We start from the raw sequence: 57,671 nt of genomic DNA on the forward strand, positions 1-57,671 counted from the left end.
CGTCACAGCGGTAAGACAGAACACAGAGTCAGGATAACTCAGTGGTTCCCGCTACCGAATACGATGGCGACGACGCCGAGATCGTCGGCGAAATCGACCCCTTCGCCTCATGACGAGGCGAAGATCGTATCCGCCGACGCGAAAACCTCAGTGGTTTTCGCACGCGGCGGCACCGATCTGTTGCCATGCTCGACGTTGCGGCGCGGTGGCGGTGGAAGGCGCAGCCGTTAGGGCATTCCTATCGGAGACACCACCATGATCATTCTCGGCATCCTCGTCTGCATTGCTCCAATCGGCTTCTTTTGCTGGTTGCTGTTTACGCTCGCCCTGTTAACGCTGCCATTCGTCGGTGCGAGCACGGGCATGTGGACGATGAATTCCGGTACTGGATGGCTTGGCGCCATTCCTGTCGGAGCGCTGTCCGCTGTTTTCACCATCGTAGCAGGCCAACTCCTGCTTGGAGCCGTTCGCCGGCTCTGAGCGACGTTTGCGATCGCACTGGTCTTCGTCGCACCCGCCGTTGTTTCCTGGTACTATTCCACCATGGCATCGTGAAGCACTTGATGTCTTCTGAAGCAGAGCAAATCGTCTTCTCAATCATCGGTCCTGTCGCCGTCGGCGTTGCAGCGTTCTTGCGGATCGCCGGAATAGCAAGTAGCGGCCAACCCGGTCAGGGGCTCGCCCAGGCTTGGGTCGTCACTCACCACCGGCAAACCAGACGAGACGATGTATGCCCTTCTCGAATATAGGGTCTGGATAGAACGCAGCGACGAGCTGGATTGCCGTAGCGACCGCGATGGCAGCCGCGTAGGGCGCGTTTGAACCGGCATGCCATCTGAGGCGGCATGACCAAACGAGACCGGGGCCGTATTGGTGGCGCACGAATGCGGAGCCCGGACAACCCAAGCTTGAGCCAGAGGCAAGGGTGAGATCGGCGGATAACGGTGCCGCGGCAACTCTCAAGCGACGATGGGCGCCAAATTCTCCGTCTGGCCTCCGTTCAACGAGCGCTCCAAACGGCCTCTCCAATGGGCTGATCTCGCCGAAGGACGGCTGACGCCTCGACTGTCTATGCCGCAACAGCGCGTCTCAACTTTCTTCCCCTGTCGGCACCCACCCCATGCAGCGAGCTGCCTGTGGACCCCGGGGTGGCCGCCATTCCTCGCGAGACAAGAAACTCGATCCTGCGCCGTCCTCCGCTCTGCTTCAGTCGCAAGCGATGCGTCGTCACTCGCCTCCGGCCCACCGATCGCCATCGAGGCCGCATGGTGCGGTCTCGGGAACGGAAAAACGGAGAAATACCATGGCGACCATCGGCACTTTCAAGAAGGCCGGCTCGAACGAGTTCACCGGCGAAATCGTCACCCTCAGCGTCCAGGCCAAGGGCGTTCGCATCGTCCCCGACACCCGCGCCACCGGCGACAACGCCCCCAGCCACCGCGTTCTAGTCGGCCGCGCCGAAATCGGCGCCGCCTGGACCAAGTGCTCCAACGAGGGCCGCGATTACCTGGGCCTCAAGCTCGACGATCCGAGCTTCAACGCCCCGATCTACGCCAACCTCTTCGACGATGAGGAAGGTGACACATTCTCACTAATCTGGTCCCGCCCGAGCGGTCGGCGCGGCGATTAAGCCCAAACAAGGCCCCGGCCGGATCGGCCGGGGTCTTTCTTCATGTGCTGCCCTGCCGGCTAGCTGGCCCCTCCAGCATTACGGCTTGTCGCCTTTCGTTGTTGTTTCCGCTCTAAGAGGAGCGTTCGGCTTCAACTCTGCTAACGCGCGATCCCTTGAATTCCTGCAATTGCTCGGCCCCAGGAACGCAGTATCCCCGCCGCTTTTTCATCGTCTCCAAGCGTCTCAGGGCTCGATGCGCCTCATCGGGGCCATCGAAGGTTTCGATCATCACTTGTCCGTTGGCACCAATTCTTCCCCAGTTCCGAATGACCGACACGCCTCCAAACAAAGTCGGCTGGAGCGTTAGGCTGTAGAACCGGCGCATGTTCAGGGCCGGATCGACGCGGTGCAGATGAATATCGTTCAAGGGCGCAAGCATGACAGACAGTCTCGGTGCGAATGCGCGCCAGGTCCAACAACATGTTTGAATCATTCCACCGTGATCGATTCATTGCGATGATGTTTCTTGCCGGGGTGAAACGCAGACCGCGCTTCTGCAAAATTGGTTGTGCGTTACGGCCATGGATTTCGATGCGCGCAGTTGGTTTGGACTCCCCTACTTATGCTTCGTTTTCTCTGCGGTGGAATCTGTTCTTGGCGACACATGCCCTCATGTCATCACGCCGGAACCAGACCGCACGCCCGCATCGGAGCGGCGGGTTGCCGGCCGTGAATACGATCTGCTCGTCGGAGCGCATGCGCATAACCTCGTCAGGCAGGATCAGGGGACGCCGGTAAAGCTGCTTTGATCGCGACCGCGTAGATCCGGACATTTGGCTGGTACGGCTCGTCTGGTCGACTTCGACAGTAGTGTCGCCGCAGCGCCTCGAGATGTACTCGGCAGTATCAGGATCGTTGATAGCCGCGAAACTGATCCACGATGCGCTTTCGAACCATTTGCTCGTAGCTTCCCGGCCGCCATAGGTCTCGCGCATTTGCCCGATAGACTGGAAGATCATGATGAGCGTCAGGCCATATTTGCGCCCGGCATCGCGCGCTGTTTCGAGTATGCCGAGATAGCCGAGCCGGGCCACCTCATCGAGCATGAACAGCGTCTTTGCTGCGATAGCGCCCTTTCGATTGTAGATTGCGTTCATAAGAGCGCCGATGATGACACGGGCAAGACCTGGGTGAGCACCCAAAACCTTTAGGTCGAGCGCGATGAAAAGGTCGATATCGCCATTTGCCAGGTCGTCGGTTGCGAATGCATTGCCGGATACGAGCGCCGCATAGTTCGGATAAGAAAGCCAGTGTGTCTCCTTGACGGCGTTGGCATAGACACCCGAAAATGTTTCCGGGGTCATGTTCACGAATGCAGCAACGTTCTCCTTCACAAATTCGGACGCCGACTGCTGATGAATTTGCGTGAGACGTTCTCGCAGCTTCGGCTCAGGTTCGGACAGGTTGGAGCGCACTTGTCTAAGGGTTTGGCGTCTGGGTTCCGTATGCCCGGACAGGCAGACGTCGGCGATCAGCGCGATGAGGAGTTGCAGGGCGGAGGCACGGAAAAAGTCGTCTCGTGCGGAGGCCTGTCGGGCATTTTCGCTCATGACCCAGGTTGCAACAGCCGCAATGTCCTCTTCCTTCGTGCCTCCAAAGCGCCCGATCCAGTCGAGGGCATTGAACCCAATGGCGGCATTGGCGGGGTCTAGAACGACGACATTGCGGCCGGCTTTGCGGCGATGTTCTATCACCATCGGCGCAACCTCCAATGATGGATCAAGTACCACGAGGCCTTCACCCCATTTCAGTGCGGTGGGGACCGTGACCGAAGTGGTTTTGAAGCCGCCGGAGCCGGCAAAGGCGATACCATGACACGAACCGAAGGATCCATCGAAACAGAGCAGCGGTGAACGCCCACCTGCGCCCCAATTTTCCCTTTTGTCGGCGCGAAAGACCATTGCGGACACGCTGTCGCGATCGACGCGATAGCATTCACCGACAACTATGCCGCCAGTGCCTGGAAAGAGCCGTTCGGCATCGCGCATGCTCATCCATTCTGCTTCGCCATGAACCGCGCGTTTGCCGCGAATGCGGACTGGGAGAGGTCTGACAAATGCGGCGTTGCCTTTGACGGTGACACGAAGCGCAAAGAAGCCTGATAAGAGAGCAATGAGCGCGCCAGACATAGTCGCGGGATCGGCAAAGGACAGTCCCGAGTCTCCGACCGTCCAGTGAGTGGAAAGCCTAATCTTCTCGCGGGCTACGGCAAGTATGACTGCCGCCGCACTTCCCACCACGACGCTCCATCCGGCGGCTTTTATGTGTACGGCACCTGCTGCTGCAAAGAGCAAGATGACGCCTAAAATTCCTGACAAGGCAAAGGGCAGGGCAAGCCCGACACGACCGAGCATCAGGCGCGCGACATCGTTGGCTGCGAGCTGGGTTAACTTTTGTTCGACGCCATTGGTGACGAACAAAGTTGCGACCATCAGTGTTGCAGGGATGATGGCCAGCAACAATCTATTCGCTGGCATGATCCGATCCCTTCACGATGGTTCCTTCCGGCCTGGATCGCTCGTTTTCGTCCCCTTTGAGTTTCTGGCGTGCATCTGGCATCAGGCCAAGCATATGCGCGTGCTTCTCATGGAGACGACCCGCTTTCACCATTTGGGCACCTTGCTCAATCTCCTCTCGCGTATTCTGTTTGCGGACCTTTGATCTGACCATTCGTGACATACGTTCAAGCCTCGCCATTGCCCCCTGCAGCCGGGCTAGACGCGACCGAGGCGGCCGCAGTCCTGGCGGCTTTCCCACTCCTGCTTCCAGATGATTTCTCAGCTCTGTCGCGAAATCGCGCCGCGAATTCCTCGAACGCCGCCAGCAATTCTCCTTCTTCGATCTCGATTTCGCCAATTCCGGCCCTGAGTGCTATCCGCCCAACGCGCTCTGCCTCGCGCGTTTCGGCCTGTCTCAGCTGATCCTGCAGGCGGGCGATCTCTTCCCTGATTTTCGATGACTGCTTCTTCATTTCGGGACGTCTTTCCGTTGCTGTGGATTGATCGAAGCATCAGGCGAGGATTGCCGGGGAGGGCACGGAGTGCATCCCCGTTTATTGCGCAGTCGGCAGAACTGACGCCCTCAACGATGATCCCGTCGTTCCGAAGGAGCGGATCAAGGGCGCAATTATACGTCGCTCACGCGACGTCTTGCTCACCGACCTACCGACCCAGCAGCTCCCGACGAACGCTCGAGTGTCCGTTCTTTGTTTAGGAGCAATTTCTGACATGGCTGTGCCCCACTTTTCCATTTCCATCGTCAGCAGCGGCGACGGCCGCAGCGTGCTGCTGTCGGCCGCCTACCGGCATTGCGCGAAAATGGACTACGAGAGGGAAGCGAGATCGGTCGACTACACACGCAAGCAGGGGCTTCGGTACGAGGCGTTCTCAACGCCACCTGATGCGCCGTATTGGCTGCGCGGGCTGATCGCCGACCGTTCAGTGGCAGGTGCGTCGGAAGCCTTCTGGAACAAGGTGGAGGCTTTTGAGAAACGCTCGGACGCTCAGCTTGCCAAGGATATCACCATTGCGTTGCCGTTGGAGCTGTCGGTCGAGCAGAACATCACGCTCGTCAGTGATTTCGTCGAGCAACACATTCTTGCCAACGGCATGGTTGCGGACTGGGTCTATCACGATGCACCTGGCAACCCGCATGTCCATCTGATGACGACATTGCGACCTCTGGTTGAGGATGGCTTCGGTCCCAAAAAGGTTCCTGTCATTGATGATAATGGCAAGGTGGTTCGCACCAAGGCGGGCAAGATCGTCTATGAACTTTGGGCCGGTGGTAGGGGTGACTTCATGACCCTTCGCAACGCCTGGTTCGAGACGCAGAACCGGCATCTGTCTCTTGGCGGGATCGACCTGCGCATTGATGGCCGCTCTTATGCCGAGCGCGGCATCGATCTCGTCCCAACCAGCCATATCGGCGTTGGCGCCAAGGCGATCCAGCGCAAATCAGCGGGCGAGAGACGTGAACTGTCGCTTGAACGAATCGACGTGCTTGAAGCCAGACGCAAGGAGAATGTTAGCCGGATCCTGAGGCGTCCCGAGATCGTGCTCGACGTCATCTCATCGGAGAAAAGCGTCTTTGACGAGCGCGACATCGCCAAGATCCTGCATCGATATGTCGATGAAGCCGCAATGTTCCAGCACCTGATGTTACGCATTCTGCAAAGCCCCGAGGCACTACGCATCGAGCGCGACGGTATCGACCTTGCATCGGGAGCAAGAATCCGTTCCCGCTTCACGACGCGAGAGCTGATCCGCATCGAGGCCAGGATGGCAAAGCAATCGCTGTGGCTTTCTCGTCGCCCAACACATGGCGTTCAAGGGAAGGTTCTGGACTGCGTTCTGTCGCGCCATTCGCGACTGTCCCAGGAGCAGCGTGTCGCCATCGCGCATGTGGCGAAAGAGGGGCGGATTGCAGCTGTCGTCGGCCGGGCCGGCACGGGCAAGACCACCCTGATGACGGCAGCACGCGAGGCCTGGGAACTTGCCGGCTATCGTGTTGTCGGCGCTGCCCTTGCCGGCAAGGCAGCGGAAGGTCTCGAGACGGAAGCGGGTATCGTCAGCCGCAGTCTGGCGTCATGGGAACTGCGCTGGAAACAGGGCAGGGACATGCTCGACAATCGCACAGTGTTTGTTCTCGACGAGGCCGGCATGGTTGGCTCAAAGCAGATGGCCCTAGTCGTCGAAGCGGCAACCAAGGCAGCTGCAAAGCTGGTGCTGATCGGCGATCCCGAACAACTCCAGCCGATTGAAGCAGGGGGCGCGTTTAGGGCCGTTGTCGACCTCATCGGTTATGCTGAACTTGAGACCATCTATCGCCAGCGCGAAGCGTGGATGAGAGCGGCTTCGCTCGATCTGGCACGTGGCCGAGTCGTACGGGCGCTCGGGCTTTATCGTCAGCATGGCAGAGTATGTGGGTCAGAGCTGAAGGCGCAGGCGATCGACAGTCTGATTGCTGATTGGAACAGGGACTATGATCCGACAAAGACAACACTCATCCTTGCCCATCTTCGACGTGACGTGTGGGAGCTCAATCGTCACGCGCGCACAAAGCTCGTCGAGCGCGGGATCGTCGGCGTGGGACATGCCTTCCGCACCGAAGACGGTCTTCGCCAGTTCGATACCGGTGACCAGATTGTCTTCCTGAAGAACGAGACGTCGCTCGGTGTGAAGAACGGCATGATTGGGCAGATTGTCGAAGCGGCACCAAGCAGGATCGTTGCGGCGATCGGCAAGGGTAAGCATCGCCGGCTGGTGACAGTCGAGCAACGCTTCTATCCTTACATCGATCATGGCTATGCGACCACGATCCACAAGTCGCAAGGTTCGACCGTCGACCAGGTCAAGGTGCTGGCTTCTCTGTCATTGGATCGGCATCTGGCCTATGTCGCCTTGACCCGGCACCGGCAAGACTTGGCGCTCTACTATGGACGCCGATCCTTCGCCAAAATGGGCGGGCTCGAGAAGGTACTTTCGCGAACAAGTACCAAGGAAACCACGCTCGATTACGGGCGTGGCACACTCTACCGACAGGCACTGCGTTTTGCGGAAAATCGCGGGCTGCGCATATCGCGTGTCGCGCGCACGCTGGTTCGTGACCGCCTCGACTGGGCGCTGCGCCAGAAGGAGCGGCTTGCCGATCTGGTGTGGCGACTCCGTGTGAGTGGCGAGCGCCTTGGCCTGTTCCAGCCCTCGATGCACATTCGGAAGGATGCCGAACCCATGGTCGCAGCTGTCACGCTCTTTGCCAGATCGCTTGAAGACGTCGTAGAGCAAAGGCTTCTCATCGAGCCGGTTCTTGCAAAGCTATGGGAAGAGGTATCCACGCGTTTCCGTTATGTCTTTGCGGATCCCGAAACCGCCCTTCGGACGATGGATTTTGCCGCGGTTCTGGCTAACCCGACCAGCGCGGAACAAACGCTCGCTCGGCTGGTCTGCGAGCCGGTATCGATTGGAGCATTGAAGGGGCGGACGGGTCTTCTTGCATCCAAAGCCGACAAGGAGGCGCGCCGTATCGCCGAGCTCAATTTGCCGACGCTGAAGCGAGACGTCGAGCGCTACCTGCGGCAGCGCAGGCTTGTGGCGGAAAAGATCGAAGACGAGGAGCAGGCCCGACGTCGTCGTGTCTCGATCGCCATTCCGGCATTGTCCGCGGCGGCGGGCGCCGCGCTCGAGAAGATTCACGAGGCGATCGACCGTATTGATTTTCCCGCCGTGGTCGATCGGGTCCTGGGCGATCACAAGACAAAGCTCGAGATCAACAATTTCAACCGGGCCATAGCCGAACGCTTCGGTGAGCGGACGTTGCTCAGCAGCTCGGCAAGGGAACCATCCGGCACTCTGTTCGACAAGGCCGCCGAAAGCCTTCCTCCTAACGCGCGCGAGAAGCTGAGAGAGGCCTGGCAGGTGATGCGAGCGGCCCAGTGGCTCGCTGAGCATGAGCGGACAACACAGACATTGAAGCAGACCGAGCATCTTCGCCTGACGTCAAGGCAGGGCATGGCATGGACGCAATGAGGCGCCGGCGCATCATTGGAATTCTCTTCATGGTGGTAGTTGCTGGGGCATTGCCTGCGATGACATGTTCAGTTGTTGGTTACAGGTTCAATCTCACGGCCAGCGCACCGCGTGGCCTTTGGCGCATTGAGGCTATGTACCGCAGCGCCGCGGTTGGAGACCTGGTTTTCATTTGCCCCCCCGATACTGCCACCTTCGAGAACGCCTTCGGTCGAGGCTATCTTGGTCGCGGCCTTTGCCCAGGCGGCTTGGCGCCGCTGCTCAAGACCATAGCGGCTATCCCCGGCCAACACGTCACGACCGGCAAGGATGTCGTCATCGACGGCAAGCATCTGGCTTCCTCAGACATCCGACACACGGACGGTCAGGGCAGGGCGGTTGTCCCCTTTGCTGGGGGAACAATTCCGCAGGGCTACCTCTTCCTCCACTCAACGACGGCGAACTCATATGACTCCCGGTATTTCGGGCCCGTCCCCGCAAGCGGCCTCCTCGGCTATGCCCGGCCGATCATCACGTTCGATTTCTGATGTCGTACGCTCGTTGACGCTGACCACGACAGCAGCTGTTGTCGGCGGCGTGGCATGGAGCGGCGATTTTCTGACCTTGCCGTTCGCCTTGGCTTTTCCTCTGCTATGGGCAAGGTCGCCGTCCCGCCTGGGCGCGACGATGGTGTCGGCCGGGTATTTTCTCGCAGCGTCGCGTGGCCTGCCGCAAGGCGTTGCCAACTACTATGCCTCCGATCTTTGGCCTGGCTTAATGCTGTGGGTTTTTGCGTCCCTCTCTTTCGTGGGAGTGCATACCGCGCTTTGGACCGGCCGGCGGGGAGGTGGGAGGTCAGTGCGCTATCTGGCCGCGATGGCGGTGATGGCGCTGCCACCATTTGGCATTCTTGGTTGGGCGCATCCGACGACAATGGCGGGCGTTCTGTTCCCGGGGTGGGGATGGTTGGGTTTAGGTGGAACTATCGCAGCCCTAGCCATGATGGCATCGCGATGGTGGCCAGCCGTCGCTATCGCCCTAGGGGCATTCTGGTTGTGGTCCGCCACCACATTGTCCGATCCCATGCCGATGAACGGATGGAAGGGTGTCGACCTCGAGTTTGGTCGCGGCCTTGGGCGAGACGGCTCACTTGAACACCATCGCGATCTGATCGCGAGGGCCCGGCGGCATGTTGATGCAGGAGACGACGTTATCATCCTTCCCGAAAGCGCGCTCGGCCTCTGGACACCGACTATCGAGCGGCTCTGGCGGGCGGGACTGGATGGCAGCAATGCCTCTGTGGTGGCAGGGGCGACAATGGTCGACGCGCAAGGCTACGACAATGTCATGGTCGAGATTTCGGCAAGGTATGCCAAGATTCTATATCGTGAGCGCATGCCGGTCCCCGTCTCTATGTGGCAGCCCTGGCTAGCATGGATCAACCAGAGCGGTGGATCACGGGCGCATTTCTTCGCTAATCCGGTGGTTAAGCTAGAGGGCCGAACGGTTGCAATTTTGATATGCTACGAGCAGCTCATCTTGTGGCCCATACTACAGTCGATGCTCTATTCGCCTGAACTCGTAGTCGCACCCGGGAACGGCTGGTGGACGGTTGGCACCTCGATTGTCGCCATACAGAGTGCCAACGCTATGTCGTGGGCCCGGCTATTTGGCGTTCCCCTAGTCACCGCTTTCAACCGCTGAAGCACCGCACCGCTGTGTGACTTCTTGAGCGCAGTTTCAGAATGACCCCGTTCGGCTGCACTGGGTGGCAACGCGTTGCACGAACAAACTCGCTGATAGGCTCCTTCCGTAGCCCCTAGAACACACAACGGAGAGGCCGCGGGTTATGTGGGGGGCGTCGGGGACACCCGCGACCTCAAAACCGCGCCAATAGACAACGCGGCTCAGGCTCAACTACTGGCTACAGGAATCGTTCCAGCCCGAGGATGAGATCAAAGAACAACCACCATGTACTTTGATAGCCTCGTCAGCGGCGAGGTCAGCCAATTATTGATTCACGGAGGGCGCTGGCAGCATTGCCGTCCCGAGCGCCACACAGTGTTGCGAGACCGCAGGAATGCGAGCATGTTGCGTCATGCCTCCGGCTGCCATCTTGCTCCACCAGCGCATCCGATGGCGTAAATTCCGATGAAATCGGCTACCCGGGGCCATCGGCGGCCTCGCATGTCGGGTAAAGGCGACGGTGGCGACGACTGGGACTGGTGATGACGACATCACCTTCCAAGTTGATTGAGCCGCAACGATGCGCGCTCGCCCGGGGTATGCGGTAGGCCCAGTCCTATGGGACGTGTCAGTGGTGAACTTGATGGCGAGTGGCCAGGCGACTTTTGGTGTGGCAGCGAGACGGAAGCGGGATGGACCGCAGGCGGCCTTTTGGAATGGGCTTTCAACGACAAGTGCTCGGCCAAGGCCACTTGTTCGTCGACCTGGGAACAGCTCATTTTGGCGATAGAAACGGCGATGGCTTTTACGCCGACTTCAAGTTCCATACCGCGCAGCACTCGAGATTTTAGAAGAGACCGCCGAGCCAGGGGACCTTGAGTCTCGGCAGCCTCCTAGCCGCCAGAGTGCGTGCTGACAGCGACTTGGCAAACGTAGGGAAGGGAATCGTCTGCCGGTACTCAACCATTGGCAGCCCGAATAGTTCCTGTCACAAATGAGAAGCCCGTCGCATCGAAGACCCGCATATGACGTGAAGCCTGCCAGGCAAAGAGCGGCAGGCTTCACTCTCGAACGTGGCTGAAAGGGGCCACGTTCCCCGTCCTCGTTATCGGGTAAAATGTTAAACAATTGGGATGGCGGCTAGGTTCCGCCCGAAACGCAAGAAGACCCCGGCCAATTCAGCAGGGCTGTAGAGTGTCATGGACCCACTGCAAATCGCGATCATCTTCTGCGCGGCCTTGGTGCGATTGGCGATGGTTGACCACCCTTGCCGGCGTGCCCCTGCCCATTGCCTTGCAAGGCTCGCATAGTGGTTGTCGGCGAGCTCTACGCGGGCCTGCTGCCACGCCCTCAGGCCATGCCAACGTCAGTAAGTTTGCCCCTCAAAGCTACCGGATTGGGGCATGCATGTGTTCCTCTCGCAAGCTTCTCCAACTCGACGGGACGGTCAGATGGCAACGCGGGATATAGCGACAATCAGAAGCGAGAGAAGCGCTGCTGCTTGTCAATGGCACCACCTCCAAATACCTTTGATTGCTTTCAAAGCGAGGATGCTCTGAAATCGCATGACCGTGTATTTTCCCATCACCGTGACGTGTGCTCACTGTGGCGCCAGAAGCACCCACGAACGGCTCGGAAGCGTCATGAATTCCGGCTATCCTGACCTCGATGGCAGGCCGCCCTGGCGCGCCCGGGGTACTATGGCAGTTTGGCTCCAGGAATGCCCCAGCTGCCTGTATGTTGCCCGTGACATCTCTTCTGCCGATGTGCAGGAATCGGACGCCGTAAGGCATATTGGGTTCATCGAGGCAGGCATGTCGGAGGGCATGCCCGACTTGGCGACCCGGTTCATGCGTCGCGCCTACATCGACGAGCAGATAGGGCAGCCAAGAGAAGCCATCAAACGCCTACTTCATGCCGCGTGGGTGCTCGACGATTTCGAGCGGGACGCGACTTCAGTGAGGGTGCGCGCGGCTGAAATGATCCTCGCCATTGGGGAAGCAGCAGATACCGAACTGAGACTGCTTCGGCTTGATTTGCTACGACGGACGGGGGCGTTCAAAGAAACGATATCGGATGCCGACCGGCTGCTTAGGGGCCAGTTGGAGCCTGACTACAGAAAGGTTGCCATCGGTCAGCGCTGGGCGGCCTTCGAGAAGCGGACCGGCGCAATTTCACTCAGCGAGGCCAAGAACCCAGTTCCGCGCCGTGGACAACTGCGGGTCATCGTTCCTCCCAAGAGTGACGAGTGAAAAAGGAACCGCGCCAAGCTCGTCACGGAACCCATCCAGCTTATCGAGGGCTGCCGCACGTCCCTCCGCAATACCTTGAGCAAAGCCTTTGCCCGGCCAGTCAGGGCCGATCGTGGTCCGCGGATCTGGCGGCGCTGCCACTACTGAAGGTCTGCAAACGCGACCTGCAGGCGGGCGATCGCCTCATCGACCATCGCCCGCGAACAGGCGAAGTTGAAGCGAAGGAAGCCCTCGCCGTGCATGCCGAATGTCTGGCCATGGTTGGTGGCAATGCGTGCGCCTTTCTCAACCCGCGCCACGAATTCGTCGCCGCTCAGCCCTGCGCCCGATCCATCAACCCAGGCCAGGTAGGTTGCCTCAAGGGGCATGGAGCGCAGGCCCGGAATCGAGGCTATGCCGGCGTCGAAAGCCTTTCGGTTGCCGTCCAGATAGCGGACCAACCCGTCGAGCCATGCTGTTCCTTCCACCGAATAGGCTGCCGTGACCATGTGCATGCCGAACGAGTTGGGAGAGATGCCAAGCGCCTGATGGCGCCTCGAGAATCTGTTCCTCAGCTTCTCGTCGGCGATGATTACATTTCCAACATGGGCACCGGCGATGTTGAAGGTCTTGGTCGAGGCCGTCATCATCACCAGGCGCTCGGCCGCTTCGGGGGCAGCGATCGTCATGGGGATGTGTCGCTGCCCGGGGAACACGAGGTCCTGATGGATTTCGTCGGATACCAGCACAAGGTTGTGACGAGCAGCAAACTCGGCCACCCCACGCAGTTCCTCCAGCGTCCAGACGCGTCCGCCGGGATTGTGGGGCGAGCACAGGATCAGCATCTTCTCCCGACCGGTCATGTGCCTGTCCCAACCGTCGAAGTCCATCCGGTAGCGTCCGTCCTCCAGGACCAGAGGCAGTTCACGGGCTTCACGTCCTGCTGCGTGCACCACGCGAGCGAAAGCATGGTAAACAGGTGTCATAAGTGCGACCGCATCGCCGGGTTCGGTCCATGTGTCGACACAGAGACCTGTGCCATTCACAAGGCCATGCGTGGTGAAGATCGTGGCCGGGTCCAGCTGCCAGCCGTGACGGTTCGCCATCCACCAGCAGATCGCATCCCTGTAGGCGCGATCGTCGCCGAAATAGCCGTAGATGCCATGGCGCAGCATCCTCTCAAGAGCCTCCTGCACGGCCACCGGCGGACGAAAATCCATGTCGGCCACCCACATCGGCAACGAATCGTCCGGAGACAGGCCGTAGAGCGGCTCCATCATGTCCCATTTCGAGCAGTGGGTTCCGCGACGATCGACATGCTCGTCAAAATTCATGGGTCTCTCCGGAGGCACGTTCAGCGGCAGTTTGAAGGTCGATCGCCTGGAGCGATGGGCCGCGTTGAAGTTCTTAGGCGAACAGGGAAGTGAACTGCTCTCGTAGCAGGTTCTTCTGCACCTTGCCCATGGTGTTGCGGGGCAGGTCGGCCACGATCGCGATATGCTTGGGTTGCTTGAACCTTGCGAGGCGTTCACCCATCGCCGCAGCCACGACGGCAGCATCGACGGTCTGACCGGGCCGGGCCACCAGCACGGCAATCACCGCTTCCCCGAAATCGGGATGGGGCACGCCGACGACGGCGCTTTCCAGAACGCCAGGCTGCTCGTCCAGGATCAGCTCGATTTCCTTGGGGTAGACGTTGTAGCCGCCAGTGATGATGAGATCCTTCTGGCGCCCGATGATCGTGACATAGCCGTCGGTGTCGAGCGTGCCTATGTCGCCTGTGATGAAGAAACCGTCCATGCGCAGCTCCTCGCGGGTCTTGTCGGGCATGCGCCAATAGCCCCTGAATACATTGGGGCCACGCACCTCGATCACGCCAGGCTCGCCCTGCGGTACATCCTTGCCGGTTTCAGGGTTGGTGATCTTCACTTCGACGCCGGGCAATGCACGTCCAACCGTGCCGGCGCGGCGGTCGCCGTCGTAGGGGTTCGAGGTGTTCATGTTGGTTTCGGTCATGCCATAGCGCTCCAGGATGCGATGTCCTGTGCGTTCCTCGAAACGCTGATGGGTTTCGGCCAGCAGCGGCGCCGAACCGGAAGTGAACAGGCGCATGTGCTTCACCAGTTCACCGGTAAAGGCAGGCGTATCGAGAAGCCTGGTGTAAAAGGTCGGGACGCCCATCATCGTGGTCGCACGCGGCAGCCATTTGATCACCTCGTCGGTCTTGAACCCCGGCAGGAAGATCATCGACCCGCCCGACAGCATGACGACATTGGTGGCAACAAAAAGCCCATGAGTATGGAAAATCGGCAGCGCGTGCAGCAGCACGTCGCTTGCCTGGAAACGCCATTCCTCGGCGAGGACCCTCGCATTGGACAAGAGGTTGTCATGGCTCAGCATCGCGCCCTTGGACTGCCCGGTCGTGCCGGAGGTGTAGAGAATGGCGGCCAGGTCCTCACCCGATCGTGCCACCGGCTCAAAGCCTCCTACTTGCTTCCTGGCGTGCTCGCGCAGGCTTCCTTCGCCCTTTCCATCGAGTGTTTCGAACCGGGCTCCGTTACGCCGAGCCACCTCAGTCAGAAGCTCTGCCTTGGCGGGGTCTGCCACCAGCAGCGAGGCCTCCGCATCCGAAACGAAATAGTCCACCTCGGCAGCCGTATAGGCTGTGTTCAGCGGCAGGAAGACGACCCCCGCAGCGACCGCAGCGCAATAGAGCGCCAGGGCTTCCGGCGTCTTATCGACCTGGACCGCCATGCGGTCACCCGCCTTCAGACCGAGAGCAGTCAATGCCGAGGCCAACGACATCGCCGTTTCGTACAGGCTGCAGCCTTCGATCTCGCGCCCTCCGGAGTCCATCAGGAATGTACTGTTGCGCGTGGCGAGCGGGGCCACGAGATGGTCGAAAAGCAGATTAGCCACGGCGTCTCTTCCTGTCCTTGGGTAGAAGTTGCTCGACCTGCCGGGAGGCAATGACGTGTGCGGCAGCGGCATAACGTTCGCTGTTGCGGCTCACCGAGGGCAGATCGTAGAGGTAGTTGACCATCACCGTGGACGACTGCCGCCATCCGTTGACCGAGGTGTCGGCCATGGCGTGGATTTCATGCAGTGACGCCCCATTGGCGAGATGGAAACGGGCAACGGGATCGTCGGGAAGACCGTCCGGCCGTTTCGCCAGCATCAGATACTCTGCGCAGAGCTGGCGCAGCAGGTTATGGTTTGCCGCAAGCGCTTGATGGTCGCATCCTTCAGCCTGCGCCAGCAAGGCGGCCAGTGCGGGCCGTTCAGGTGAGGCAGCCTTGATCCACCGGTTCAGTCCCGGCACTGGCGAGAGCGTAACGAACGTCTCCAGCCCAGGAACATCTCGAGCCAGTTCCTCGACGACCTGCTTGATGAGAAGATTGCCGAAGGAAATACCCTTCAGCCCTTCCTGGCAGTTCGAGATCGAATAGAACACGGCCGTATCCACCTCGCTTTCATCCAGTGCCTCGCGATCCTCGCTGAGGAGATGCTGGACCGAACCGGGTATTCCCCGGCACAGGGCCACCTCGACGAAGATGAGCGGATCCTCCGGCATTGCCGGGTGGAAGAAGGCGAAGCATCGACGGTCGCGCGGCAACATCCGGCGCCGCAGTTCCTGCCAGTCGTTGATGGCGTGGACGGCCTCGTACTCGATGATCTTCTCGAGGATGTTGGCAGGTGTGGTCCAGTCGATCTGCCGCAGCACCAGGAAGCCGCGATTGAACCAGCTGGAGAACAGGTGCCGGAAATCGGTATCGATCACTCCAAGCTCGGGCGCCTGCGAAAGCAGCCTCAGCAGGTCATGTCGCATCCTCACCAGCCGGGCGGTCGCTCCGGGCGCCTGGTTGAGACGGCGCAGAAGTTCCTGCCGGCGCGGTTCGGCCGCACGCGACAGCCGACCCAGCGTCTCGGCGTTGCGCTCGGTTCGGTAGGCCTCGACAGCTGCATGCAGCCTGTCGGGATCGAGGTCGAGACGATCAGCCAGATATGAAAAGAAGACGCGTTTCGCTGCGTCGTCCATCGCCCGGTATTGCGAGAGGATTTCGCGCGCGAGCCGCATGCCCGACACCTCGCCTTCGCCGGACAGCAGCGCTTCCAACCGCTCGGTCGCAGCCCCGCTGTCGGACCGGCTGTCGGACAGACGTTCCCAACGCCTTTCGAACAGCGTTGCGATCAGGTCGGCGAAGAACGTTGCCAATGTGGTTCCTCTCAAGCTGCATGCCGTCGACATGACGACGTCACGAGTTCTCTTGCCCCGACAACTGCTGCTCAACAGGACCGGCAGCTGTCGGCAGTGACATATATGGGCGGCCGTCGCGACGACCGAGATGCTCCTTGCGGGCCTCGGCGATCAGGGAAGGGTCGTCGATCAATTCGAGTGCGGTGCCGGCCATCGCAAGGGCTGCCCGCACCATCGCGCGATGGGCGGCGGGACTGCAGCCCTGAGCGACCACCTGCCAGCTGTGGCTCGGAGTGCCAACCGCCCAGGTCGCTGTCGCGCATTCGACCGTAGGCACGATCCAGCTGACGTCGCCGACATCGGTCGACCCGGTCCCCTGGGTCATCCGCCCGTCAAATGGCCGCAGCCCCTGGTGCAGCGGCAGCCGCCCCTCATCCGGCGGCACAAGTACGTCCTGATCGGTGCGCGCCCGGCGATCGATTGCCGTTTGGTCAACAAGGGATGCCCTGATTTCCTCGGCGAAGGCTTGTTCGCCGGGCGAAAAGTCGAGGCGACCGAGCCTCCGCATCACGTTGTGCATGACATGGCAAAGCACGAAGTTCGGCAGCACGTTCGAAGCGCCGCCTTGGGGCACGAATTCCACCTCCGTGCCGGTCATCAGCGCTGCACCGCGGGCGATGTCGTCGACGCGCCTGACCAGGTCATGAAGATCGTCGAGTTCTGGCGCACGGATCAGATAGAGGACCGATGCGTGCGCCTGGACCACCGCAGGCGCAGCCCCCCCCGCATCGGTGATTGCGTAGTGAAGGCGAACATCGGGCGAAACATGCTCGCGCAGGAAATTCGCCCCAATGTTCATGAGTTCGACTGCGTCGAGGGCACTGCGGCCAAGATGGGGCGCCATGGCAGCATGCGCGGCCCTGCCACGGAACTGATAGGCCCGGTTGGCGACGGCTAGCGTGGAGCGGGCCCTCACGCCGTTGAAGGTGCCAGGATGCCATCCGATCGCCACGTCTGCGTCATCGAAAGTTCCGGCCCGCACCATCATTCCTTTGCCCCAGCCGCCCTCCTCGGCAGGGCACCCGTAGTAGCGGATCCGCGCCTGGAGCCCGGACCGCTGGATCGCCCGGGCAATTGCCGTCGCAGCAAGCATCGAGCCGGCGCCGAGAAGGTTGTGGCCGCAGCCATGACCGTTGCCATCTGGCTCCAGTGCCTGTTGGCGTGCCGCGCCGGCGACCTGGCTGAGCCCAGGCAATGCGTCGAACTCGCCCAGGACGGCGATGACCGGACCGTCATCTCCCCACTCGGCCGCAAAAGCAGTGTCGAGCCCTGCCAGCCCCGGTGTGATGCGGAATCCATGCGCTGCCATGACATTGCGCTGCAACGCTGAGGAGCGATGCTCGGCAAAGCAGAGTTCCGGCGTTGCCCAGATCTGGTCGGCCACCGCCTCAAAGGCTGGCGCCAGACGGGCGATCTCGGCTGCCAGCAGCATCTGCGGCTCCCCTTGCATCGGCCTAGCTCCTGCGCATGACCGGCAGGATCACCTTCGAGGGGTGCTGCGGATCGTGATGGATTGCATTCACGGCCTTACGCATATGGGTATGACGACCGACAGGTTCGCCAGTGTTGGGGTTGACGTCGAAGCGTGGGAACGATGACGACGACACCAGCACGCGCAACCGGTGGCCCGCATTGAAGACGTTGGCCGTCGGATAGAGTTCGAAGCGAACCTTCACGACCTCGCCCGGCTTCATCAGGATCGGCCTTTCAAAACCGTCACGATAGCGGACGCGGAAGATGCTCTCGCACAGGTTCATCCGGTAACCGTCAGGCCAGGCCTCGCTTTGCGGGTAGACATCCTGCAACTGCACGAAGATGTCTGTGTCGGGTGCGTCCGAGGACAAGTAGATTTCGACCTCTGGATTACCCGTGACTTCGAAATCCTCGTCGAAGGGCTGCGTGACAAACGACAGAACGTCGTTGCGGTCGGCGAGATCGCCAAAAGGCGCCTCGGCTCCGTGAACGCCAGGATGCGTAACCTGATCGGCGGCCCCCTGCAGCACCAGGCTTTCGCGAAGCGATATCGGATCGCCCGTCCGCATCATCCGGGGAAATGGTGGAAGGTTTTGCGTCATCGACGACACGTTGGAGGCAACCGTCGGCATCGGCTTGGCCGGATCGAAGGTGAAGCGGCTGGGCTCACTTGCCGCGGGCAGCTTTGGCGACAACGAGCCGTCGGCCTGCAGGTGCCAGTCTTCGGACGCGACGCCGCGCGGCGGCCATTGCTCGGCCACGCGCCATTCGCCGCCATGGACGAGACGACCAACGGCATTTCGGCTGCCGTTACCGCCCATGCGGAAGTACTGAACCTTCGGCCGGTCTGCCCAGGCGCTTTCGTCACCTTTGAGGAAGCGGTCAAAGAAGCGGAGCATGAGTTCCATGCGGTCCTTGGCAAGGTTTCCCTTGATCGGCGCCTTTGACCCCATGTCGACATTGCCCGCCAGGGGATTGTCCAGATTGGGCCCGCCATGAACGCCCGCGCCCATCAACAGGTACTGGTGCGAGAGCCTGCCTTCCAGGTCCGTGAAGTTCTTGATGGTCGCGCGCGGATAGCTGTCATACCAAGCGCCGGAATAGACCGTTGGGATATCGGCCGTCTGATCGCGATAGGCTTCGAAATTGAGGGTGGGGTTCAGCCAGTAGTCGCTCAAATCGGCGTTGCGATAATATTCGAGCGCCAGCTTTTCCCATTTCGGCAAGGAGGACAGCGGGCTTTTGCCTTCGCTCCACGGCAAGCGGGCGAGCCATTCGTACATGCGCTCGGAATTGCGGATGAGTTCTGCCTGGAGTTCGAGATCTGCATGCGCCTCCTGGGAATGGATGCTGTTGGTCATCAGCCAGGCCAGCCAGCGCAGTTCCAGCGTGCCATGATGGCGTAACGCATGCATGAACGCGTTGGAGCCTGCCTGATTGACCCACATTGCCTTCAGATGCGGCGGGCGCTGGATCGCGGTGGCACTCTGGTTCCAGGCGCGCAGTGAGCTGCCTTGAGTTCCGATCATGCCGTTGCAATAGGGCAGCGCGGCGAGCCATTCGATGACATCGTGGCCATCTTCGCCTTCCTTGCTGTCAAGCAGGACGAAGTCGCCTTCGGATTCGAAGCGACCGCGCGCGTCCTGCACTACATAGAGGTAGCCGCGTCGTGCAAAATATTCGCCGTTCTTTGCTTGCCCTGACGGACCCTTGCCGGAGCGCGTGTCATAGGGCGAGCGGGTGACAATGGCCGGAAACGGGCCGGGCAGCGCTTCGCCGTCGCGAGCGGGTCGGTAGATGTCGACCGAAAGCTTCACGCCGTCGCGGGCCACACACTTCATCGAGCGCGCGATCGTCACGTTGTAGGGTGCTTCAGTGCTGGAGGGATTGGTCATCTGCATTTTCCTCACACTTGGTCTGGGGATCGGCTTGCCAAGCGGCGAACTCGCGCAAGCGCAGATCACGGCGCTGGATCTTGCCCACCGGGTTTTTTGGCAGTTCGGCGATGAATTCGATCCGTCTGGGATATTTGTAGGGGGCGGTCAGTCGCTTGACGAAAGCCTGCAGCTCGCGTGCCAGCATCTCGCTGCCTTCATACCCGTCATGGAGCACGACAAAGGCCTTGACCACTTCGCCCCGTTCCTCGTCGGGGCTCGCGACGGCCGCCGCTTCGCGCACCATCGGGTGTTCGATCAGCGCGTTCTCGACCTCCTGGGGGCCGATGCGATAGCCAGCGGAATTGATGACATCGTCGGCTCGTCCCTCGTAGAATAAGTAGCCGTCATCATCGGCACGGGCATTGTCTCCCGTCAGGAAATAGTCCTGTCCATCGAGCATTGTGCGCGTGGAGGAAGTGCGCTCAGGGTCCTGCCAGTAGCCCAGCATGAGATGGGCGCTGGGAAGGCGCAGCGCGATCTGCCCGGTCTCCCCAGGAACCGCGAGCCTGCCCTCGCTGGTGATGAGATCGAGGCTGACGCCCGGGAGCGAACGTCCCATGGCACCTGGCCGCACTTCTGTGTCGCGATAGTTCGCAACGAGCATCAGCGTCTCGGTCAGCCCATATGCCTCGAGCACCGGTTTGCCGGTCATCGCCTTCCAGGCTTCGAGCACGGGCGGGTTGAGCGATTCACCGGCTGAAACGGTCAACCTCAAGCTGGGCAAGGTCCTGCCCCCGATGTCGAGCGCGACCAGACGGCGAAGCTCAGTTGCGGCGGCGCAGTAGACGCTGACGCCATGGCGGGCGATAAGCTCGATCCTGTACTGCGGGTCGAATGGACCGTCATAGAAGAGCACAGTCGCACCACGGCTCCAGGGTCCAAAAAGGATCGAGGTGCCCGCCTTCGACCAGCCGGTATCGGCGGTACAGAACATCACGTCGTCCTGCCCCAGATCCAGCCAGTGTTCAGCAGAGCCACGCCAGGCATGCAGCGCCCGAGAGGCATGGGTGACGCCCTTGGGCAGGCCCGTCGAGCCGGAGGTGTAGAAGATCAGCGCAGGATCCTCGGCGCGAACTGTTGCGGCACGGAAGCCATCCGCTGGCTCCTCGACCAGTCCATCGAAGGCAATCCAGCCTTCGGGCGGTGCGGCGGCGGGTTCGGCACCCGGCAGATCGACGGCGATGCGCAACGTCTCTACCGGCGCCGTCACGAACTTCTCGACTTCCGGGACGGTGGTGATCACCACCTTCGCCCCCGAATTTAAGAGGCGATAGTCGATGTCCTTGGCTGTCAGCATCGTTACGCAGGGAATGGCGATGGCACCGAGCTTGAGCACTGCGACCATTGCCAGCTGCCAGGCAGGAATACGCGGCAGCATGACCATGACGCGATCGCCCCGACCGACGCCGCGGCGTTCGAGTGCTGCAGCCAGCCGATCGGTCCATGCCGCGATTTCGGCAAAGCTGTACCTGCGCTCCCGCCCGGCCGCATCGCACCAGATCAAAGCGGGTGCTGCGGCGTTGCGGACCGGATCTGCAGCCCATGCGTCGACAATGTCGGTGCCGAAATTAAAGGTTTCAGGCGTCGCGAGCCGATAATCGGCCCGCAATCTTTGGTATCTGTCCATGGTGTATCTTCCAGCGGCTGCGGGTCAGGCGCCCTGCAGGCCCTTCAGGAAATTGCGGGCGCGGTCGGCCAGGTGCACAGGCTGGTCGCCCCAGATTGTGTGATTGCTGTTTGTCACGACCTCCAGGCGCGCATTGGCAAAGGCACTGGTCAGCTCCTGAGCTTGATTGCCGCTGAGGACGTTGGAGCGATCGGCATTCAGCACCAGCACCGGCACCTTGATTGCGGCGACATCAGCCGATTGGTCGGTAGACAGATTGAGGAACACCTTGGTGATCGCGGCAAGATCATAGGCCCAGCTCCAGCTGCCGTCGGCTTCCTGGCGGAAGTCACCGCCCATGGCGAGGCGGTGCATCTGATCGCTCAGGCCCGCCCGCTGCGGCAAGGCACGGGCGAAAGCCTCGGCCTCGGCGCGGGTCGGGTAGTTCCGTCGGCGCGTGTGATGAGAACGAAGATATTTGACGATCTCAGAATCGCTGACGAAGAAGCTCGGGTCCGAGAGGATCATTCCGGCAATACGATCGGGATTGGCGGCCGCAAAGGAAACCGCGACCTGGTTGCCGACAGAGCTACCGACAAGGGTGATGTCCCTGAGATCCAGCCTCTGCGCAAGGCCGGCAATATCGCCCGCCATCTCGGCGATGGTGTAAGACGAGTTCGGCCTGTCCGACGCACCATGGCCGCGCATATCCACCGCAATCACACGGTATTCGTCCTTCAGGTTGGCACCCAGGTGTCCCCAGGCATGTGCCGTCATGGAGGTGCCGTGCAGGCAAACCACCACCGGCCCCGTCCCGCCATTGTCGAGATATCGGATCTTCACGCCGTCGAGGTCCACGACATCCGACTTCCAGTTCGGTTCGATGTGCAGGGTATCTTGGGTCATCTTGTCTTGCCTCGAAAGTTGCTAGTTGTTGGCCAGGCAGATAGCGGCCTGACGGCCGTCCGGCCCTGCCATCATCTGGTGGACGAGATCGGCGCATGCGGGTTGCGCCAGAGGGCAGCGACTGCGGAAACGGCAGCCGCTCGGCGGATTGCGGGGGCTCGGTACATCGCCCTTGAGCAGGGCGACGGTCTCGATGCGTGCGTCCGGATCAACCTTCAGCGAAGCGGACAGCAGTGCCTTGGTATAGGGATGGCGCGGCGCAGACAGGACGTCGGCGACAGGTCCGATCTCCATCATGCGGCCCAGATACATGACGGCCACCCTGTCGGCGAACTGACCCACCACGGTGAGATCGTGCGAGATGAACAGATATGTCAGTCCATATTCGGCCTGCAGGTCCTTCATCAGGTTCAGGATCTGAGCCTGGACTGAAACATCAAGCGCCGAGGTCGCCTCGTCCAGCACGATCAGTTCAGGCCGCATGGCCAGCGCACGTGCGATGGCCACGCGTTGCTGCTGGCCGCCCGAGAGCTGGTGGGGAAACTTGTAGAAGGCCGCGGCCGGGAGCTCGACCTGGGCCAACAGTTCGCGCACCCGCACGTCCCGCGCAGCACCCCGGGCGATCCTGTGCACATCTATCCCTTCACCGATGAGGGCGCCCACCGTCCAACGCGGATCGAGCGAACCGAGCGGATCCTGGAACACCACCTGCGCCCGCCGCGCGATATCGCGACGGCTCGCCGCCTGACCGTAGGTCGCAGAAATTTGTCCCTCGGCAACGTCTTCCAGCCGCAGGATGGCACGTCCGAGCGTGCTCTTGCCGCAGCCGGATTCACCCACCAGGGCCAGGGTCTCGCCACGCATCAGGTCGAAGCTGACCTTTTCGACGGCACCGATGTGGCCGACCACACGCTGGAAGAAGCCGCGTCTGATAGGGTAGCGCACGCTCACATCCTGCAGGGACAACAGGGTAGGGACCTCAGGCATGGGCCATCTCCTCAGCCCTCAGACAGCGCAGGAGATGCCCGTCGGCGCCCGCCTCCAGCCGGGGGATTTCATACGTGCAACTGTCCAGAGCCATTGGACAGCGTGGATGAAAACGACATCCTGAAGGCATTGCGGTCGCCGATGGAACCGAACCGGGCAGCGCCTCGATACGTGCCCCGGGCACGCCCGTCGGCAGGCTCGCCAAGAGAGCCCGGGTGTAGGGATGGCGGGGGGCATTGATGATCTCGGCGACCGTCCCGGTCTCGACCACCTGGCCGGCATACATGACGGCCACACGGTCGGCCATGGCCGCGACCACGCCGAAGTCGTGGGTGACGATGACCAGGGCGAGATTGAGCTTGCGCTGGAGCTGGCGGATCAGGTTGAGGACCTGCGCCTGGATCGTGACGTCCAGGGCGGTGGTGGGTTCGTCAGCGATCAGCAGTTCCGGCTCCGAGGCAAGCGCAATGGCGATCATCGCCCGCTGCCGCTGTCCACCCGACAGCTGATGCGGATAGCGGTCGAGCGCCTCCTCAGGGTCGGGGAGGCCGACATGCCTCAGCCATTCTGCTCCCTTTTTCCGCATTGCCTGTTTTCCCGACAGCCCCGTCTGGCCGATCGCCTCATTCAGCTGCTGCCCAATGGTGAAGACGGGATCGAGCGCGCGAGAGGGGTTCTGAAAAATCATGCCGATGCGCCGTCCAAGAAGTCCGCGGCGGCGGCGCTCGCGCTCGCTCAGCCTGGAGATTTCCTCGCCGTCCAGCGATATGCATCCGCGAGTGACTGCACCGCCGCGTCCGAGGAGCCCGGTGACGGCCAGGACCGTCACCGATTTTCCCGACCCCGACTCGCCGATCAACGCCAGGGCTTCGCCCCGCCGCACACTGAGCGAGACGTCCGAGCAGACTTCGAGCCTTCCGTAGCTCAGGGCCAGGCCGTCGACCTCGAGCAGCGGCCGTTCACCCGACGGCGCGGAAATGCTCTCGGGCGTCGTCATACCGGCGATGGCGGGGTTGGCACTCATTTGGTGACCCAGACCTCTGGCAGGCTCGGGAAGCCTTGCGTCAACATCGGGTGCCAGCCTTCGACGCGGGCCTGGGCGGGATGGAGAAGCACTGCGGCCCAGATCGGAAGCGGGTTCTGGACGTTCTTGTAGACGTAGCGCTGGATGTCCCAGATCTTCTGCTGTCTGGCGGCCTCGTCCATGGTGCCTTGCTGATCCTGGATCATTTTCGCCAGCTCGGGATCGTCGATGCCGGTGTAGTTGCGGTTGCCTCCCTTGAGGAAATGCGTGCCGAAATACTCGTTGGCTTCGCCAAACGGGCTCATCATCAGGAACATGCCCTGGAAATTGCGTTCCTTGCCGAGTGCCTGGCCCGCGACCATGTCAACCATCTTGATCTCGGCCTTGACACCGATCTCAGCGAGATCCTGCTGGATCCATTCAGCTTCGCGGACAAATTCCTCGCCATAGTTCAGGACGGTCAGTTCAAAGGAAAAGCCCTCGGCATATCCAGCTTCTGCCAGTAGTGCCTTGGCCTTTTCGTGGTCGGGAGTTCCATAGAGCGCGATACGCTCGTCCTGCGGCAAGGTCTGGGTGACCAGGGCTGGACCGACGACGCCGCCGATAGCGCCGCCACCGCGAACCACCTCGCCGAGGCCCTGCCGATCGATGGCGAGGTTCACTGCCTGGCGCACCCGCAGGTCAGCGAACGGCTTGAAGGTCGGGTTGAGATAGAGTTCCGACTGGGTATTGGCCACAGTCTGGATATCCTTCATGTCGGGCACGGCCTGCTTCAATTCCTGCATCTGGGTAAGGTTGAGCGGGCCAAACCAGATATCGATCTGGCCCGAGCGGAAGGCCATGATGCGTGCGTTGAGGTCCTTGATGGGCAGGATGTCGACCTCATCGAGATAGGGCAGCTGCTCGCCAGCCTCGCTCTTGCCGAAATATTTCGGGTTCCGGACATAGCGGGTGGCGACACCCGCCTGGTTCTCCTTAAGAATCCAGGGTCCGGTGCCAATGACCACGGTCTTGCGGTCATAACCGCCATCGAAGGCCTCGCGCGGCAGGATCCACATGTTCTGATGTGCAAGAGCCTGCAACAGGGCGACATCGGGACGTTTCAGCGTCATGACGACCGTGTGGTCGTCGGGTGCGGTAATGGTGTCCACTGCCGCGAGTTGACCTTTCTGAACGCCCTCCTTGCGGATCGCCTCATAGGTGGCGAGGACGTCTGCGGCAACGAATGGGCGGCCGGATACGGGCGCAATGTCTTGCCAGACGGCATCCTTGCGCAGATGGAACGTATATTCGAGACCGTCTGCCGAGGCGTCCCAGCTCTCCGCCAGGGCCGGCTTCGGAACAAACGCGCCATAGGCTATTTCCGGCCCGGTCTTCCATTCGACAAGGCGGTTCAGCGCCAGACCCAACCTGGAATGTGCGCCGAACTCGGTACTCGCGAGGGGGTCGAAATTCGGCGCCTCCGCGTGAACGTTGATCGTTACCTTGCCGCCGTGGCGAGGAGCCTCCTGGGAAATGGCTGCTCCGGGCAATGCCAGCGACGCCGTGAGCGCCAAAAGTGGTGCGATGCGCCCTAGGGTATTCGAGTGGTGCAGTAGTCGTTCGAACAAGGTCATTTCCTCCCAAAATGGACGTGACTGTGGAATTCGCTGGTATGCGCTGCGCCTCGCAGCGTTCATTGCTGGTTTCGTGGATCCAGCACGTCGCGTAGTGCGTCGCCGATGAGGTTCAGCGCAAGCACGCTGACCGTCAGCATCAGACCGGGGAAGATGATCAACCACGGCGCCGAGGTTATGAAACGTGTTCCATGAGAGAGCATCGTTCCCAGCGAGGGATGAGGCGGCGGCGTGCCGACCCCGAGAAAGCTGAGGGCCGCTTCGGTCATGATGGCGACACCGAAAGCAAGTGAACCCAGAACGAGCATCGTCGGCATGAGATTGGGTGCGCCGTGCGTCAGCATTATCCTGAGCGGCGACGCTCCGATGACACGCGCTGCCGAGATGAAGTCCTGGCTGCGGATCTTCAGCATCTCGGACCGGACGACGCGCACGAAACGCGGTATCTGGGCGAGTGTCACTGCGATGACTACGTTGCGGACACTCGGCCCCAGCATGGCTGCGATGAACAGCGACAGAACAAGCGACGGCAAGGTGTCAAGAGCCTCGACGATGCGCTGGATGATAGTGTCGGTCCAGCCACCGAAGTAGCCAGAGATCATCCCGACCAGGCCGCCGACGAGCATGGTCAGCATCACGACCATCAACCCCACGAACAAGGAGATGCGTGTTCCATGCAGGACACGCGAGAAGACGTCGCGGCCGATGTCGTCGGTGCCGAACCAATGCAGCAGAGACGGCACTTTCAGCACCGCACGCCTGTCCTGGTGGAGCGGATCGAACTGAGCGATGAAGGGAGCAAAAAGTGCCAGCAACAGCACGATGGTCAGGATGATCAGCGCACTGCAGCCCACGGGATCGCGCAACAAGGCACGCAAGACGACAAGGCTGCGGTAAGAACCCCGGTGCATGGCCGCGGCTTCGACAGCGAGTGTCATGAACGCGCCTCCCGGACACGGGGGTCGACCATTCCGTAGGACAGGTCAACCAGCAGATTTACGAGGATGGTGATGAGACCGTAGGTCAGAACTGCAGCCTGAAGGACAGGGTAGTCCCGGGTGGCGACGGCCTCGAAGAGAAGGTTTCCAAGGCCCGGAATGTTAAAAATGCGCTCGATGATGACCGTGCCGGAAAGCAGGTGTCCGAACTGGGTACCCAGCAATGTGATGACCGGGATCAGTGCATTCTTGAGACCATGTCGAACGTAGATCCCGGCGGGCGACACACCACGCGCACGGGCGGCCCGAATGAAATCGGCACCGATGATTTCTAGCATCGCCGATCGGGTCAACCGCGAGAGCGCCGCCGCGACCCCAAGCGACAATGCTACGGCAGGAAAGATGACCTGCTGGAGATTGACCATCGGCGCATCGGAGAATGCGCGATAGGGCAGCGGAACGAAGTAGCCGATGGCGGCGAGGCCTGTCAGCGTGAGCAACCCCAGCCAAAGCTGCGGAATGGCGAGAAAGACAGTCGAGGCTACACGCAGCACCATGTCGCCAGGTGCGCCGCGCCACAATGCAGCGCCAACGCCTGCCCCGATCCCGAGTGTGGCTCCCAGCACAATGGCAATGATCGAAAGCTGCATGGTCGGCACGAGCGCCGCACCGATCTGCGCCGCTACCGACCTTCCGGTCCACAAGGAATTGCCCAGGTCACCCACGGCGACCCCCTTGGCCCAAGTTGCGAACTGAAGGGAGATCGGCTGGTCGAGGCCGAGTTGTGCCCGCTTCTGTTCGAGCAGTTCGGGCGTGACTGCGCCTGCCTCCGACAGTTGCTGGTTCACGATGTCGCCGGGCACAAAACGGATTGCTACGAAAACAAGCAGGGCGACTGTGACGAGGACCAGCAAGCCAAGAACCGCGCGGCGCAAAGCAAAGGTCAGCATGGCTCAGGGCTTCCGCTGCCAGCGCGACGAGGCTGCTACATCGTCGATCTCTTGACCGGCTGCACGCCAGCCGCCGAAGCCTTGGTCGAGATGCCAGACCTTGCGGTAGCCCATTTCCTGGAGGGCCAGTGCGGCAAGGACCGAACGGCCGCCGCCGGCGCAATAGACGACATACTCTGCGTCCTCGGTGAAGAAGGACCTGTGGTATTCCATTGCGGGATCGGCCCAGAATTCCAGCATGCCGCGTGGTACATGATGGGACGAAGGGATCGCACCGCTGTCGATCAGTTCCTGAAGCTCGCGGATATCGATCAGCGTGAGTGCGTCACCGCCCGCGATCCTTTCTACCAGTTCGATCGCCGTCAGGGTCGGTACCTTCGACCGCAGGCGGTCTACCCAGGCCATGGTGTTTCTGATTGTCAATTGTCTCTCCTCCCTGCTCGCCGGCTCCGAACCGGAACCGCCATCAGGCATCCTGCGGCTTCAAGGCTCGGCGCAGTCCCTCGAGAGGGTCGACTTCACGAGCCAGATGCACCTTTGTTTCCCAAGTCCCTAGGTGCCTGCACATGCGCCGCTCGGCCTCGGCAATGTCGTTGCTTGCCAACGCGTCGACCACCGCGACGTGCTCGTCGTAGGACATGCGCGCATCACCGGGCGTCTGATGACGCATGGTGAAAAGCGTTGTGAGCACGGTGAGGTCCCGGAGTTTTTCGGCCAGGATGCTGTTGCCCAGGCATTCGGCGAGGCACACATGGAAGTCGCCGAGCAGATAGCTGCGACGCCCCACATCGCTGCCTTCGACAGCCTCCTTTTGTCGCGCAAGGTGATCGCGCAGCCTTTCCAACGGAGCTGCCTCCAGAACCCTGTTGCGGCGTGCAAGGCTTCGCAGCAGCCCCGTTTCGATGATCTCGCGGGCGTCGTAGAGTTCCCGCGCCTTTTCCACGTCGACTTCGGTGAAGAACCAGCCCCTGCGGGGACTGACAACCACAATGCCTCGCACGGCCAGCTGAACCATGGCCTCGCGGACGATGGTACGGCTGCAGCCGAACAGCGACGCAATTTCCTGCTCCCCGAGCCGGGCATAGGGCTGGAGTTGCTGGCTAAGAGCTGCGTCGATGATCCGATTGGCGATGGATGCTGCCAGGTTCAACATGTACTCCTATCTTGTATGCAAGATATGAATGCAAGATTCGGCGCTCAATGCAATCTCTTTTTTCGCGCTCGATCACGAACTGATGGCCGGATCTGCTTCAGGCTGCGTCGCATGGCTTGCCGCCTACCGGATGGGAACAGAAGCGCGCCCAACCTAGCTGGCTGGACAATCCGGTCCCTGGCAGTTGCGGAAGGATGATTGTTGACTGCAACAGAAGGACTGCCTCCAGACGATCTTGATGGTCTCGCCGCAAACCTCAGCAGTCTGGAGGTAACCCCGTTTCCGATGCCTGCGCTGTGGAGTCCATTGGGCGCAGCGCCGACCGCCCCGTGCCGAAAGCACTGCTTCCTTCGACCAGATCATGGATACCTTGCGCCGACTCGACCTTCAGAAATCTGAAGGGAAGGGCAGCTTTGCCGGTAGCTTAAGCCGACCACCGACTGGAGGCTGGTTCTGATTTCGGGCGCAGCAGCAGCGCTGGAAGATGTCAGGTCCATCGCCGCTATTTCACGGCGAGGCGCTGCGGCAGCACCTTTTCGAGCCCCTGAAATTGGCGGGCGGCCGTTGTCAGGTCTGCCGCCCGCAACATGATCGAGGAATTCGGAATCTGCGTCACCTTTCAGTGAAGAGCCCGCGCTCCGAAAAATGCCGCATAAGCATAATTATGGAACTTATTGATGCGTGCGATGCTTGACGGGATCGCAGGCACCCGGGCGGCGAACGCCTTGGCCTGACAACGCAGATGCCGGCGAAGAAAATTCGCCGACTCTCGCAGGATATTGATCTCCCCTTCGATCGCACCGATCTCTTCTGCCTGATCGATCAGCGGGGACGCTGAGGACCTCCCGGCTCCTTTTGAAGCTCATCTGCCATGCGCCCAACGGCAACCGTCCGGTGAGCACCGCGGCGATATTGGCCTGATCAGTTTTTCGGCAGGGTGTTCTTGACCAACCGTGCCTTTGAGGCGATCCCGTATTTGCTTGTACGTCGGCATGCATCGCGTCATTGACACAAGCACCCAAAAAAAACTGTAATGATGTACGTAACTCAAATACTGAAGTCACAATGCGCCCCACGGTCCATGATGTTGCCCAATCAGCCGGCGTCAGCCTCTCGACGGTCGACCGTGTCATCAATGGCCGCGAAGGCGTTCGGGCCTCGACCGTGCAGCGCGTGGAAGCCGCGATCCGGCAACTTGGCTTTGTTCGCAACCTGGCCGCGGCCAATCTGGCCAAGGGGCGCGTCTACAGTGTTGTCTTCATCATACCCGAAGGGGCAAACAGCTTCATGCGCAGGCTCGAGAGCGAGGCGCGCGAAGCCGGTCGCCAGATGGCGCCGGACGGGATCGAACTCGGCGTCGTCACAGTGCCTGCGTTTGATGGGCACGCACTGGCCGAAGCGCTCAACCGGCTGGACCTCGACGAGATAGGCGGCGTGGCGCTGGTTGCGACCGAATCGCCCCCGGTTCGCCAGGCGCTGGCGCGGCTGCATAAAGCGAATGTGCCTGTCGTCACCTTGGTCTCGGATGCGCCTTCCTTTCAGCGCCATCGCTATGTGGGCATCGACAATGTCGCGGCGGGGCGCACTGCGGCGAGCCTGCTCGGGCGCTTCCTGCGCGGCGTCAAGGGCAAGATTGCGCTGGTCGCCGGCTCCATGCTGGTGCGTGACCATGTGGAGCGCCGCATGGGTTTCGATCAGGTGATCCGCACCGAATATCCCAATCTGGAAGCGCTGTCGGTGGCCGAGGGGCGGGACGACCGGATGGCGACGAGGCGCATCGTGGAGCAATGCCTGGATCGCGATAGCGATGTTGTGGGCCTCTACAATATCGGGGCGGGCAATCTGGGCCTGATCGAGGCGCTGTCCGAACGCCCGGTCGAAAGGCGTCCGATGGTGGTGGCGCACGAGCTGAGCGCCCATACGCGCGCCGCACTGGAAAGCGGCCTGTTCCACGCCATCATCAACCAGGATGCCGGCCATGAGGTCCGAAGCGCCATCCGGACGCTTCGTTCGCTGACCGAACAGCGGACCCTCATCGAGGGACAGGAGCATATTCGTATCGAGGTATATCTACGCGACAATCTACCCTGACAGTCGGATTCTTGGCTGCGCCCTCTGGCGCCTCCGGTTGTTCTGATATACGTACATCAGAACTTGCAGAAGCAGGATGGAACAGGACATGACCACCGCATTTTTTGGTGACATCAAGCCGATCCAGTATGAGGGGCCGGAGTCGGCCAGTCCCTTGGCCTACCGTTTCTACAACAAGGACGAGCTTGTGCTCGGCAAGCGCATGGAGGACCATCTGCGCTTTGCCGTCGCCTACTGGCATTCCTTTGCCTGGGAAGGCGGTGACCCCTTCGGCGGCCAAACGTTTGATCGGCCCTGGTTTGGTCCCACGATGGAACATGCCAGGCTGAAGGCAGACGTTGCTTTCGAAATGTTTTCGTTGCTCGGCACGCCCTATTACTGCTTCCATGACGCCGACATACGCCCCGAAGGCGACAGCTTCACCGAAAGCAAGGACCGGCTCGACGAGATCGTCGACATTTTTGCCAACAAGCAGACGCAGAGCGGCGTGAAGCTGCTCTGGGGCACCGCCAACATGTTCTCCAGCCGGCGCTGGATGGCCGGCGCTGCCACCAACCCTGATCCTGATGTCTTTGCCTATGCGGCAGCCACGGTTAAGGCCTGCTTGGATGCCACCAAGAAGCTCGGCGGCGAGAACTATGTTCTTTGGGGCGGGCGCGAAGGTTACGAGACGCTGCTCAACACCGACCTGAAGCAGGAGCGCCTGCAGGCCGGGCGCTTCCTCTCCATGGTCGTCGACTACAAGAAGAAGATCGGCTTCGAGGGGACCATCCTGATCGAGCCGAAGCCGCAGGAACCGACCAAGCACCAATACGACTATGACGTCGCGACGGTGTATGGCTTCCTGAAGGACTTCGGACTGGAAAACGAGGTCAAGGTCAATATCGAGCAAGGCCACGCAATCCTCGCTGGCCACTCGTTCGAGCACGAACTGGCGTTGGCCGGGTCGCTTGGCATCCTTGGCTCGATCGACATGAACCGCAACGACTACCAGTCGGGCTGGGACACCGATCAGTTTCCCAACAACGTGCCGGAAATGGCGCTGGCGTATTATTACATCCTCCAGGCCGGCGGGCTGAAGACGGGCGGCACCAATTTCGACGCCAAGCTTCGCCGCCAATCGCTCGATCCTGAGGATCTGCTGATCGCCCATATCGGCGGCATGGACGCCTGCGCCCGCGGCCTCAAGGCTGCGGCGCGCATGATCGAAGACAAGGCTTTGTCAGGCCCGCTGGCCGAGCGCTATGCCGGCTGGAAGACCGCCGAGGGCGAGGCCATGCTGTCGGGCAAGCGCACGCTGGAGGACGTGGCCGAGCGCGTGGTCAAGGACAAGATCGAACCCCAGCCGAAGTCCGGCCGGCAGGAACTGCTCGAAAACCTCGTCAACCGCTACGTGTAAGGCGCGGTGGACGATGCCATTCGCCGTATGGCGGGCTGGCGGCATGACGGCGAAACCTGGTCGCAGGACATAAGATGACATCAATTTCGCTCGCAGGGTGAACTGGGCATCCTCTCCAATCTGGAGCGACATTTCGGCGCGAGCGCCACGGGAGGACGTGCATGAAGACGATAAAGGGCCCCGCCATTTTCCTGGCGCAGTTCGCCGGCGACGCGGCGCCGTTCAACTCGTTTGACTCGATCTGCAAATGGGCGTCCGACCTTGGTTACAAGGGGGTCCAGATTCCGACCTGGGATGCGAGGCTGATCGACCTGAAGACGGCGTCGGACTCCAAGGACTATTGCGACGAGATCAAAGGCGTCGCCGCCTCGCATGGTCTTGACGTGACCGAGCTCTCCACCCACCTGCAGGGCCAGCTGGTTGCCGTTCATCCCGCCTATGACACCGCATTTGACGGATTTGCGGCCCCGGAGGTGCGGGGCAGTCCGAAGGCGCGTCAGGAATGGGCGGTTGACCAGGTCAAGCGCGCGCTGCGCGCCTCCAGGCATTTGGGCATCAAGGCCCACGCCACCTTCTCGGGCGCGCTCGCCTGGCCCTATGTCTATCCCTGGCCGCAGCGTCCGGCCGGTCTGGTCGAGGCGGCGTTCGACGAGTTGGCCAAACGCTGGACCCCGCTGCTCGACTATGCCGACGACAATGGCGTCGACGTCTGCTACGAAATCCACCCGGGCGAAGACCTGCACGACGGCGTCTCCTATGAGATGTTCCTCGAGCGCGTGAAGAACCACGCCCGCGCCAACCTGCTCTACGACCCCTCGCACTTCGTGCTGCAGCAGCTCGACTATCTCGACTACATCGACATCTATAGCGACCGTATCCGGATGTTCCACGTCAAGGACGCCGAGTTCAATCCGACGGGTCGGCAGGGCGTTTATGGCGGCTTCCAGAGCTGGGTCAACCGCGCCGGCCGGTTCCGCTCGCTGGGCGACGGCCAGGTCGATTTCGGTTCGATCTTCTCCAGGCTGACCGCCAATGATTTCGACGGCTGGGCGGTGCTGGAATGGGAATGCGCGCTCAAGCACCCCGAAGACGGCGCGCGCGAAGGTGCGGAGTTCATCAAGGCGCATATCATCCGCGTCACCGAGCATGCCTTCGACGATTTCGCCAATGCCGGCACCGACGAGGCCGCAAATCGCAAGATGCTCGGCCTGAGCTGAGAGGGGAGGCGACATGGCTATTGAAGCAAGCAAGAAGGAAGCCGGCAGCGGCCGCATCCGCCTGGGCATGGTTGGCGGCGGTCAGGGCGCCTTCATCGGCGCTGTCCACCGCATGGCCGCGCGGCTCGACGACCAGTATGAGCTGGTCGCCGGCGCGCTGTCGTCCAGCCCCGAAAGGGCCAAGGCCTCGGCTGCCGATCTCGGCCTTCCCGCCGACCGATCCTACGGTTCGTTCGAAGACATGGCCAAGGCGGAGGCTGCACGCCCCGACGGCATCGAGGCCGTCTCCATCGTGACGCCGAACCATATGCACGCGCCTGCCGCAAGGGCCTTCCTCGAGGCTGGTATCCATGTGATCTGCGACAAGCCGATCACCACCACGCTCAAGGAGGCCGAAGAACTCGCCGCGCTGGTGAAGACGTCGGGCAAGCTGTTTGTGTTGACCCACAATTACACCGGTTATCCGATGATCCGGCAGGCGCGCGAAATGGTCGCCAATGGCGATCTCGGCGAAATCCGTGTCGTGCAGGCCGAATATCCCCAGGACTGGCTGACCGAGCCGGCGGAACGCTCCGGCTCCAAGCAGGCCGAATGGCGCACCGATCCCAAGCGCTCCGGTGCCGGCGGCGCCATCGGCGATATCGGCACGCATGCCTATAACCTCGCCGCCTTCGTTACCGGGCTGAAAACCGCGCAGGTGCTGGCGCAGCTAACCTCCTTCGTCGAGGGCCGCCCGCTCGACGACGATGTGCAGATCCTGCTTCGCTACCATGGCGGCGCGCGCGGCATGCTGTGGGCAAGCCAGGTGGCTGTCGGCAACGAAAACGGATTGAAGCTGCGCGTCTATGGCACAAAGGGCGGCCTAGAATGGACGCAGGCCGACCCGAACTATCTCTGGTTTACGCCCTTTGGCAAGCCGAAGCAGCTGCTCACCCGAGCCGGGTCCGGCGCGGGTGCGGCCGCGACGCGCGTCACGCGTGTTCCAAGCGGCCACCCCGAAGGCTATCTCGAAGGTTTCGCCACCATCTATACCGAAGCAGCCCGCGCCATCCGCGCAGCGCGCGAAGGCAGGAATGCCGATGCCGACGTGATCTACCCCACCGTACAGGACGGCATCGATGGCATGAAGTTCATCGAAGCCTCCGTCGCCTCATCGAAAGCCGGCAATGTGTGGACAAAGATCGGATGAACATGTCCGTGGTATCTCAGCCGCAGGACCACAAGGCCTTCATGGCTGGACATGGGCTCGCCAAGGCCTTTGGCGGTGTCGAGGTGCTGAAAGACATCTCGCTAGATATCCGCTCTGGTGAGGTGCATGCCATCATCGGCGAGAACGGCGCAGGCAAATCCACGCTGATGAAGATCCTCGCGGGCCATCTCGCGCCGGCGCGCGGATCAATCACGATCGACGGCGAGACCGTCGTCTTCAACGGACCTGTGGATGCCGAGCATCGCGGCATCGTGCTGGTGCATCAGGAAATCCTGCTGGCGCCCGATCTGACTGTTGCCCAGAACATCTATCTTGGCCGCGAGATCAAAAAGGGCCTGAGCGTCGACGACAAGGCCATGAATGCGGGCGCGGCGAAGGCCGTGCGTAACCTTGGCGCCAATATCGATCCGAAAACCGTCGTCGGTCGCCTTTCGATCGCCCAGCGTCAACTCGTGCAGATTGCCCGCGCACTTCTGGTGCCGCACCGTCTGGTCATTTTCGACGAGCCGACCGCCTCGCTGACCCCGATAGAAACCAATGCGCTGCTCCAGGTGATTTCCGGTATCCGCAAATCGGGAGCGGCAGTCCTCTATATCTCCCACCGCCTGCCGGAAGTGAAGACGCTGGCCGACCGTGTCACTGTGCTGCGCGACGGCAAGCTGGTCACCACCCGCGAGGCAGCCGGCCTCGAACCGCTCGATATGGCCCAGTTGATGGTGGGCCGCGACGTGTCCAAGCTCTATCCCGATCACGTTGCGCCCGAGGGCAAGGACTATGTGCTCGAAGTCGAGAACATGGATGTGCCCGGTTATGCCCGCAACGCCTCGTTCAAACTGAAGCGCGGCGAAATCCTCGGCCTTGCCGGCCTTGTCGGCGCCGGCCGTACCGAATTGATGGAAGGCATCGTCGGCCTGCGCCCCGCCAAGGGCATGATCCGGCTGAACGGAAGGCAGGTTGCCTTTGCGAATGCCAAGCAAAGCATGAAGGCGGGCATCGTCTATCTTTCCGAAGATCGCAAGGGCAAGGGCCTGCTGCTGCAGGAGGCGCTCGGCCTGAACCTGACGCTGGCCGGCCTGCAGAAATTCGTGCGCGGGGTGATGCTCGACCGCAAGGCCGAACGCGCCGCTCTCGATCAGGCGATTGCCGAATTCGATATTCGCACCCGCAACAAGGACCTGCTGGCCGGCCAGCTTTCCGGCGGCAACCAGCAGAAACTGCTGATCGCCAAGATGATGATGCTGAAGCCTGACATCGTCATCATCGATGAGCCGACGCGCGGCATCGACATCGGCACCAAGGAGCAGATCTACACGTTCATCGTCGACCTCGCCCGGCAGGGCAAGTCGGTGATCGTGGTCTCTTCCGAAATGCCCGAGCTGATCGGCATATCCGACCGCATCGTTGTGATGCGCGAGGGGGTGATTGCCGATGAGTTGAGCGGCGAACACATGAACGAGCGAGAGATCGTCGTGCTTGCGACGGGCGTTAAAACTTCTGAGGCGGCTTGAGACATGACCGACACGACGACCACGGCCCCGCAAAGACGCAGCCTCTGGCAGGATGTCGACCTGCGCGCCGTCGCCCCCTTCATCGCACTGGCGCTGCTTCTGGTGCTGGGCTCGTTTGCCCATGACAATTTCCTGACGGCCAACAATCTGCTGAACGTCATGACGCGCTCGGCCTACATCGCAATCATTGCGATTGGCGCGACCTTCGTCATCACCGCCGGCGGGCTTGATCTGTCCGTCGGCGCCATGACCGCCTTTATCGCCTCGCTCGCCATCATGTTCATGAATGTGGGCGGTATCGACAATCCGTTGACGATGGTTCTGGCTGCCGCGGCACTTATGCTGGCAATCGGCATGGCCTGTGGGCTGACCAATGGACTGGTCATAACCCTGGGCAAGATCGAGCCCTTCATCGCCACACTTGGCATGATGGGCATCTATCGCGGCCTGACCACTTGGCTTTTCGCAAGGCGGCGCGATCACGCTGCGCAATCCGGAGGTGCAGGCGGGTCTATCGCCCGGTCTATTTCGGCAATCTCTTTTCGGCATTCCTTACCCCCGTACTTGCAATCTTCATCACGGCAGCGATCGCGGCCGTTCATTCTGTACCGCACCTCGTTTGGCCGGCATGTGATCGCGGTCGGGCTCGAATGAGGACGTCGCGCGCTATTCGGGGCATCATCTCGGTCGCGCGCGGTACGCACCATGACTTACCTGATCCAGGGGCTGTGCGTGGCGGGTGGCCTGCCTCATCTATATTCCCCGCGCCCTTTCCTCCACCACGGCCACCACGACAGGCACGATGTGGGAACTGAACGCGATCACAGCGGTCGGTGGTCCGGAGGCACCGCCTTGCGCGGGCGGCGTAGGTCGGATCTGGGGCACCGTGGCCGGCCGCTTCATCCTGGAAATCATCGGCAACATCATGCTGCTTACGAGCTACGTCAGCGAGTATCTGCTCGGCGCGATCCAGGGAGCAATCGTCATTATCGCGATGTTGGTGCAGCGTTCGCTGACGCGAAAATCGTGAAGCAAATCGGGACTGCGGGTCGCCCGGTCGGTTCAAGACAGGCCTGCAATTTTGGGAGAGAGGTTAATGCGTAAAATTCTACTGGGGACTGGCGGCCGTTGCGCTCGCCGCGACCATGGGCACAGCCCTGGCGCAGGACAAGAAGACCATCGGCGTCTCGATTCCCGCCCGCCGACCATGGCCTGGACGGCCGGCGTGGGTGTTTCATGCCGAACGTGTCGCCAAGAAGCTGATGGAGGAATATCCGAAACCTGAACGTCGTGGTGAAGACGTCGCCCGATCCGGCATCGCAGGCCCCAACGCCGTACAGGACCTCGAAACGCAGGGCATCGACGCGCTCGTCATCCTGGCCGACCGATCCCGATCCGCTGGTCAGCGCGATCAAGGAAGTCAAGGCCAAGGGCAAGTTCGTCGCACTCGTCGACCGTGCGCCCTCCACCAACGACGATTCGGTCCGCGACCTCTACGTTGCCGGCAACAACCCGGCGCTTGGCGAAGTCGCCGGCAAATACATTGCCGCCACCACACCGAACGCGGAAGTCGTCATCGTGCGCGGCATGCCGATCCCGATCGACCAGCAGCGCCAGGATGGTTTTGACAAAGGCATCGCCGGCTCGGGCGTTAAGGTTCTCGACCGCCAGTTCGGCAACTGGAACCGCGACGATGCCTTCAAGGTCATGCAGGACTACCTGACCAAATATCCTAAGATCGACGTGGTCTGGGCGCAGGACGACGACATGGTCGTGGGTATTCTCGAAGCCATCGAACAGGCAAAGCGTACCGACATCCAGTATGTCGTCGGCGGCGCCGGCTCGAAGGACATGATCAAGAAGGTCATGGACGGCGACAAGATGGTCCCTGTCGATGTTCTCTATCCGCCGGCAATGGTTGGCACCGCGATGGAACTGACGGCAGCACAGCTGTTCGATCAGGTTCCGGTTCACGGCACCTACATCCTCGACGCCACGCTGGTCACCAAGGACAACGCTGCCAACTACCACTTCCCGGATTCGCCGTTCTGATCGGCGATTATAGAAAATAGCTGTGCAACGGGGAGGCTTGGCCTCCCCGTTTTCCTTTGGGTCCCAATGTTTGTTTCAATCTACGGGCTCTCGCCGGCGAAGCGGCAGCCCGGGATTTCGTCTCCGATGCGTTCTCTCACTGCAAATTCATCGCCTTCACTCCGGATGCCACAGCGCTGCTTGAAAAAGCAGGAATCGATCCCGAGGCAGATGAGGGTCTGGTCGAGCTGGCGGATGCAAACGCTGCAAAGGGTTTCGTCGAACTTTGTCGGAAACTGCGGCAATGGAGCCGAGAAACGGCCGTCAAACTCTAACGAGGAGAAAACCCATGCAGATTACCGAAACCGCAATCGCGCAGTCCACCGTTTCTGATGGACCTCCGATCCTGCGCGTCACGTTTCAGGGACAAGGCGGCGACTGCGTCACTGTCGATATGGCCAATGTGGAGAGCCTGGCAGGCGAGCCATTCTGCGGCGATCGCGCGCGCAAGAGCCATCCTTGTGCAGACTGCCACCTTCGATGTTGCCGTCAATGACTACGATGCCCAAAGCAATGGCGACTTCGACCAGGTGGCTGTGACGGCAGCCCATGATCAAGGCGGAGGCATGTATGTCTTTGAGTATCGTGACGGCGAAGGCGTTCGACGCGTGCCGCCTGCTCACATGCCAAGCCTGCAGGTTGCGCGAGATGAAGCAATACGATGCGCGATAGAGTTGTTGGCAGACGCTGAGATTGCGATGCAGACCGAACGGGACTGGCTGGTACGTGTCTACGACCAAGGCGGCGATCTTGCCATCGTGATCGACGGGCAGGAGGCGAAGGCTGCATCAGAGGCGGATGGAGCGTCCGCTCGCTCCGACGCTTCGTAAGCAGCATACGCGCAAATGATCAATCGACCTCTGTCACCTTGAAGTAGTCGAAGTCATAGCTTGCGGTGAGACCGTCAGGCGCGTTTCCGTAGACACCGGCAAAGCTGGCACCCTTCGGGGCCTGGCCTTTGAACGACAGCACTTTTGTCTGGTTCACATAGCCTGTCACCTGGCTGCCTTTGATGACAAGGCGCAGTTCGTTCGGTTGCATACCTGGATTCACGAGGCCGCTGGTCTTTTTCCAGCCAACTGGATTCTGCTGCCAGACGCCGCCCTTCCTGCGCGCGACGTTGATGTAGCCATTGGTAGCGACCTGGAAAACGTAGTAGTTATCGTAGTCGGCACCCCAGAAAAGCAGGCTCGCCCAAGCAACTGAAGGGTCCGTATTCTTCTGCACGACGCTGGTGCAGATTTCGTAATCTCCAGAAAAGGCAGTCCCTTGCCTGTGAAGCGGATAACCAGCGCCGGGATTGACGAGCAAAGTGAGCGACCCGTTTTCAATCCTAAGGTCCGAGTAGTTCCCCCAGGCCAAATCGGCACTTGAGAACTGATCCTCGAAAAGCACCCGTGGCCCCCCGCAGGCCGCTGTCTGTGCCGTAAAACACAGCATCACGCCCACTGACATCGTCGCCAGTAGTATTTTCATTTGCCCCCTCGCTTCTGCCAACGTTGTCTCCATCACCTATTCGTACGAACAGCAGATGGCAAAGCGCAACGGCGATGCTGATGCAACTTACGGCAGAGGCAACCATTCCGGTGCGAGTATCTGTCCTAACTGCCCACGTCATAAGCCAACGGCGGATGTAAGCGTAACCATTCGACCCGTCTTTCCGCTCCAGCCAAAGCCTCCTGCGCAGATAGAAACGGCCGGTATCATTCTTGACAGCGTGCCGTTCTTGCCGGCCGAGCCATATTGGCAAGCGGAACCGACGCCAAGTCCAGGGATTGAAGACATAGGGACAACTGCAAAGGAGGTTAAAAAAATGGCCGCGCAGAAACCTGACCCGAACAATCCCATTCCGACACCAGGCAATCCAAACCCAGAGCCTGCGCGTCCCCAACCTCCGCCCGACAGACCTGCTCCGGAACCTCCAGGCGTGCCACCGCCTTCTCCTGATCCAGGGCCACTCCCAGAGGATGAACCTGTCCAGATACCACCCACATCCCCACCAGAAGTACCTTCCGAACCAAGCTTTCCAGCACCTACTTCCAGCACGAACTGGCAAAGTCCGAAGAGTTTTGGCGATCGGGCTATAAGCCTGGGTGGCTGCGTTGTTACTGGTTTCTATTGGAACCATTCCGCAGGTCAGTCGATCGACAATGGTTAAGAGGACATCGTCCCGTCCCTGACAAACATACCCTGTTCTGCGCAATGCAACCAGACGAAGGGTTTGGCACCGAGCAAACTCGGATAGGAGATCCAGTTCCGCCGGATAAAGTGCCTGCTGCTTAACTACCAAACCAGGTCACGGTGCGGCCGCTGGACTCGCTCAGGTCTCGGACTGCGTTGTTTGATGTTGTCGCAGGGCATAATGCCGCCGAGCTCTAAACCGAGGGTGCTGGCGCAAACTGGAGGGACCTGCGCGCCCTGCACTGCAGCGATTTCATCGGCCGTTCGCTTCGACACGCTACTGGAACCAAGAAGCCGAGTTTGCGGGCATCTGTACCTCCCTGTCGTTTGCGTTAGGCGCTCGATGCCACGGCCGGCTGGGCCGAGGCTCCGGGAGGGCCGTGGCATCGATCGTATTCACTAGCTGCTGATCGCGATGCGCTTGGCATTCGCTCGCGCCTTTTCGGTTTTTGGCAGCGTCACAGTAAGTACGCCGTTCCTGAAGGTTGCCTCCACTTTGTCCTCATCGACCTCGCGGCCAAGAGCAAGCCGCCGTTCGAAACGCCCGTGATAGCGCTCACTGAACTTGCGATCCTTATCTTCAGTCTCCGACTTCTTCTCGCCGCGAAGGGTGAGCACACCATTCTCCAACAGAATCTCGACATCCTTGTCTTCGAGACCCGGCACCTCCGCCATCACCCGGATTTCCTTTTCGTTTTCCGAGATTTCGAGGCTTGGCCAGGATCCGTTGCGAGACATCATGCGATCGAACGGCGCTGTTGTGTCGAAGCCCCTGAAGACCTCGTCAAAGAGACGGTTGACGTTGCGATGCAGCGCCATGAACGGGTCTACGCTTTCGTCGCGGAAAACCGTCGGCATCTGGTTGTTGCCCCGGTTCCATGGAATCAAATCACGTACGCTCATTGTCATCTCCCATCTGGTTCTATGGTTTCCTTTCTTGGCAACGCGGCCCAGCTCGCACTGGTTCGCGCATGTTGCTTAAGCCGCCGCGTCGGACGCTATCTGCTTTGAGGCAGTCCCCTTATCGGGGATGGTATTGATCGAAATCCGTCGCGGCTTCATCTCCTCGGGAATTTCCTTTTTCAGGTCGATGGTCAGCAGTCCGTTCTCCAGCTTGGCACTTGTGACACTCACGTGATCGGCGAGTTCGAACCGACGGGTGAAGGGCCTCAAAGCGAGTCCATGGTGGAGATACGCGATCTCGTTGTTTTCGGTTTTGGAACCCTCGATCATCAGCAGATTCGGCTTGTGCGTAATCGTCAGCTCGCCTTCGACGAACCCCGCCACCGCCACGATGATACGGTAGGTGTCCTCGCCAAGCTTTGCGATGTCATAAGGCGGCCAGTTGTCGACCTGCGGTGGAGCAGATTTTTCGAGCAGATCAAAAATCCGATCGAAGCCGATGCTCGACCTGTAGAAAGGGGAGAAATCGATATTCGTTCTCATAGCTACATCCTCCATGGAGCAACATAGATACGAGGAGCGCCAAGAAGCGGGCGCTCCCTGACATCCGCCGACCCCTCTTATGGCAGCCGGTAGAAATGAATTGGGTAGCCTCGTTCTCCGCGTCAAGGGGTATCCCGTTAACATACGACCACTGGCAATTATGGCTGTTGTCCCAGCTATTGCCTCGTCGGCTTTCCGTGGGCGAAGCAATGACTATCACGCGCCAAGAGGTGGCCTCGCTCCTTGGAGTCGTGGACGAGGAGACCCGTTACAGAGATCATTTCGATGGGCGCTTCGCTCAAGAAACTTAGAGAGGCGTGGGGTTCTGCGTTCGGCGACGGCGCGTTGATGGGCCAAGGGCCGTCCGCTGCCTGGGAGCGGGTCGCCGCGCTGAGCCGTGGCACTCCTGACCAAACTGATGGCTGCAGCCCTCGCCTCCCCTCACTACGTGAACATAAACCAGACGGCGCCGGGAACCGGCCGGCCATAATGCCGTGCCTCCGGGCGTGCCACTGGGCAGGATCACGGTGGGCGAAGGCGCTGGAACCGCGGGCCTTCCGGCATGGCAACCACAGGCATCAGGCGAGACCGAGGTCTCGCAGTGCCTTCTCCTCGTCCTCGTGCGAGAGCGCCAGAAGTATCACCGGACCACCGTCCTTCAGCCGGACCACATAACTCACTCGGAAGCGGGTCTCGGCAGCATCTGCACGTTTGGGCGCAAAGCACAGCCGCCATTCCGCCTCCACCAGAAGGTGATACGGCGCAAGCGGCTTAGTGCCGGTCACCTTGATTTCCAATGCCGCCAGCCCCAGTCCGCGCATTGCACCCGCCTTGGTCTCGACAGCACGCCTGTACTCGTCATCGACCTTGAACGCCTCGATGGTCGACGGGGCGGCTTCGATATAGGTCGAGAAGTATGAACCGCTGACGGTCTCCGCGTCGCCCGCCAGAGCTGCGGCGGCGTAGACCTCGAAGAAGTCCCGGATGCGCTCGTCAGCGGCTGGAGACATGGTCAAACTCCTCAAGTTATGGTCTGCGCCGGCCGGAAGCGGGTCAACTGAACTGCATCGACCAGTTCAGCTCCCAGCTTCTGCCACCGTCGGGCGAAAACGATTGTTCCCACCGAGGGCCGACACCCGCCTGCTTGAGCCATACGAACCGTACCTTTATCGGCGCTCCGTTCCAGTGATCATCGGCGAGGAACGTGCCGCTTCCTCCCTCAAAGCCACCCACGACGGGAACACCGACTTCAGAAGGCGAGCGCAGGTCGAGCCACCAGATGCGCCAAAGGCCGGTGTCCGCTTCGAAGGCACGCAAGGCAGCGGCGTGATACGCACCGACAGGGTCGTCAATGAAATTGTCTTCTACGTTGCCCTGCCCACCCAATATGGGCTGCGTAGAGCTCGTGCCGTCGAACTCCGACCAATCATTCGCCCCGGCAAGCCTTGTTGCCAGTTTCCGATGCCGGACCTGCCAGTTTCCATGCAGAAAATCGAAGTCATGCGAGTCCGACATTCCAATCCTCCAATTCGACCGAGCTTCCCTAGAAATCCGTCCGGGACGTGATGTCGGCGCTCTCCCTGTAAAGTCCGAGCAGAACGCGCGTACTGGCGAAATTCGTCATTTCGACGAAGCTATTTTCCTCTGCCGCAGGCATCGGCGTTCGTTAGCCGAGAGATCTATTCGTGAGCCTAGTTCTCTTTATCATTCAGGTCTATTTAAAAGACATGATGATTTTAGTAAGCTACACTTAATGTTTGATCTTGCGCGCCTCAGACTTCTGCGTGAATTGTCCCACAGAGGGACCATGATGGCTGTCTCAGCAGCGTGTCGCCTGACCCCGTCGGCCGTGTCCCAGCAGTTGGCGACACTCGAGAGCGAGGCGGGGATCGCGCTGATCGAGCCAACCGGCAGGCGAGTGAAGCTGACCGCTGCAGGCTTGCGACTGGCAGCTCATGCTGAAACGATCCTGAACGCCGTCGAGGCCGCGCGCATTGATATGGGCTCAATTACCGCCCAGCCGAGCGGAACGCTTGGAATTGGCTGCTTCGGGACATTTGCGAAAGCATATGCTCTGCCGGCGATTATCCGTGCACGCCAGCGTTATCCTGACCTCCATATCGTCTTGCACGAGTTCGAGCCGGAAGACGCGGTCGACGCAGTGCGCATCGGGCGATGCGACGCGGCGATCGTTTATTCGCATAGCCTCGTGCCAAGGGCGATGGATCGGAACTTCGATGTCATCCCATTGTTGGACGAGCCTATCCTGCTCGCGCTGCCAGCAAGCCGCAAGGGTCTGCCTGCGACGGTCGACCTGGCGGAGTTGGCGGACTGCGAGTGGATCGGCGGATCGCGCGGAACCGGGGGCTATGAATTGACCGATCGTGCCTGTGCGCTGGCCGGGTTCGCGCCGCGGATCACCCATTCCGTTGATGATTACGAGTTGTTGCTGCGCATGGTGAGCGCGGGTCTTGGCGTGAGCTTCGTGCCGGCCGTCGCCGTCGATCTCTATCCGGATACGAGCGTCGTCGTCCGGCATGCGGCCGGACCTGCTTTGCGACGCAGGATAGACATGATTACGCGGCCCGCAATGGCTTCGGCACCGATCTTGACCTCATTTATAGCTGAGCTTCAGTCCTGTTTGCCTGGAAAGCCGTAGCTGTTGGTTCCGTGTGCAACGCTGCGAAAAGGTGAAGACTCAAAGCTTGAGCATTGGCGAGTTGGCGGAGCGCACGGGATGGTCGGTTCCGACCACCCGCTTTCATGAAGAGATCGGCCTTATCCCCACGGCCGCCCGCAAGGCTGGCGGCAGCCGGGCCTACGCGACTTCAGATGCCAGGCTGCTAACCTTCATCCGCCGCTGCAGGGATTTCGGTGTTCCGGTCGAGCCGGTTCGTAATCTCGTTACCCTCTCAACCAGCCACGACCGGAAGTGCTTCGAGGCGCGCGACCGCTGTGAACTGGCGATCGAGGAGGGCATCGCCATGCAGGTGAAGGCGTATCCGACTGCGAGGTGGCGTCTGCCGGCTGCCTGTTCAGAACACAACTTTTACACTCCTGGCAAGACACCCAACTGAGGCCCCAACTTCTCGATAGCGGCCAGCCCGGCTCAACGCCGGGCCTTGCGCGGCAAGTCTGTACAGACGCCTTCGGCACCTTCAGCTGCCATACCTATGGTCTCACCAAGCGTGGGATGGGGATGGATGGTCTTGCCGATGTCGACCGCGTCCGCCCCCATCTCGATAGCCAGGCAGATCTCACCGATCATGTCACCAGCTGACGGACCGACGATGGCGCCCCCGATAATGCGATGCGTTTCCTTGTCAAACACCAGCTTGGTCAGACCGTAGTCGGCGCCATTGGCAATGGCTCGGCCCGACGCGGCCCACGGAAAGCTGCCAACTTCGACCGCTCGGCCAGCGGTTTTGGCGGCATCTTCGGACACTCCGACCCACGCAATCTCGGGATCGGTATATGCGACCGCCGGTACGATCCTGGCGTCCATGAAACTTTTGAGCCCGGCCGCCACCTCGGCGGCGACATGTCCCTGGTGCACGGCCTTGTGTGCCAGCATAGGATTTCCCGTCACGTCGCCAACAGCGAAAATGTTCTGGTTGCGCGTCCGCATCTGCCCATCGACTTCGACGAAACCCCTTGCATCGACAGAAACACCAGCAACGCCCAGCAGCAGTTTCTCGGCTGCTGGCCGCCGGCCTGCCGCCTGCAGGATCAGGTCGTAGCGTCTGGTGCCAGCACTCTCACCGCTTGTCCTTACGAGAAGTCCCTCCTTCTCTGCTGTCACGCTTTCGACACGCGCACCAAGCAGCAGCGCATCAAACCGGTGGGCGTTGCGCTTGCCCCAGATTCCAACCACATCCCGATCGACATCGGGCAGCAACCTGTCGAGTTGCTCGACAACGTCCACCCGAGCGCCGAGTGCACTGTAGACGGTGGCCATTTCCAGTCCGATGATACCACCACCAATGACCAGCATGCGTTCAGGGGCAAAGGGGAGAGCAAGCGCGCCAGTGGAATCAACAATGCGTGGATGCTCTGGCAGGAACGGCAACCTGACCGGTTCCGAGCCAGCGGCAATGATCGCCTTTGAAAAGATGATCCTGCGACTTGCGCCTTCCGGCAGGGCGACGTCGACGGCATCGGCAGCGGCAAACGCGGCCGTCCCCCTCACAATCTCGACATTGCGTTGTCGCGCCATGCCTTTCAGGCCGTCGGTAAGCCGGCGCACGACACCGTCCTTGAAACTCCGCAACTTGTCGAGATCAACGGTCGGCGCGTCGAACGAGATGCCATGATCGGCGAGACGTTCTGCCTCTTCCTTGACAGCCGCGACATGGAGCAGCGCCTTGGAGGGAATGCAGCCGACATTGAGACAGACGCCGCCCAAAGTTGGCTCGCGCTCGACCAGGATCACGTGCTGACCAAGGTCGGCGGCGCGGAAGGCAGCGGAGTAACCGCCGGGCCCACCTCCGATAACCACCACATCGCAATCAGGCTCGCGTCTGGTAGCGGGCAGCGGTCCTGCCATCTGGTGCGGTGCTGTGGTTGTCACCGGTACTTCCGCCTTGGCAACAGGCTTGGCCTCGCTTTTGGCCGCGGCCACTTCCAAAATGGCGATCAACGCCCCCTTGGACACACGCTTACCAACGGCGAGCTCAACCGATACGACACGCCCCGCATAGGGCGCGGGTACGTCGATGGAAGCCTTGTCGGATTCAAGGACAATCAGCGTCTGCTCGACAGCAACATCGTCACCTGGCTTGATGTGCACCTCAATGACAGCAACATCCTTGAAGTCACCCATCTCGGGCACTCTGATTTCAGTGATGCTCATCTCGGCCTCAAACGATCGCGCGGCGGAAGTCGCCCAAGAGGGCGGCGATGTGGCCAAGGAACCTGGCAGCGGCGACACCGTCGATTACCCGGTGATCCCAGGACAGCGAAACCGGCACGATCAGCCGCGGCTGGAACGAGACGCCGTCCCAGATGGCTTCCATCGCCGAGCGGCCGGCGCCCAGGATCGCCACCTCTGGCGCATTTATGATGGGCGTGAACCCGGCCCCCCCGATACCGCCGAGCGACGAGACTGAGAAGCAGCCACCCTGCATGTCGGCGGCAGACAATCCGCCCGCGCGCGCCTTGTCGGCAAGCACCCGCATCTCGGTAGAGATTTCGACAACGCCCTTGCGGTCGCAATCGCGGATCACCGGCACCATAAGCCCCTTCGGCGTGTCGGCGGCAAAACCGATATGGACGTAGTTCTTGAGCACCAGATCGTCGCCATCGAGCGAGGCGTTGAAACGCGGGAATGCCTTGAGCGCCAGTGCCGAGGCCTTGATCAGGAAGGCGACCATGGTCAGCTTGGCGTCGTTGTTTGCCGCATTGAGCTCCTTGCGAAACGCCTCGAGCCCGGTCACGTCGGCCCTGTCGAAATTGGTGACATGGGGGATGGTCAACCAATTGCGAGTGAGATTGCCGCCCGAAATCTTTTGGATGCGCGACAGCGGCTGGCGCTCCACGAGACCGAATTTTGCGTAATCGACCGCAGGCCAGTCGGGCAGGCCGGCGCCTATGCCGGAACCCGGCGCCTGAACCATGGCCCCACCAGCAAGACGCTCCTTGATGTGTGCGGTAATGTCTTCTCGCAATATTCTTCCTTTGGCGCCCGACGGCTTCACCAAGCCAAGGTCGACCCCGATTTCGCGGGCAAAAGAGCGCACCGACGGCGTTGCATGAGCGCTCGCGGAATGCTCCGACGCAATCGTCGGTCCATTTCCTGCAGACATTGGCGATGGTGCCGTCGGCTCTTTCACAGGAGCCGGTGGCTCGGCCAGGAGAGGTGAAGCTGGTTCTGTTTTGGGCTTTGTCGCATCCGACGCTTCTTCCATCGGAGGCGCTGCAGCATCGATGATCATCAGCAGCGCGCCTTGCGACACGCGAGTGCCAATAGCAACAGCAAATTCCCTCACGGTACCGGCAACGGGGGCCGGGATCTCCATCGTCGCCTTGTCCGACTCCACCGTCATCAGTGGATCTTCCACTGCGACAACGTCCCCCGGCTTCACCAGAAACTCGACAACGGGCACATCCTTATAGTCGCCAATGTCCGGCAACCTGACTTCCATTTGCTGGCTCATATCAAATCTTTCAGAACTGGAGCTCGACCCGGATCAGCGCAGCCAGGGCGCATCGGCAGCACCGTCGAGGCCGTAGCGGGCAATTGCGTCCGCAACCGTCTGGCGCATGACAGCCCCCTCGGCGGCAAGTGCCGAAAGTGCTGCCACCGTGATGTGACGATGATCGACCTCGAAGAAGTGGCGCAGCATGGTGCGCGTGTCGCTACGGCCGAAACCGTCTGTACCGAGCGCGGTAAACGCACCTTTCACATAGGATGCAATCAGCTGCGGATAGGCGCGAACATAATCGGTGGCGGCAATGATCGGCGCCGTGCCGGGCAGGCAACGCGCGAGATGGCTGGTCATCGGTTCGGCAAGAGGATTGTAACGGTTGTGACGTTCCGCCTCTCGTGCATCGCGTGACAATTCAGAAAAGCTTGTCGCGCTCCACACTTCAGAGGCGACACCCCAATCATTGGCAAGCGTCTTTGCTGCCTCGGCAACCTGAGGCAGTATCGTGCCTGAGCCGAGCAAACGCACAAGACCAGCACTCTTCTTGGGTTTGTGGCTGGTGAGCTGGTACAGCCCCTTGATGATATCGGCCTCGACACCCTCAGGCATCGACGGCTGGGCGTAGTTCTCGTTCATCGCGGTGATGTAATAGAACTCGTCCTTGCCCTGTTCCATCATGGCGCGGGCGCCATGGTCGAAGATGACCGCCAGTTCATAGGCGAAGGCAGGGTCGTAGGCACGGCAATTTGGAACGGTAGAAGCCACGAGCAGGCTCGATCCGTCCTGATGTTGAAGTCCCTCGCCTGCCAGCGTCGTCCGGCCTGCGGTCGCCCCGATCAGGAAGCCCCGCGAACGTTGATCGGCCGCCGCCCAGATCAGGTCGCCGACACGCTGAAAACCAAACATGGAGTAGTAAATATAGACCGGCAGCATGGCCAGGTTGTGAATGCTGTAAGATGTCGCAGCGGCCACCCATGACGACAATGCGCCAGCCTCGGTGATGCCCTCTTCCAGCAACTGTCCGTTTCTGGCTTCCTTGTAATAGAGCATCGAGCCTGCATCCTCAGGCTCGTAGAGCTGACCGACCGGAGAATAGATGCCCACCTGCCGGAACAGGTTGGCCATGCCGAATGTACGCGCCTCGTCTGCGACGATCGGCACGATGCGCGGCCCGATTTCTTTGTCCTTGATCATGTTGCCGAGCAACCTTACCGCGGCCATCGTCGTCGACATCTCCTTGCCGTCGGCGTTGAGCGCAAAGTCCCCATACCCTTTGAGCGGCGGGACTGCCACCGGGTCGGCTTGGCGCCGGCGTGCCGGCAGGTACCCCCCGAGCGCCTCACGGCGCGACCGAAGGTAGGCAAGCTCAGTGCTGCCTTCGGCCGGCTTGTAGAAGGCGACCTGCTCGGCCTGCTCATTGCTGATCGGCAGCGAGAAGCGATCGCGGAAAGCCAGCAGAGCATCGACGTCGAGCTTCTTGGATTGGTGCACGGTCATCCGCGACTCTCCCGCTGCCCCCATGCCAAAGCCCTTCTTGGTCTTGGCAAGGATGACCGTCGGTCTGCCATTGGTTGCTCTGGCAGCCTCAAAGGCAGCAAAGAGCTTGCGGAAATCGTGGCCGCCGCGTTTCAGGGCGTCGATGTCATTGTCCGACATGTGAGCGACAAGGGCCTTGACCTCTGGATCTTCCTCGAAGAAGTGCGCCAGGTTATAGGCACCGTCCTTGGCGCCGAGCGTCTGGTACTTGCCGTCTACGGTTGCGGCAAAACGACGGAGCAGCGCATGCTGGGTATCGCGCGCAAACAGCGCATCCCATTCCGATCCCCACAAAACCTTGATCACGTTCCATCCAGCGCCCCGGAAGGTGCTCTCCAGTTCCTGGATGATCTGGCCGTTGCCGCGAACCGGGCCGTCGAGACGCTGGAGGTTGCAGTTGATGACAAAGGTAAGGTTGTCGAGCTTTTCACGTGCAGCGATCGACAGGCCAGCGATCGATTCCGGTTCATCCATCTCGCCGTCCCCGAACACGCCCCAGACATGCCGGCCCCCGGTATTGGCCAGATCCCGGTCGTTGAGGTAACGCATGAAGCGGGCCTGGTAGACCGCTGTGATGGGGCCGATCCCCATGGATCCCGTCGGCACCTGCCAGAAGTCGGGCATCAGCCATGGATGAGGATAGGAACAAAGGCCGGAGCCGCCGATCTCCTGGCGATAGTGTTGAAGGTGTTCTTCCGAAAGCCGCCCCTCCAGATAGGCGCGCGCATAGACACCGGGAGCCGAATGCGGCTGGAAGAACACCACGTCGCCGTCGCCTGCGCCTGTGTCGGCGCGGAAGAAGTGATTGAAGCCAACTTCAAAGATTTCGGCTGCCGAGGCATAGCTGCCGATGTGCCCACCAAGTTCTCCATAGGCCTTGTTGGCCCGGACCACCATGGCCAGCGCGTTCCAGCGAATGATCGCTGTGATGCGCTCCTCCATGGCAAGGTCACCGGGAAATGGAGGCTGCTTTTCCAGTGGGATGCTGTTGCGATAAGGCGAGAACGGCAGAGCTTCATGGACGATGCCCAGTTCCTTGGCCCTGCGGTCGAGTTCGCCGAGAATGAATTCGGCTCTTGTTCCGCCCGAACTGAAGAACAGGGTTTCCAAAGAGGCCAGCCAGTCCGCCGTTTCCTGAGGGTCGCCGTCATGTCCAGCGCTGGCTCCTCCAGTGGAGGCGGAAGAGTTATTGGTGAGCATGATGGCGCCTTAGCTCCTTGAGTTCCTCTTGCGCGCGATAATAGCGGCAAGGCCTCGGAATTTCCTGCCGAAGGTGTTGCAAGATTTCAGAATTACGGCACTTTGTGCTGTAAGTATCTAAAATGGCAGTTGAATGAACCGACCATGACGCTTGATACGATAGACATGCGCATCCTTGCGGAGATCCAGGAAGATGCCAGCCTCACCAATGTCGAGCTTGCCGCAAGGGTGGGATTGTCGGCATCGCCCTGCCTTGCCCGGGTACGCGCCCTGGAAGAAGCCGGCATCATCACGCGCCGCGTCGCCCTGCTCGACCCGGTAAAGCTGGGCGCCAATGTCAGCGTGTTCATCCAGGTCACGCTGGAAAAGCAGACCGAGGCGCTGCTTGAGGTCTTTGAGGCGGCTATGGCGCGCCTTCCCGAGGTCATGGAATGTTATCTGATGACGGGCGATTCCGACTATCTGCTGCGCGTGGTGGTACGCGACACGGTCGCGCTCCAGCACTTCATTGTCGACCGGCTGTCCAAGACGCGTGGCGTTGCAAACATACGATCGAGTTTTGCTCTCAAGCAGGTCAAGTACAAAACCGCCCTGCCGCTCGAGGATCTTACGAGTCCGCAGAAGCGGCGGTAAGGCAAGCCGTCTTGCAACCTACATGTGAAAAAGCCTGCGGACATCGGCACTTGGGCTAGATCAGCGGCTTCGTCTATTGCGTCTCTGGCCCGGCTCCAAGGGCTTTGCCAGGCCCCCGGCCGTGGAAGGGTTTTTGTTTGCTGCGCCAGGCACCTGCGTTGGCCAGATGGCATGGATCGCTAGACGATCTCGAGCGTTGTTTGCGCTGGGAGGAGGTCGCTATGATCGACGACCCCAAAAGTCGGCGAATAACTCGAACTATCCCGGCAGATGGCCAGCGAGCTGTCTACGACGACCCAGTCCGCCAAAAGCTCGACAAGATCATCGCAGCGCAGTCATCTCCTTGAGACCTTACGCCTTGCATGCGACGCGCTTTGAAGCGTGTTTTTCGCCAACCTTGCGGCCAATGCCACTGGCCTTGGCGAGCTGAGAGCGTTGGGCAGCATAGCTTGCCTAAGCCATGGGATAGTCGGCCGGCAGGCCCCATTTCGAGCGATACTCTTCAGGGGTTAGCCCGCGAATAGACAGGTGACGCTTCAGCGACTTGTACTGCTTTCCGTATTCAAGGCTGATGAGATAGTCCGGCGTGATCGTCTTCTTGATCGAGACCGGCGGCGTCAATTGAAACCCGTGGCCTCCCCATTTGGAGAATGACAGCGTCCCAGCGCCATCGGAAGTTGTGGGGCGAAGGCCGTCCCCAAAGCGGGCCTGCCAGGGCTGGTGCGATAGGTGGCGTAGCCAAGTTGCTCCAGCCCACCCCGTCATCGAACCCTTTGGGATTAGCCGGCAGCTTTGCGGGTACTATTGTCTATAGGAACGCCGTCAGATGGCAGCCCAAGTGCGGCGAGCTGCAACCTGACCAGCTCTCTCACCGCCTCCTGGCGGTTTACACCGGACGAGTGCTTGCTGAGATAGGTATCGATTGCGTCCGCAAGATCCTCCGAAACGCGTAGATGTATCGCAACGCTTCCGCCCACCCGAGGTCGGCCGCGCTTAACTTCATTAAACTTCAAACTGATGCCCCCATCATTTCTTATTAGGGGACGCTACAAGACGCTGTCGCAAAACAGAATACGCCAAATGCGGTAACCCATTTGGATTAGCTGTTGCTGGTCTCAAACGCAAAAACCTCCGCCAGCCGGAGCGAGCGGAGCTTTTGCTCGACCCGCGGGTTACGGTTCATCATGACGTTCGTCACCTTGGTGTTGTCGTTCTTGTCGGTCTCGATCGAGACCTTCGCTCCGGCCTTGACCTCAGGGGCGGAACAGCGATGTCTGCGCGCTGCCCCTGAAAGCTCCGCAAACGCCCATGAAATGAGCTTGCTGCGAAGACCTCTGCCGGCGGGGAATGCCCAGGTTACCTGTTGAACGCCATGACCAATGCCTTTGAAAACAGCCTTGCCCAGGCAACCGTGCTGGCCCTCTGGATCGGCACGATCGACGTGCCGTCCGCCCACCAGACATTTGCGGCTGCAACAATCACATCAGGTGAACCCATCACTGATTGCAACACAGGCCACACGAGCAGCTGTTCATAACAAAGCAATGGCGCCACAAGCATTCCATCAACCGCGACAGTGGGATTCTCCAGCAAATAGGCCTGCGCTCCGCCTCCACCACCCCATGCTCGCCATGGCTGCCACATGGAAACCGGCACCGGCATCCTTTGCCGATAGGCGACCTCGGCATCACCAGCTATCGCGACCATCACATTGTCATAGCCCTGGCCATCAACAACCGTTGCTCCGGCGACAATCGTGACGTCAATGCTTGTCACCTGCTCGCGCCAGAGGCTATCAAGGGTAGGCGTAAGATGGCCAAGGGCATTTTCGGGCAGAACTATGACTTTTGCCCCCTTGTCTGCAGCTGCGCGAACCTGAGTCATCAGATCCCGGTGAAACTCAAGGCTCATGTCGCGGCCTAGTCGCCTTCCGTAATCAAGGTCCAATCCGATCCAGCCATCGGGTGCCACTGGTGTCTTCCAGCCAGCCACGGACCAGATCCAAAGGCCACCCAGCATCAGGATAACAGGCAGCCAGCGCCTGGCTGTCATCGCAACAAGCAAGGAGCGTCGCGCCCAACCCCCACCATCCCGTCCCCGGAAACAGCACACCAGCAGCGATGACAGGGTTGGCCTGGCCCCATGTGGAATGTTCAGTCCAAAGAACAACGTGCACCACGATAAAGGCGATGGAGGCTGCGACCCACAACAGAACGCCATGCCAGGCCACAGTGTCGTAATAATTGGATACGCCTTGTGGCAGGCCTCGTGAGGCCGCCAGGAAATAGCCTGTCGAAACAAGTCCCGCGACCAGCCTCGAAGGCGACCGCGACCAAAGCAGGGGAAAACCCATCGCCACGGGCAGCATCCGCGCATCGCCGCTCCAGCCGACAAGGCCGATGGCCACTGCGCCCAAGACGAGCAACGAACCTCGCCACATCACGGGGCAAAGGTGAAAACGGGACGTGCCAAACCCAGCAGGCCTTCTACTGGAAGCGGTCCGAAATATCGGGAATCGTACGACCCTGCGAAAGATGACAGGACAAACAGGGTGCCAGGATCAACCTGCCCGCCGAACCAGGCCTGAATCGGTCTGCCCTGACCATCCCGCATTCTGATTGGAGAGGAGACCACTTGGCGCCCGTCAATCACGACAGTCGCGCCGATCTCGACAGTTTGACCAGGCAGAGCGGCAACGGGTTTGATCAGCGGAGCGTAACCGCCTGAACAGAGGCCGCGCCTGAGGTAGCCGCGCAGGAAGGCCCGCCTCGATCCTTCGTCTGCCGGCGGGCAGACAAACACGATGTCGCCGACCCTCACCGGCCGCCGCAGTGTCTCGATACGCCATAAGCCAACTGAATCGCTCGGCGGTCAGATTGATACGGTAGCCACCGATGAAGGCCGATGCCGCGAGGATCGCAATCCCGGCGGGGGCCATAAGAAGCGCCAAGGGGGTGTGAATGCCGATCATTGCCGAATAACCGGCTGCTGGCGAGATTTCGGTACGAGATCCTCCACCCAATCCTGTCTTGCTTGTGCTCGCGTATACGCCGCAAGCTGCTGAGCTGCCTTTAGCATCGGCCATGCGTCCCGCAGGCGTTGCACATTCTTGTGGTCGAGCCCGTTCGCCAGCTGGTCAAACAACCCTCCCTCGGGGACCTGGGTCGACGCCAGCAAGGCATATTCACCAACTCGCTGCGACGCCCACGGCCTTGATCGTGGCCAGTAGCAGCGCATCCGCCTGCGGGCTGGACTTCGTCTGACGTGCGCGGTCGGGATTGTCCTTCAGCGCACGCGGATCGACCTTCATGAGATGCATGGTGTTGCTCCTTTAGGGGATTGCGGACTCAGCCTGCACCGGTCCTTTTTCCGTCTTCTTCCCGAAGACCCCCTCCGTCCCGTGGAGCGGGCGGGCCGATGCAACTGCGGCCGAGCATCCCTGCCTGGCCGGACAAGCGGGGCTGACAGCCCTGCGCAGGACGACGGGCCGGGATCGCGAGCGGCGCGCTTGAGCGCCAGCGTCACCAGCCTGCCCGATCTGCGAGCAGGATGCTTTACCCTTTTCCCTCTCCCATCCTTTCCCCAATCTTATTGAAGTCCGCATTTTCTGACGCTATATTGTGTCATAATCAATGGCTGATCGAATGGAGATTTGCGAGATGGGTCTCGCCCAATATGCCGATGGCGGGCTTTTCTCGCCACGCAAAATTGCCAGTGCCCTGCACACCACAAGCGAAGAGATCGCCCGGACCGTAGGGCTCGGGAAGGACGCTATCCAGCGGAAGGACCGCATTCGCTCGGACAAGACGCAGCGACGCCTCCGGGAAATGACCGAGATCGTCAACAAGGTCGAACCCCGGTTTGGCTCCGCCCTGATGGCCTATGCCTGGTATCGGTCGGAACCTCTGCCCGGCTTTTCGGGCTTCACGGCGATGCAGCTCGTCCGCGACGGTCGCGCCGACGAGGTCCTCGACTATATCGACGCGGTCGACGCCGGCGTTCACGCCTAATTTGGCCGATGAAGTTTCGAGGGACACTCTACCGGGCGCTCAACCCGATCTATGCGCGCGAACCGATGTCGGGGCGCGGCGCCGAGCTCTACGGAGGCCGGTTCAACCGAAAGGGGACGCCGGCACTCTATACGTCGTTGTCGATCGTCACGGCGCTGCGCGAAGCCAATCAGGCTGGTGCACTGCAACCGACGACGCTTGTCTCCTACGATGCGGCGTTCGAACGCATTTTCGACACGCGGGACGATGTCGCCCTGCACGCCGAAGGCATGGACGATGCGAGCCTCGCCGACCACACATGGCGCGACCAGATGAAGGTATCCGGGGAAGCGAAGACGCAAGCCTTCGCCGGGCGGCTCACTGCTGCCGGCTATCATGGAATGATCGTAAGAAGCTTCGCGCCCGGCGCCACCCGAGACGACGCCAACCTCGTCCTTTGGACATGGAGCGATGCGGCACACTGCCGGCTGACGCTGATCGACGACGAAGGTCGACTGTCGCGATAGCCTCGGCGCGGACCGTCCTATCGACATGAAAAAGGCCAGCTGAGCACAACGGCGCAAACGTCTCTATCCGTCCGTCCTCGTCGTCGCAGGCATTGGGCGCCATAGCCTGGCAGCGCAAGTGCGAAGAGCTTCTTCATCTGCTGCCGCCTGTGGAATCATGGTTCCAGCAAGGGAACGAAACCCAAAACCAAGTGGGGGATCAAAGGCCAGGACGGCTTCGCATTGCCGGCCCCTTACGGGGCGCTCGGCAAGTGACAAGACGGGAGGTGACAGCGCATGCGCGTTATGCGCAACCTCGGCAACAGCTCCCTCGCCCAAGAAATGCAGCGTGACGAAGAGCAGGCGCTTTTCTTGACCCGTTGACTGGGAGGGGCATGACAGAGGAGCAGGATCACTCCTTCCGCACACTGTCTAGGCAGTAAGGGGTCACGGGTGATCGGCACGAATGGTTTGACAGCATCGTGCTCTTCCAGGCCAACACTGAATCGAGAATGCCAGGACATCTGAATGTCCGGGCTTCTTGCGCTACCTATCTATGTGAGCCGACTCGATGGCCAGTCAAATTAGATCTCATGACCGCTACTTCCACATCGAACGCATCTTGCCTTTGATGTCGACTGATGTTCGGGGCCTAGCGCCTTGGTCATGACGATACGATTGGCTCGTCCACGACGTTGACTTGAAGTGATCGAGCAAGTGCGCCGGAATGAAACGGGTCCGAGAGGCATAAACATGCCTGTCGCCACGCGCGACCTGGCCGGAGGTGTAGAAGCGCTGCGGTGTGATGAGATGCAGTGAGTCCTTAGCCCGGGTCATGGCGACGTAGAGCAGTCGGCGTTCTTCCTCGATCTCTTTGCGCTCGCCAGCACTCAGGTCGATCGGGATGCAGCCGTCGACAGCGTTGAGCACGAAGACCTTGGTCCATTCCTGACCCTTGGCGGAATGGATCGTCGATAGGATAAGATAGTCTTCGTCGAGATGAGGAGGTCCAGCCTCGTCGCTCGTGGCAGAAGGGGGATCCAGGGTCAGATCTGTGAGGAACCGCTCACGGCTTGGGTAGCCTGAAGCAATTTGCTCGAGTTGGAGAAGGTCTGCCCGCCTAGTCGTTGCGTCTTCGTGCTTCCGCTCGAGGTGTGGCTCATACCACAGCCGGGCTCGCTCCATTTCCGTGGGCCAGCCTGGGCCTCGCCGTAACTCTGAAAAAAGATCAACGAACCCGGGCCAATCGGCAGCGGCGCGTGCCGGCGGCACGAATCTCGCCAGCCCCAGTTCCAGGTCGAGAGCCTCTTCCATGCCGTTGATCGCCTGAGTGGCTGCGGAAGGACCAATGCCAGGCATCAATTGCATCACTCGAAACCCGGCTATGCGATCCCTAGGGTTCTGGGCAAAGCGCAGCACGGCAAGCACGTCCTTAACGTGGGCTGCATCGAGGAACTTCAAGCCGCCGAATTTGACGAATGGGATGTTGCGACGGGTGAGCTCGACTTCAAGCGGTCCTGAATGATGGGCGGCCCTAAACAGGACGGCTTGTTCCTTGAGAAGCGAGCCGGCTTC

The 57,671-nt window shown here is 60.8% G+C and carries 49 protein-coding genes and 4 pseudogenes (1 of these 53 running past the window's edge); 22 read left to right on the forward strand and 31 right to left on the reverse strand.

What is annotated here, in order from left to right; all coding sequences use genetic code 11:
* The first annotated feature begins 255 nt into the window (after positions 1 to 255).
* Both B015_RS34170 and B015_RS0127945 read left to right on the forward strand, forming a co-directional pair.
* Entirely contained in the window at positions 256 to 480 is a 225-nt protein-coding gene (locus tag B015_RS34170; RefSeq protein WP_018431073.1) for a hypothetical protein, read from the forward strand.
* Between the two features lie 823 nt (positions 481 to 1,303).
* The gene (locus tag B015_RS0127945; protein WP_018431074.1) at positions 1,304 to 1,630 is read left to right on the forward strand and encodes a DUF736 domain-containing protein; all 327 of its coding nucleotides are present in this window, start codon (positions 1,304 to 1,306) and stop codon (positions 1,628 to 1,630) included.
* 112 nt (positions 1,631 to 1,742) lie between these two features.
* On the opposite strand, the gene B015_RS0127950 is transcribed toward B015_RS0127945, so the two are convergent.
* The 4 genes from B015_RS0127950 to traC all read right to left on the reverse strand — a co-directional run bounded on the left by B015_RS0127950 (position 1,743) and on the right by traC (position 4,643).
* Complete coding sequence (locus tag B015_RS0127950; protein WP_018431075.1) at positions 1,743 to 2,051, reverse strand: WGR domain-containing protein; 309 nt, start codon at positions 2,049 to 2,051, stop codon at positions 1,743 to 1,745.
* Positions 2,052 to 2,232: 181 nt separating this feature from the next.
* The gene (gene traG, locus B015_RS0127955; RefSeq protein ID WP_026227827.1) at positions 2,233 to 4,149 is read right to left on the reverse strand and encodes a Ti-type conjugative transfer system protein TraG; all 1,917 of its coding nucleotides are present in this window, start codon (positions 4,147 to 4,149) and stop codon (positions 2,233 to 2,235) included.
* Positions 4,136 to 4,369: a conjugal transfer protein TraD gene (gene traD, locus B015_RS32820; protein WP_343123007.1), complete on the reverse strand. Its 234-nt coding sequence runs from the start codon at positions 4,367 to 4,369 to the stop codon at positions 4,136 to 4,138. The genes traG and traD overlap by 14 nt, the downstream gene beginning before the upstream one ends.
* Positions 4,356 to 4,643 (reverse strand): conjugal transfer protein TraC, encoded by a 288-nt coding sequence (gene traC, locus B015_RS0127965; RefSeq protein ID WP_018431078.1) that lies wholly within the window; start codon positions 4,641 to 4,643, stop codon positions 4,356 to 4,358. The genes traD and traC overlap by 14 nt, the downstream gene beginning before the upstream one ends.
* A 256-nt stretch (positions 4,644 to 4,899) precedes the next feature.
* On the opposite strand from traC, the gene traA reads away from it, so the two are divergent.
* The 4 genes from traA to B015_RS32310 all read left to right on the forward strand — a co-directional run bounded on the left by traA (position 4,900) and on the right by B015_RS32310 (position 12,116).
* Positions 4,900 to 8,199 carry a Ti-type conjugative transfer relaxase TraA gene (gene traA / locus B015_RS0127970; RefSeq protein ID WP_018431079.1) on the forward strand — a complete coding sequence of 1,100 codons (3,300 nt, stop codon included), beginning with the start codon at positions 4,900 to 4,902 and terminating at the stop codon, positions 8,197 to 8,199.
* Positions 8,200 to 8,228: 29 nt separating this feature from the next.
* Positions 8,229 to 8,726 (forward strand): conjugative transfer signal peptidase TraF, encoded by a 498-nt coding sequence (gene traF / locus B015_RS0127975; RefSeq protein ID WP_343123016.1) that lies wholly within the window; start codon positions 8,229 to 8,231, stop codon positions 8,724 to 8,726.
* A gap of 13 nt (positions 8,727 to 8,739) precedes the next feature.
* Entirely contained in the window at positions 8,740 to 9,882 is a 1,143-nt protein-coding gene (locus tag B015_RS0127980) for a conjugal transfer protein TraB (protein ID WP_018431081.1), read from the forward strand.
* Positions 9,883 to 11,507: 1,625 nt separating this feature from the next.
* On the forward strand, positions 11,508 to 12,116 hold the full coding sequence (locus B015_RS32310) for a hypothetical protein (RefSeq protein ID WP_157632944.1): 609 nt from the start codon (positions 11,508 to 11,510) through the stop codon (positions 12,114 to 12,116).
* 140 nt (positions 12,117 to 12,256) lie between these two features.
* Here B015_RS32310 and B015_RS0128000 read toward each other — a convergent pair whose 3' ends face one another.
* The 14 genes from B015_RS0128000 to B015_RS0128065 all read right to left on the reverse strand — a co-directional run bounded on the left by B015_RS0128000 (position 12,257) and on the right by B015_RS0128065 (position 28,943).
* Positions 12,257 to 13,429 (reverse strand): MalY/PatB family protein, encoded by a 1,173-nt coding sequence (locus B015_RS0128000; protein WP_018431085.1) that lies wholly within the window; start codon positions 13,427 to 13,429, stop codon positions 12,257 to 12,259.
* A 73-nt stretch (positions 13,430 to 13,502) separates the two neighbouring features.
* Positions 13,503 to 15,014 carry a malonyl-CoA synthase gene (locus tag B015_RS0128005; RefSeq protein ID WP_018431086.1) on the reverse strand — a complete coding sequence of 504 codons (1,512 nt, stop codon included), beginning with the start codon at positions 15,012 to 15,014 and terminating at the stop codon, positions 13,503 to 13,505.
* Positions 15,007 to 16,311, reverse strand: coding sequence for a malonyl-CoA decarboxylase family protein (locus B015_RS0128010; protein WP_018431087.1), 1,305 nt, complete (start codon positions 16,309 to 16,311; stop codon positions 15,007 to 15,009). The genes B015_RS0128005 and B015_RS0128010 overlap by 8 nt, the downstream gene beginning before the upstream one ends.
* A 40-nt stretch (positions 16,312 to 16,351) precedes the next feature.
* Positions 16,352 to 17,785: an amidohydrolase gene (locus B015_RS0128015; protein WP_018431088.1), complete on the reverse strand. Its 1,434-nt coding sequence runs from the start codon at positions 17,783 to 17,785 to the stop codon at positions 16,352 to 16,354.
* A gap of 22 nt (positions 17,786 to 17,807) precedes the next feature.
* Positions 17,808 to 19,721 (reverse strand): CocE/NonD family hydrolase, encoded by a 1,914-nt coding sequence (locus B015_RS0128020; RefSeq protein ID WP_018431089.1) that lies wholly within the window; start codon positions 19,719 to 19,721, stop codon positions 17,808 to 17,810.
* Positions 19,699 to 21,390 (reverse strand): AMP-binding protein, encoded by a 1,692-nt coding sequence (locus B015_RS0128025; protein ID WP_198292921.1) that lies wholly within the window; start codon positions 21,388 to 21,390, stop codon positions 19,699 to 19,701. The genes B015_RS0128020 and B015_RS0128025 overlap by 23 nt, the downstream gene beginning before the upstream one ends.
* Before the next feature lie 24 nt (positions 21,391 to 21,414).
* A complete protein-coding gene (locus B015_RS0128030) occupies positions 21,415 to 22,275 on the reverse strand; it encodes an alpha/beta hydrolase (RefSeq protein ID WP_018431091.1) in 861 nt (286 codons plus the stop codon).
* Positions 22,276 to 22,296: 21 nt separating this feature from the next.
* On the reverse strand, positions 22,297 to 23,262 hold the full coding sequence (locus B015_RS0128035; RefSeq protein ID WP_018431092.1) for an ABC transporter ATP-binding protein: 966 nt from the start codon (positions 23,260 to 23,262) through the stop codon (positions 22,297 to 22,299).
* Entirely contained in the window at positions 23,255 to 24,286 is a 1,032-nt protein-coding gene (locus B015_RS0128040; RefSeq protein ID WP_018431093.1) for an ABC transporter ATP-binding protein, read from the reverse strand. Before B015_RS0128040 ends, B015_RS0128035 begins: the two co-directional genes overlap by 8 nt.
* Entirely contained in the window at positions 24,283 to 25,896 is a 1,614-nt protein-coding gene (locus tag B015_RS0128045; protein ID WP_026227830.1) for an ABC transporter substrate-binding protein, read from the reverse strand. Before B015_RS0128045 ends, B015_RS0128040 begins: the two co-directional genes overlap by 4 nt.
* A 65-nt stretch (positions 25,897 to 25,961) precedes the next feature.
* Positions 25,962 to 26,840, reverse strand: a complete 879-nt coding sequence (locus B015_RS0128050) for an ABC transporter permease (RefSeq protein ID WP_018431095.1) — start codon at positions 26,838 to 26,840, stop codon at positions 25,962 to 25,964.
* On the reverse strand, positions 26,837 to 27,790 hold the full coding sequence (locus tag B015_RS0128055) for an ABC transporter permease (RefSeq protein WP_018431096.1): 954 nt from the start codon (positions 27,788 to 27,790) through the stop codon (positions 26,837 to 26,839). The genes B015_RS0128050 and B015_RS0128055 overlap by 4 nt, the downstream gene beginning before the upstream one ends.
* 3 nt (positions 27,791 to 27,793) lie before the next feature.
* Complete coding sequence (locus B015_RS0128060; protein WP_245262432.1) at positions 27,794 to 28,213, reverse strand: rhodanese-like domain-containing protein; 420 nt, start codon at positions 28,211 to 28,213, stop codon at positions 27,794 to 27,796.
* 43 nt (positions 28,214 to 28,256) lie between these two features.
* Entirely contained in the window at positions 28,257 to 28,943 is a 687-nt protein-coding gene (locus B015_RS0128065) for a GntR family transcriptional regulator (RefSeq protein WP_018431098.1), read from the reverse strand.
* A gap of 1,065 nt (positions 28,944 to 30,008) precedes the next feature.
* Here B015_RS0128065 and B015_RS0128075 point away from each other — a divergent pair.
* The 11 genes and pseudogenes from B015_RS0128075 (at position 30,009) to B015_RS0128115 (ending at position 39,289) form a co-directional block, all read left to right on the forward strand.
* Complete coding sequence (locus B015_RS0128075; RefSeq protein WP_018431100.1) at positions 30,009 to 31,034, forward strand: LacI family DNA-binding transcriptional regulator; 1,026 nt, start codon at positions 30,009 to 30,011, stop codon at positions 31,032 to 31,034.
* A gap of 88 nt (positions 31,035 to 31,122) precedes the next feature.
* Positions 31,123 to 32,433, forward strand: a complete 1,311-nt coding sequence (gene xylA / locus B015_RS0128080; RefSeq protein ID WP_026227831.1) for a xylose isomerase — start codon at positions 31,123 to 31,125, stop codon at positions 32,431 to 32,433.
* Positions 32,434 to 32,594: 161 nt separating this feature from the next.
* Positions 32,595 to 33,650, forward strand: a complete 1,056-nt coding sequence (locus B015_RS0128085; protein WP_018431102.1) for a sugar phosphate isomerase/epimerase — start codon at positions 32,595 to 32,597, stop codon at positions 33,648 to 33,650.
* A gap of 13 nt (positions 33,651 to 33,663) precedes the next feature.
* Complete coding sequence (locus B015_RS0128090; protein ID WP_018431103.1) at positions 33,664 to 34,839, forward strand: Gfo/Idh/MocA family oxidoreductase; 1,176 nt, start codon at positions 33,664 to 33,666, stop codon at positions 34,837 to 34,839.
* Between the two features lie 2 nt (positions 34,840 to 34,841).
* Entirely contained in the window at positions 34,842 to 36,368 is a 1,527-nt protein-coding gene (locus tag B015_RS0128095; RefSeq protein ID WP_026227832.1) for a sugar ABC transporter ATP-binding protein, read from the forward strand.
* Positions 36,369 to 36,371: 3 nt separating this feature from the next.
* Entirely contained in the window at positions 36,372 to 37,022 is a 651-nt protein-coding gene (locus tag B015_RS34175; RefSeq protein ID WP_343123008.1) for an ABC transporter permease, read from the forward strand.
* An 85-nt stretch (positions 37,023 to 37,107) separates the two neighbouring features.
* On the forward strand, positions 37,108 to 37,398 hold the full coding sequence (locus tag B015_RS34180; protein WP_343123009.1) for a hypothetical protein: 291 nt from the start codon (positions 37,108 to 37,110) through the stop codon (positions 37,396 to 37,398).
* A 115-nt stretch (positions 37,399 to 37,513) separates the two neighbouring features.
* Positions 37,514 to 38,420: pseudogene (locus tag B015_RS31765) on the forward strand (substrate-binding domain-containing protein).
* A 56-nt stretch (positions 38,421 to 38,476) separates the two neighbouring features.
* Positions 38,477 to 38,734 (forward strand): hypothetical protein, encoded by a 258-nt coding sequence (locus tag B015_RS33680; RefSeq protein WP_343123010.1) that lies wholly within the window; start codon positions 38,477 to 38,479, stop codon positions 38,732 to 38,734.
* 14 nt (positions 38,735 to 38,748) lie between these two features.
* Entirely contained in the window at positions 38,749 to 38,955 is a 207-nt protein-coding gene (locus tag B015_RS33460) for a hypothetical protein (protein WP_157632945.1), read from the forward strand.
* Positions 38,921 to 39,289, forward strand: a complete 369-nt coding sequence (locus B015_RS0128115; protein ID WP_157632946.1) for a hypothetical protein — start codon at positions 38,921 to 38,923, stop codon at positions 39,287 to 39,289. Before B015_RS33460 ends, B015_RS0128115 begins: the two co-directional genes overlap by 35 nt.
* 19 nt (positions 39,290 to 39,308) lie before the next feature.
* On the opposite strand, the gene B015_RS33465 is transcribed toward B015_RS0128115, so the two are convergent.
* The 5 genes from B015_RS33465 to B015_RS0128145 form a co-directional block, all read right to left on the reverse strand.
* Positions 39,309 to 39,935 (reverse strand): hypothetical protein, encoded by a 627-nt coding sequence (locus B015_RS33465; protein WP_157632947.1) that lies wholly within the window; start codon positions 39,933 to 39,935, stop codon positions 39,309 to 39,311.
* Positions 39,936 to 41,039: 1,104 nt separating this feature from the next.
* Positions 41,040 to 41,543, reverse strand: a complete 504-nt coding sequence (locus B015_RS0128125) for an Hsp20/alpha crystallin family protein (protein ID WP_026227835.1) — start codon at positions 41,541 to 41,543, stop codon at positions 41,040 to 41,042.
* A gap of 75 nt (positions 41,544 to 41,618) precedes the next feature.
* Positions 41,619 to 42,086 (reverse strand): Hsp20 family protein, encoded by a 468-nt coding sequence (locus B015_RS0128130; RefSeq protein WP_018431110.1) that lies wholly within the window; start codon positions 42,084 to 42,086, stop codon positions 41,619 to 41,621.
* A 578-nt stretch (positions 42,087 to 42,664) separates the two neighbouring features.
* On the reverse strand, positions 42,665 to 43,096 hold the full coding sequence (locus B015_RS0128140) for a hypothetical protein (protein WP_018431112.1): 432 nt from the start codon (positions 43,094 to 43,096) through the stop codon (positions 42,665 to 42,667).
* A 43-nt stretch (positions 43,097 to 43,139) separates the two neighbouring features.
* The gene (locus B015_RS0128145; RefSeq protein ID WP_018431113.1) at positions 43,140 to 43,601 is read right to left on the reverse strand and encodes a hypothetical protein; all 462 of its coding nucleotides are present in this window, start codon (positions 43,599 to 43,601) and stop codon (positions 43,140 to 43,142) included.
* Between the two features lie 238 nt (positions 43,602 to 43,839).
* Here B015_RS0128145 and B015_RS0128155 point away from each other — a divergent pair, with 238 nt between their 5' ends.
* Together B015_RS0128155 and B015_RS31780 are read left to right on the forward strand one after the other, a co-directional pair.
* Complete coding sequence (locus tag B015_RS0128155; protein WP_018431114.1) at positions 43,840 to 44,745, forward strand: LysR family transcriptional regulator; 906 nt, start codon at positions 43,840 to 43,842, stop codon at positions 44,743 to 44,745.
* Positions 44,746 to 44,791: 46 nt separating this feature from the next.
* Positions 44,792 to 45,163, forward strand: a complete 372-nt coding sequence (locus B015_RS31780; protein WP_198292922.1) for a MerR family transcriptional regulator — start codon at positions 44,792 to 44,794, stop codon at positions 45,161 to 45,163.
* A 32-nt stretch (positions 45,164 to 45,195) separates the two neighbouring features.
* Here B015_RS31780 and lpdA read toward each other — a convergent pair whose 3' ends face one another.
* The 3 genes from lpdA to mdeB are packed head-to-tail and all read right to left on the reverse strand — an operon-like array spanning position 45,196 to position 50,968.
* A complete protein-coding gene (gene lpdA, locus B015_RS0128165) occupies positions 45,196 to 46,938 on the reverse strand; it encodes a dihydrolipoyl dehydrogenase (RefSeq protein WP_026227837.1) in 1,743 nt (580 codons plus the stop codon).
* A 7-nt stretch (positions 46,939 to 46,945) separates the two neighbouring features.
* A complete protein-coding gene (locus B015_RS0128170; RefSeq protein WP_026227838.1) occupies positions 46,946 to 48,241 on the reverse strand; it encodes a dihydrolipoyllysine-residue acetyltransferase in 1,296 nt (431 codons plus the stop codon).
* Between the two features lie 33 nt (positions 48,242 to 48,274).
* The gene (gene mdeB, locus B015_RS0128175) at positions 48,275 to 50,968 is read right to left on the reverse strand and encodes an alpha-ketoglutarate dehydrogenase (RefSeq protein ID WP_026227839.1); all 2,694 of its coding nucleotides are present in this window, start codon (positions 50,966 to 50,968) and stop codon (positions 48,275 to 48,277) included.
* A 144-nt stretch (positions 50,969 to 51,112) separates the two neighbouring features.
* Here mdeB and B015_RS0128180 point away from each other — a divergent pair, with 144 nt between their 5' ends.
* Positions 51,113 to 51,601: an Lrp/AsnC family transcriptional regulator gene (locus tag B015_RS0128180; RefSeq protein WP_040457411.1), complete on the forward strand. Its 489-nt coding sequence runs from the start codon at positions 51,113 to 51,115 to the stop codon at positions 51,599 to 51,601.
* A gap of 351 nt (positions 51,602 to 51,952) precedes the next feature.
* On the opposite strand, the pseudogene B015_RS34185 reads toward B015_RS0128180, so the two are convergent.
* From B015_RS34185 to B015_RS34105, 4 genes and pseudogenes are all read right to left on the reverse strand, one after another.
* Positions 51,953 to 52,222, reverse strand: a pseudogene (locus B015_RS34185) (MucR family transcriptional regulator); the annotation flags it as partial.
* Between the two features lie 735 nt (positions 52,223 to 52,957).
* A pseudogene (locus B015_RS32835) lies at positions 52,958 to 54,041 on the reverse strand (conjugal transfer protein TraB).
* A pseudogene (gene traF, locus B015_RS32840) lies at positions 54,041 to 54,539 on the reverse strand (conjugative transfer signal peptidase TraF). The pseudogenes B015_RS32835 and traF (B015_RS32840) overlap by 1 nt, the downstream one beginning before the upstream one ends.
* Positions 54,540 to 54,785: 246 nt before the next feature.
* Positions 54,786 to 54,920: a hypothetical protein gene (locus B015_RS34105; RefSeq protein ID WP_018431124.1), complete on the reverse strand. Its 135-nt coding sequence runs from the start codon at positions 54,918 to 54,920 to the stop codon at positions 54,786 to 54,788.
* A gap of 340 nt (positions 54,921 to 55,260) precedes the next feature.
* Here B015_RS34105 and B015_RS0128210 point away from each other — a divergent pair, with 340 nt between their 5' ends.
* Both B015_RS0128210 and B015_RS0128215 read left to right on the forward strand, forming a co-directional pair.
* The gene (locus tag B015_RS0128210) at positions 55,261 to 55,611 is read left to right on the forward strand and encodes an antitoxin Xre/MbcA/ParS toxin-binding domain-containing protein (protein ID WP_018431125.1); all 351 of its coding nucleotides are present in this window, start codon (positions 55,261 to 55,263) and stop codon (positions 55,609 to 55,611) included.
* Between the two features lie 8 nt (positions 55,612 to 55,619).
* Positions 55,620 to 56,117, forward strand: coding sequence for an RES domain-containing protein (locus B015_RS0128215; protein ID WP_018431126.1), 498 nt, complete (start codon positions 55,620 to 55,622; stop codon positions 56,115 to 56,117).
* Between the two features lie 579 nt (positions 56,118 to 56,696).
* On the opposite strand, the gene B015_RS0128220 is transcribed toward B015_RS0128215, so the two are convergent.
* Positions 56,697 to 57,671, reverse strand: partial view of an ATP-dependent helicase gene (locus tag B015_RS0128220; RefSeq protein WP_026227841.1) — the end only. The gene runs 1,104 nt beyond the window's last position; only the last 975 of its 2,079 coding nucleotides appear in the window; the start codon falls outside the window, past its right edge; its stop codon occupies positions 56,697 to 56,699.

The organism is Hoeflea sp. 108, from assembly GCF_000372965.1.
Taxonomy (GTDB): Bacteria; Pseudomonadota; Alphaproteobacteria; order Rhizobiales; family Rhizobiaceae; genus Aminobacter.

What these genes read in the sequence shown, in the direction of transcription:
- B015_RS0128125 (WP_026227835.1), bottom strand. Translation starts at nt 41,543, where the DNA reads ATGAGCGTACGTGATTTGATTCCATGGAACCGGGGCAACAACCAGATG.
- B015_RS0128025 (WP_198292921.1), bottom strand. Translation starts at nt 21,390, where the DNA reads ATGGACAGATACCAAAGATTGCGGGCCGATTATCGGCTCGCGACGCCT.
- B015_RS0128035 (WP_018431092.1), bottom strand. Translation starts at nt 23,262, where the DNA reads ATGCCTGAGGTCCCTACCCTGTTGTCCCTGCAGGATGTGAGCGTGCGC.
- B015_RS0128075 (WP_018431100.1), top strand. Translation starts at nt 30,009, where the DNA reads ATGCGCCCCACGGTCCATGATGTTGCCCAATCAGCCGGCGTCAGCCTC.
- B015_RS0128210 (WP_018431125.1), top strand. Translation starts at nt 55,261, where the DNA reads ATGGGTCTCGCCCAATATGCCGATGGCGGGCTTTTCTCGCCACGCAAA.
- B015_RS34175 (WP_343123008.1), top strand. Translation starts at nt 36,372, where the DNA reads ATGACCGACACGACGACCACGGCCCCGCAAAGACGCAGCCTCTGGCAG.
- traD (WP_343123007.1), bottom strand. Translation starts at nt 4,369, where the DNA reads ATGGCGAGGCTTGAACGTATGTCACGAATGGTCAGATCAAAGGTCCGC.
- traF (WP_343123016.1), top strand. Translation starts at nt 8,229, where the DNA reads ATGGTGGTAGTTGCTGGGGCATTGCCTGCGATGACATGTTCAGTTGTT.
- B015_RS0128020 (WP_018431089.1), bottom strand. Translation starts at nt 19,721, where the DNA reads ATGACCAATCCCTCCAGCACTGAAGCACCCTACAACGTGACGATCGCG.
- B015_RS0127945 (WP_018431074.1), top strand. Translation starts at nt 1,304, where the DNA reads ATGGCGACCATCGGCACTTTCAAGAAGGCCGGCTCGAACGAGTTCACC.
- traG (WP_026227827.1), bottom strand. Translation starts at nt 4,149, where the DNA reads ATGCCAGCGAATAGATTGTTGCTGGCCATCATCCCTGCAACACTGATG.
- B015_RS0128145 (WP_018431113.1), bottom strand. Translation starts at nt 43,601, where the DNA reads ATGTCGGACTCGCATGACTTCGATTTTCTGCATGGAAACTGGCAGGTC.
- traA (WP_018431079.1), top strand. Translation starts at nt 4,900, where the DNA reads ATGGCTGTGCCCCACTTTTCCATTTCCATCGTCAGCAGCGGCGACGGC.
- xylA (WP_026227831.1), top strand. Translation starts at nt 31,123, where the DNA reads ATGACCACCGCATTTTTTGGTGACATCAAGCCGATCCAGTATGAGGGG.
- B015_RS0128140 (WP_018431112.1), bottom strand. Translation starts at nt 43,096, where the DNA reads ATGTCTCCAGCCGCTGACGAGCGCATCCGGGACTTCTTCGAGGTCTAC.
- B015_RS0128050 (WP_018431095.1), bottom strand. Translation starts at nt 26,840, where the DNA reads ATGACACTCGCTGTCGAAGCCGCGGCCATGCACCGGGGTTCTTACCGC.
- B015_RS0128130 (WP_018431110.1), bottom strand. Translation starts at nt 42,086, where the DNA reads ATGAGAACGAATATCGATTTCTCCCCTTTCTACAGGTCGAGCATCGGC.
- lpdA (WP_026227837.1), bottom strand. Translation starts at nt 46,938, where the DNA reads ATGAGCATCACTGAAATCAGAGTGCCCGAGATGGGTGACTTCAAGGAT.
- B015_RS0128170 (WP_026227838.1), bottom strand. Translation starts at nt 48,241, where the DNA reads ATGAGCCAGCAAATGGAAGTCAGGTTGCCGGACATTGGCGACTATAAG.
- B015_RS33460 (WP_157632945.1), top strand. Translation starts at nt 38,749, where the DNA reads ATGCAGATTACCGAAACCGCAATCGCGCAGTCCACCGTTTCTGATGGA.
- B015_RS32310 (WP_157632944.1), top strand. Translation starts at nt 11,508, where the DNA reads ATGAATTCCGGCTATCCTGACCTCGATGGCAGGCCGCCCTGGCGCGCC.
- B015_RS0127950 (WP_018431075.1), bottom strand. Translation starts at nt 2,051, where the DNA reads ATGCTTGCGCCCTTGAACGATATTCATCTGCACCGCGTCGATCCGGCC.
- traC (WP_018431078.1), bottom strand. Translation starts at nt 4,643, where the DNA reads ATGAAGAAGCAGTCATCGAAAATCAGGGAAGAGATCGCCCGCCTGCAG.
- B015_RS34170 (WP_018431073.1), top strand. Translation starts at nt 256, where the DNA reads ATGATCATTCTCGGCATCCTCGTCTGCATTGCTCCAATCGGCTTCTTT.
- B015_RS0128040 (WP_018431093.1), bottom strand. Translation starts at nt 24,286, where the DNA reads ATGAGTGCCAACCCCGCCATCGCCGGTATGACGACGCCCGAGAGCATT.
- B015_RS0128180 (WP_040457411.1), top strand. Translation starts at nt 51,113, where the DNA reads ATGACGCTTGATACGATAGACATGCGCATCCTTGCGGAGATCCAGGAA.
- B015_RS0128155 (WP_018431114.1), top strand. Translation starts at nt 43,840, where the DNA reads ATGTTTGATCTTGCGCGCCTCAGACTTCTGCGTGAATTGTCCCACAGA.
- B015_RS0128090 (WP_018431103.1), top strand. Translation starts at nt 33,664, where the DNA reads ATGGCTATTGAAGCAAGCAAGAAGGAAGCCGGCAGCGGCCGCATCCGC.
- B015_RS0128015 (WP_018431088.1), bottom strand. Translation starts at nt 17,785, where the DNA reads ATGCTGCTGGCAGCCGAGATCGCCCGTCTGGCGCCAGCCTTTGAGGCG.
- B015_RS0128095 (WP_026227832.1), top strand. Translation starts at nt 34,842, where the DNA reads ATGTCCGTGGTATCTCAGCCGCAGGACCACAAGGCCTTCATGGCTGGA.
- B015_RS34105 (WP_018431124.1), bottom strand. Translation starts at nt 54,920, where the DNA reads ATGCATCTCATGAAGGTCGATCCGCGTGCGCTGAAGGACAATCCCGAC.
- B015_RS0128085 (WP_018431102.1), top strand. Translation starts at nt 32,595, where the DNA reads ATGAAGACGATAAAGGGCCCCGCCATTTTCCTGGCGCAGTTCGCCGGC.
- mdeB (WP_026227839.1), bottom strand. Translation starts at nt 50,968, where the DNA reads ATGCTCACCAATAACTCTTCCGCCTCCACTGGAGGAGCCAGCGCTGGA.
- B015_RS33465 (WP_157632947.1), bottom strand. Translation starts at nt 39,935, where the DNA reads ATGAAAATACTACTGGCGACGATGTCAGTGGGCGTGATGCTGTGTTTT.
- B015_RS0128215 (WP_018431126.1), top strand. Translation starts at nt 55,620, where the DNA reads ATGAAGTTTCGAGGGACACTCTACCGGGCGCTCAACCCGATCTATGCG.
- B015_RS0128055 (WP_018431096.1), bottom strand. Translation starts at nt 27,790, where the DNA reads ATGCTGACCTTTGCTTTGCGCCGCGCGGTTCTTGGCTTGCTGGTCCTC.
- B015_RS0128000 (WP_018431085.1), bottom strand. Translation starts at nt 13,429, where the DNA reads ATGAATTTTGACGAGCATGTCGATCGTCGCGGAACCCACTGCTCGAAA.
- B015_RS0128065 (WP_018431098.1), bottom strand. Translation starts at nt 28,943, where the DNA reads ATGTTGAACCTGGCAGCATCCATCGCCAATCGGATCATCGACGCAGCT.
- B015_RS0128030 (WP_018431091.1), bottom strand. Translation starts at nt 22,275, where the DNA reads ATGACCCAAGATACCCTGCACATCGAACCGAACTGGAAGTCGGATGTC.